Origin of the sequence: Micromonospora sp. NPDC048935, assembly GCF_043197875.1 — a bacterium.
Lineage (GTDB): Bacteria > Actinomycetota > Actinomycetes > Mycobacteriales > Micromonosporaceae > Micromonospora.
This window is the reverse complement of record NZ_JBICTZ010000002.1, coordinates 485,811-542,227: the sequence shown is the minus strand read 5'-3', so window position 1 is coordinate 542,227 and position 56,417 is coordinate 485,811. Positions and strand designations below refer to the sequence as shown.

The window sequence follows — 56,417 nt, the reverse complement described above, 5'->3', positions numbered from 1 at the left end:
AGGTGCTGACGAAGGGATGTACACAGCGCCAGGGGCACTGTCCACAGGGTTATCCACAGGTGGGCTGATGCTGTTGACGGCGCGAGCTGAGCGGAAAACCATGGACTGGTGGCTGCCGACAAGGGTGCGATCGACGTGGGGGCGATCATGCGGGATCTTCGTCGACGTGCCGACTTGAGCCAGCGCGAGTTGGCCGAGCAGTCCGGGGTCCCGAAGAGCACGTTGGCGCGCATCGAGGCGGGGCAGGGTGCCGGGCCGGCATTCCGCACGGTGGAGCGGCTGGTCCGCGCGGCCGGCGGTGAGCTCGTGCTCAAACTCCCCGACGCCTCCGCGGCGGTTGACGAGTCACCGCAGGTGCCCGACCACGACCTGCGGGACGAGTTGCGGGACGAGGCCGGTCGCCGCTACCCAGCGCACCTCGACGTCCGTCGAGTCCTGACCTTGAAGGACTGGCCCGGTGCCTGGTGGGTGCACTCCTACACGCTTCCGCAGCGGTTGTGGCCGGTACGCGTTCCGGAGTTGACGTACGACCTCGATCGGGCGAGACGTGACCAGCGGCGGTTGCGGGCCCAGGCGCGGACCCAGGTGCGGTTTCGGCGCGCGTTCGAAGGGCTGCCCACCACGTCGTGGCACCTTCTCGCCGAGCTGCCCGGGGCCGGGCCGGTCGGTGAGCTGAGGGCCCATGAGCGAAGCCTGGATCTCCTCCTCGGTGAGGATTGGGGCGACCGACGTGAGCTGGTGTTGGAGGGCGTTGTCGTTGCGCCTGGCCTGCGGACCCTAGGCATCGCGCGTCAGCTGATCGAGCTGCTGGCCAGCGAGATGGCAGTCGCTGACATCCGTACCGTCCACGCGATGGCCGACGGCGGCAACGTCCTCTTTCTGGTCGCCTGCGGGTTCGAGGTACAGGCGAGTCGGCCGTCGGCGCTCACGCTCGAAGTCCGTCCCCCTCGGTAGCAGTCAGCGCGAACGCCGGGGCCGCCGCGGTCAGGGCGGTGAGGGCCTCGCGCAGGCGCCAGGCGTCACGATCGCGGGGGCCGATCGGGTTGGAGATGGTACGTAGCTCGGCGAAGGGCACCCCGGCCTGCGCCGCGGCGACCGCCACGCCGTACCCCTCCATGGCCTCGGCGACCGCCTCCGGATGCCTGCCGCGTAGCTCTTCGGTGCTGGCGGTGGTGCCGGTGACCGTGCTGACCGTGAGCACCGGGCCGATCGTGGCCGCCGGGAGGGCGGCCCGCAGCGCCGCCAGCAGGACCGGGTCGGCCCGCACCACACCGCCGACGCCGAGCAGCGCGAGTGGCATGCCCAGCTCGTCGACGGGGATGAAACCCTCAGGTGACTCGGCACCCAGGTCGGCGGCGATGCTGGCGGTGCCGAGCACCGTGTCACCGACCTCGGCTCGGCCGGTGAAGCCGCCGGCCACGCCGGCGCTGACCACCGCGCGGTACGGGCGTCCCGCGGCCTCGGCCAGCGCCAGCAGGCGTGCGGTGGCGGCACCGGCGACGGCCGGGCCCACGCCGATCGGGGCGACGGTCACGGTCGGGTCGGTCAGCCCGGCGCGGACCGCGTCCGCCTCGGCCGGCACCGCCGTCACCACCAGCAGACCGGTCACGAGAGCGATCCGGGGGACTCCCGGCGGGTCTCCTCGTCGGCACCGCCGCCCGGGCCACCGACGGAGGAGGACGGTCGGTAGATGTGGTAGCCCGGCGGGGCCAGGCCCGGATCCTCGTACGGCGGGGAGCTGCTCTGCGCCGGTGCCGGCGAGGTGGGGGTGGAATCCCCGGGCTCGTCCGCCGACTCGTCCTCGGTCAGCTCGTCGTCGCCGAGCGGGCGGCCGGCCAACTTCTCGCCACGCAGCCGGGCGGCGACCAGCACACCCCGGATCGCGGCCAGGACACCGACCCCGGCGGCGACCGCGATGCCCATCCGGCCGTCGAACGGGACCAGGCCCAGCCCTCCACCGGCGACGAAGGCGAGCATCAGCACCGTCTCGGAGTGGGCGAAGGAACTGGCCCGCAGCCGCTCCGGGATGCGTTCCTGGATGGAGGCGTCCACGGCCAGCTTCGAGATCCCGCTGACCAACGCCGCGACCAGGCAGAGCAGAGCGACCATCACCAGTGAGAACTGGATGACGGTGAGCACCGCCACCCCCGCCACGATGATCATGCTGCTGGACTGGATGGCGGCCGGTCGGTGGATGCGTAGTCGGGTGCCGATGGCGGTGGCCAGGAAGGTGCCGACCGCGAGCGCCCCGCCGACCACCCCCAACGCCCACTCGGCCCCCAGGTCCCGGCCGAACGCCACAGTGGTCAGGTCGCCCTTCTTGATCGCGAAGGCGAGGAAGAGCAGCAGGAAGCCGTACACCGCGCGTAGCGTCGCGGCACCGATCAGGGTGGCGATCACCACTCGACCGGCGGGACGACCCCGACCCAGGGGCCGGTCGCCACCGCGGCGGCGCAGGGCGCGCAGCGGCCGGGGCACCCGCTCCGGTGGCTCCGAGTCGGCCTTCGGCGGCAACCGCAGGGAGATCACCATGCCGATCAGGAAGATCACCGAGGCGACGCGCAGCGGCCACTGGGGGCCGAACCAGAACGCGGCCAACCCGATCGGCGCCACCAACGCGCCCGCGACCGTGCCGTAGACGCTGGCCCGGGCACCCACCTGGGAAAGGCCGAGCCCTTCCGGCAACAACCGGGGCACCGCCGCGGACCGGGCCACGCCATACGCCCGGGACAGGGCGAGCACCCCGAACGCGGCCGGATAGAGCCCGAAACCGTGGATGTAGTCGGAGATCAACCAGGCCAGGAACGCGCGGCCGAGCATCGTGGCGGCCAGAGCGTACCGCCGGCCGTGCCGGAAGTGGTCCAGCAGCGGGCCCACCACGGGGGCGAGCATGGCGAACGGCACCATGGTCACCAGCAGGTAGAGCGCGACCTTGCTGCGGGCCTCGCCGAGCGGGACGTTGAAGAAGATCGTCCCGGCCAGGCCGATGGCGATGAGCGTGTCACCGGCACAGGAGACCGCGTGCAGGTCGAACAGGCGAACCATGCCGACCTCGCCGCCGGCACCCCGGGCCCGGGCCCGGCCGGCGCGCCGGGTCACCCAACGGCCGCTGCCCACCGAACCACGCAGCAGCAGACGAACGGCACGGATGCCGGTGCCGACGGTCCGGCCGAGGACGGATCGCCCGGAGCGGGAGTACGACGGCATGTGCACCATCCTCGCCCATCCGATCCGGGTACGCCGCGCCACCACGGGGAAAGGTTCCCCGGGAGTCACTGTCACCCCTGCGGGGCGCATGGGGAACAATGGTGAGGTGACCAGGCCCGCCTCCACCCGCGCCGCCCGTCTCGACCAGGTCTGCGCCGCCGCCGTCGAGGTGGCCCGCGCCGGCATCACCGAGGTGGAGGCCGACGACGTCGGCGACCACCTGCAGGTCGTGGCCGAGGGTGAACGGCTGGTGACCCACTACTTCGAGTGTCGCCTCGCCGGCTATCGCGGCTGGCGGTGGGCGGTCACCGTCACCCGCGTGTCGCGCAGCAAGACGGTGACCATCTGCGAGACGGTGTTGCTGCCCGGCCCGGACGCGCTGCTCGCGCCCGGCTGGCTGCCCTGGCAGGAGCGGCTCAAGCCGGGCGATCTGGGCCCGGGCGACCTGCTGCCGACCTCGCCGGACGACGACCGGCTGGTCCCCGGCTACGTGCTCTCCGACGACCCGGCGGTCGAGGAGACGGCGTGGGAGTTGGGCCTCGGGCGGGCGCGCGTGCTCTCCCGCGAGGGTCGCATCGAGGCGGCACAGCGCTGGTATGACGGCGACCACGGCCCCGCCGCGCCCATCTCCACGGCAGCGCCGGCCGCCGCCCGCTGCGGCACCTGCGGTTTCTACCTGCCGCTGGCCGGTGCGATGCGGCAGGCGTTCGGGGCGTGTGGCAACTTCTACGCCCCCGACGACGGCCGGGTGGTGAGCGCCGACCACGGTTGCGGCGCCCACTCCGAGACGCTGATCGAGGCGGCCGAGACCGCTGTCGAAGAACTACCGACGGTGTACGACGACAGCGCGGTGGAGGCCATGTCGGTCAGTCGCGCCCCGGGCTCGGTGGAGACGACCGAGCCGGCGGAGCCGTACGGGCACTCCTGACCGTTCGCGCCGGGGGCGACCGGGTGCGGTGGTGGGGTCAGCTCGCGCGTCGCCGGCGACGGTTGGCGTCGTGGCGCATCATCACGGCGAGCCCCGGGAAGCCCCACAGGAAACCGGCGAGGCAGGTCCAGAGCCAGTTCTGGTGACCGTGGTCGGTCAGCCAGCCCCGAAAGAAGATCAGCAGGACCAGGCCGACCACCGCCCACGCGACCAACCCGGCGAGAGCGAACGGCACCATCGGCGGGTCCAGTGGTGCGGGCCGCGGTGGCTGCTCGTTCGGCATTCGGCAAGCGTACGCGATCTACTTCCCCTGCCCGCTCGTGATCTGGGACGATGCGCGCGACAACCGGAAGATCACCTGCGAGGACCCGATGGCCGTAGCGCCGCCCGAGAACGGCACACCTCCCACTCCCGCTCATCCCCGTAACGGTTTCGACAGGTTCTTCGAGATCTCCGCCCGTGGCTCGACGGTGAGCCGTGAGGTACGCGGTGGCCTGGCGACCTTCTTCACGATGGCGTACATCGTGGTGCTCAACCCGCTGATCCTGGGTGGTGCCGTCGACGGTGACGGCAAGACCCTCCCGATTCCCGCGCTGGCTGCCGGGACCGCGTTGGTCGCCGGCCTGATGACCATCCTGATGGGTGTGGTCGGCCGGTTCCCGCTGGCGCTCGCCGCCGGTCTGGGTGTCAACGCGCTCATCGCGTACGAGATCGCTCCCGAGATGACCTGGGCCGACGCGATGGGCCTGGTGGTGATCGAGGGTGTGATCATCGCGGTGTTGGTGCTGACCGGTCTGCGGACCGCGGTGTTCCGCTCGGTGCCGACGCAGATGAAGACCGCGATCGGGGTGGGCATCGGTCTGTTCCTGACCATCATCGGTCTGGTGGACGCCGGCTTCGTCCGGCGGCTCCCGGATGCCGCGAACACCACGGTCCCGGTCGGCCTGGGCATCGGCGGCAAGCTGGTGAGCTGGCCGCTGCTGGTCTTCGTGGTGGGTCTGTTGATCACGCTGGTGCTCGTGGTGCGCCGGGTGAAGGGCGCGATCCTGATCGGCATCCTCGCCTCCACCGTGCTGGCGGTGATCGTGGAGGCGGTCGGCAACATCGGCCCGTCGTTCGTGGACGGGAAGCCCAACCCGAAGGGCTGGGCGCTGAACGTGCCGGAGCTGCCGAAGACGGTGGTGGACCTGCCGGACCTGTCGCTGCTCGGCAAGTTCAACGTGCTGGACTCGTGGGGGCGCGCCGGCTGGGTGGTCGTGCTGATGTTCGTCTTCACGCTGCTGATCACGGACTTCTTCGACACCATGGGCACGATGGTGGCGGTGGGCCAGGAGGGCGGCCTGCTCGACGAGCAGGGCACTCCGCCGCGGGCCAAGGAGATCCTGCTCGTCGACTCGATCGCCGCGGCGGCCGGCGGTGCGGCAAGCACCTCCAGCAACACGTCGTACATCGAGAGTGCCGCAGGTGTCGCGGAGGGTGCGCGGACCGGTGTGGCCAGCCTGGTCACCGGCGTGCTCTTCCTGCTGGCGATGTTCCTCGCGCCGCTGGTGGTGGTCGTGCCGTTCGAGGCGGCCTCGACGGCGCTGGTGGTGGTCGGTTTCCTGATGATGACCGCGGTCCGGACGATCGACTGGTCCGACTACGAGATCGCCATCCCGGCGTTCCTCACGATCGTGCTGATGCCGTTCACGTACTCCATCTCCAACGGGATCGGTGCCGGCCTGATCACCTTCGTGGTGCTCAAGCTGGCCCGGGGTAAGGCCCGGGAGGTGCACCCGCTGCTGTACGGGGTGGCCGTGCTGTTCGTGCTGTACTTCCTGCGTGGGCCGATCGAATCGCTGGTGTTCTGACGCTCGTCCGGGCGGGGAACCGAACAGGATTCCCCGCCCGGAGCAGCACTAACGTCCTCGTGAGCCTGGTCATAACCGATGTCGTTAGCCATGCTCATTAGTTAAGCTAACTACTGTGACGGAGCGGACGGTGACGGCGAAACGCGTGCCACCGGCGCAACTGGCCCCTCAGTTGCGTGATGCGATCACCCGACTCAACCGGCGGGTCCGCCAGGCCCGACCGGTCGGCGACCTCACGGTCACCCAGGTCTCCGCGCTCACCAGCCTGCGGCTGGCGGGTGCGATGACCCCCCGGGAACTGGCCGACGTCGAGCGGGTGCAACCACCGACGATGACCAAGATCGTCGGGAAGTTGGAGGACCGCGGCCTCGTGCGGCGGACACCCCATCCGACCGACGGTCGGCAGGTCATCCTCGCGGCGACCGAGGGAGGGCACGCCGTGCTCGACCAGTTCGAGCGGGCCCGCGACGAGTGGCTGGCCCACCGGCTGGCCGCGCTCGACGAGGACGAACGGGAGACCCTGCACAGGGCCGCCGAGATTCTCCAGCAGCTCGCTCGCGCCTGAGCCCGCGCCCAGCCCCACCGGGCCGTGCCGTCACCTGTCGATGACGCGTACGTCCGAGGAGGCGCACCAAGAGTGCAGGCCAAGCTGAGCACGATGTTCCAGTCCCTACAGGTTCGCAACTACCGCCTCTTCGCATCCGGGCAGCTGATCAAGCTGATCGGCGTCTGGATGATGTTCATCGCCCAGGACTGGCTCGTCCTCGACCTCTCCAACAATTCGGCCACCGCGCTGGGCGTGGTCACCGCCTGCCAGTTCACCCCGGTGCTGCTGCTCACCCTGCTCTCCGGCCGGCTGGCCGACCGGTACGACAAGCGGGTGCTGCTCTTCGCCGCCAACGCCTTCTGGAGCCTGCTGGCGCTCGGCATGTCCCTGCTGGTCCTCACCGACCTGGTGCAGCTCTGGCACGTGTTCGCCTTCGCCGCGCTGCTCGGCACGGCCAACGCCGTGGAGACCCCGGTCCGGCAGGCATTCGTCTCCGAACTCGTCGGCACGCCCCTGCTGCCCAACGCGCTGTCGCTGAACGCCGCCGTGTTCAACTCGGCCCGGATCGTCGGCCCGGCCGTCGCCGGCCTGGCCATCGCCGCGTTCGACGTCGGCCCGGTCTTCCTCTTCACCGCCGTCAGCTCCATCGCGCCCCTGGTCAACGTCGTCCGGATGCGTACCGCCGAGTTGCAGCGCGACGCCCTGCTGCCGCGCGACGAGCGGGCGTCCGCGAAGGTCATCGACGGGCTGCGGTACGTGTGGCGTCGGCCCGACCTGCTGCTGCCGATGGCGGTCATGTCGGTGATCGGCATGTCGCTCTTCAACTTCCAGCTCACCCTGGCCGCGCTGGCGAAGACGGTCTTCAACACCGGTGCCGCCTCCTTCGGCCTGTTCAGCACGGCGCTTGCCGTCGGCGCGCTCGGCGGAGCACTCAGCGGCACCGGCCGGCGCAGCCGCCCGTCGGTCTGGCTGGTGCTCGGTGCGGCGATCGCCTGCGCCAGCTTCGGCACCCTGGTCGGCCTCGCGTCGGCGTACTGGTTGGTCGTGGTGCTGCTGGTGCCGACCGGCTTCTTCATGGTCTTCTTCGCCCAGGCCGCCAACCAGCGGGTGCAGTTGGGCGTGGACGCCGCCTTCCGGGGTCGGGTGATGTCCCTGTGGGTGCTCGTCTTCCTGGGCACCAACCCGGTCGGCGCGCCGCTGATCGGCTGGGTCGCGGAGCACTTCGGTGCCGGGGCCAGCATCTGGATGGGTGCGTTGATCTCGCTGGCCGCCGCGTTGATCGCTCTCACCTGGCAGTTGCGCCGCTCCGGTGCCCGGCTGCGTTTCCGGGTGCTCCCGATGCCCCGCTTCTACGTGACCTCCACCGACTGCTGAGGTTTGGCGCAACCGCGGCGGTCTCCTTGCCCGGACTGTGCGGATGCGGCCAAATCGCTGGCGGGGCGGCACGACGGGGCTTAGCGTCGATACGTGGGAGTCGGACGCGCGCTGATGCTGGCCCTGGCGTTCCTTGCCGTCGCCAGTCTGCCGGCGGCGTTCGCCCTGCTCTTCTGCTATGACGAGATCCTCGACCGGGTCGTCTGCGGCTGGTCCGAGTGGCGTGAGCGCAGACGGGAGAAGCGCACCATCGCCCGTCTCGACCGAGCCGTCGAGGCCGACGCGCTGACCCGGGACATCGACCTCAGCGGTTTCGACAGTGTCGACCGCCGGCCCCTGGAGCAGCTCGCCGCCGACCTGCGCCGCCTCGGTGGTCAACGACTCGGTGGCACCGGCCGGTCGATGGTCTGGCACGGCGCGCTCCTGCAGGCGTACGACGATCGGCTCCGGTTGGCCTGCCGCGCCCTCGGCATCACCGAACACCTCGCCGAGCTGGAGGGCGTCGACCAGGAGATCGAGCGGGTCCGGGTGGAGGGTGTGCTGCACGCGGCCGGCCTGACCCTGCCCGCGGCCCGGGCCGGGCACTGGCAACGGCACCGCTGAGCGTCGGTTGCGGCTCTTCGTCGCGGTCTACCCGCCCGCCGACTCGGTCGACCACCTCGGCGCGCAGGTCGCACGGCTACGGGTTGGCGCGGTGTCCGCCGCCGGCATCGACGTCCGGCTCGCCGATCCGGCCCATCTGCACGTCACAGTGGGTTTCCTCGGCGACGTCGAGGCGGCCCGGCTGGTCGAGGTGCGGAGTGCGCTCGGGCTGGCCGCCGAGGGGTTCCGTGCCGGCCGGCACGCCCTGGCCCGGCTCAGCCTCAGCGGCGGTGGCCGGTTTGGTCAGGGCCGGTCGACGGTGCTCTGGGTGGGCCTGCGCGGCGAGGTCGAGGCGCTGCACGTGCTGGCCGGGCTGGTCCGGTCCCGGTTGCGGCAGGCTCGGCTGCCGTACGACGTCAGGCCGTTTCGCCCACACCTGACCGTGGCCCGGCCCGGCGATCGGATGGAGCCGGCCGACGTCGAGGCCGACCAGGCCGCACTGGACGACTACCAGGGCCCGGAGTGGCCGGCGACCGAGCTGCTGCTGATGCGCAGCCAGCTCGACTCCCGAGGCCCGCGCTACGACCGGCTCGCCGCCTGGCCGCTCTGATTCGGTGCCGTCGGCGGGACCACCCGCACGGGGGCCTGCCCCGGGGCCGTGATCGGTGGGGCAGCGGCAGTCTCGGGCCCGCTGCGGAGGACTTCGCGGGCCTGTTCGGCGGCGCGGACGATGCTCTCGCTCATGAAGTCGAGGAAACGGGCGATGTTCTCCAGGCGGGCGGCGGCCGGGGTGTGCGCACCGAGGAGGGCGACGCCCTGCCGCGCGGTGGCGACGAGCTGGTCGTTGGCTCGGGCGCTGGCGATCGTCGCCTGGTAGAAGAGCTCGTTGTCGACGACGTAGCGGTCGCGGCGGCGTTCGTCGCGTTCCCGGCGGACCAGGCTCTGGCCCTCCAGGAAGGTGATCGCCTTGGAGATGGACGCCGGGCTGACCTGAAGGCGCTGGGCCAGCTCGGACGCGGTGAGGGCGCCCGCGTCGGTGGTGAACAGGCAGGTCAACACGCGGGCCCCCATCTTGTTCAGACCCGACGCCATGAGGACGGTGGTGAAGGCCTCCTCATAGTCGGCGACGGCCTCGGCGTCGCGCCCGTGCTGCGGGAGGACCGCTGCCGTCGGGCGGGCGGCGGCTGGTCTGCGCCGGTGGGCGCGGCGTTCGGTGGCGCGGTGCGCCAGGTCGGCGCGGTAGCCCAGGGGGCCGCCGTTGCGCATCACCTCGCGGGTGATCGTCGAGGTGGGTCGGTCGAGACGTCTGGCGATCTCCGCGTAGGGGAGGCTGTCGGCCAGCCCCAGCGCGATCTGCTGGCGCTCCTGCTGGGTGAGTCGGCCTCCCGGCATTGGATCTCCCTGGTGGTCCTTCGGGGCGGTCTCGTGGCCCCTTCACCATAGCGTTAACTTCTGGCCCATTGCAACAGGCGTGGCAGCCGTCGTTGCATTGCTCGACATCCTCGTTGCAATGATTAGCCCATGCTGAGCTGGGAAAACGGCTTGCATTTGCAACGACGTGATTGCCTGATTCTGGAAAGCAACGTAGCGTTTCCGATATCAGAAACCACGCACGAGCGCCGGAGAGCATGATGAAGACGTTCGCCACCCCCGCCCCGATCTCCGCCATCCTGACCATCCCCGCCGGGCGCATCCAGATCATCGCCGCGGACCGCATCGACACCACGGTCGAGATCCTGCCCACCGACCCGACCAGGAGCCGCGACACCAGGGCCGCCGAACAGGCCACCGTCACGTACGCCGACGGCGTCCTGCGGATCACTGCCGCAACCCCCGGCAGCCCGCTCGTCGGTGCCTCCGGATCCCTGCAGGTGACCGTCCGACTGCCGGCCGACTCCCGCATCGACGCCAAGGCCGCCAGCGCCGAACTGCGGGGTGTCGGGCGCCTCGGCGACGTGACCTTCGACGGCGCGTACCGCCAGATCAAGATCGACGAGGCGGCGAGCGTCCGCCTCACCGCGATCGACGGCGACGTCGAGATCGGTCGGCTCGCCGGTCCCGCGGAGATCAGCACCGCCAGGGGCGACATCCGGATCGCCCAAGCCGGACAGGGCACCGTCGTGCTGACGACTCAGTCCGGCGACATCTCGGTCGCCGCCGCCGCCGGCGTCTCGGCCGCGCTGGACGCCGGCACCGGCCACGGCCGGGTCAACAACGCCCTCCGCAACGACGGCACCGTCGCACTCGACATCCGCGCCACCACCTCCCACGGCGACATCACCGCCCGCAGCCTCTGAACAGGACGGAACACGATGACGAACAACAGCATGTCCTCGACCAGCTCGACGTGGACCGGCCTGGTGTCGGTCGACGACACGGCCCTGGCCGTCACCGACACCGGCGGTCCCGGTGTCCCCGTGCTCTACCTCAACGGCCAGTTCGCCACCCAGGGGTACTGGCGTCGGGTCATCGCCGAACTGGGCACCGGTTGGCGGCACATCACCTACGACGAGCGTGCTCGCGGCAGAAAGTCGAAGCGCTCGACGGACTACTCCTTCGAGGCCGCCGTCCGCGACGTCGACGCCGTCCTCGCGGCCCGGCGGGTGGACCGCGCGCTGCTTGTCGGCTGGTCCTACGGAGCGGTCGTCGGGGCGCACTGGGCCAACCGGAACTCGGAACGCGCTCTCGGTGCGGTCCTGGTCGACGGCGCGTTCCCGCACGACTGGCTCGACGAGGCCATGGAGCAGCGGATCCGGAAGATGTTCCGACGGATGAACGTGTTCATGCCGCTGCTGCGCCCCACCGGTCTGACCCCGCGAATGAATGCCACCCAGATGGCGGACAGCAACATCGAGCTGGGCAGACTTTCCCGGGAGCGCGAGTTGGGCCCCGTGCTCGACGGCATCACCGTCCCGGTGCGGTACGTCGTCGCGTCCGGCACGTCCCTCGGCAGCCGCGGTGACGAGCAGGAGAAGATCCGTGCCAGCCTCGACGCGGTGACCGCCCGCAACCCGCACATCCAGATCGCCGCGAAGGTCGCCAGCAACCACGGTGCGATCCTCAAGAAGGACTTTCCGGCCGTCGCCCAGGCCGTACGCGAGGTCGCCGCGCTCGACCGGGCGGCGGGGACTTCGCGAGATGGGCTGCTGTAGAGAGCAGGGCCAGCACTTTCTGGGTACGCCCAGTCCGTGTCGCCGCCGACGGGCGGGACTCGGACTGGGCGTCCGTCCTGCGACCGGTCCCGCTGGCCCGCCTCGATGCCGGCGGCCCGCAGTGCGGGCACAGCCCGTTCGAGATCCACCTGGCCATCGTCGCGGGAACCCCTGTAGGCCACATCAGTAGGGGCAAGCGGCTAGGCCAACGTGCCTCTGTCGCTGCGGGTGGCCGTTCACCACCCGTCGACGCGCAGCGTCAGGAAGACTCGCGCGCGGCCGGCCCGCTGCCGAAGAGCACGTCGTCCCAGCTCGGCAGGCGCTTGCGGGGCTTGCCGTTGGCATCTGTGGACTCACCACCACCGGCAGCCGCCGCCGCGCCCGTGCGGCGGGGCCGCAGCACCGCCAGCGACGGCACGGCTGGCACCTCCTTGGGCGCGTCCGAGTCGTCGTCGAAGGCCGACCCCTGGCCCCCGCCGAGCAGCGCGGCGGCACCCCCGCCGACCGGTCGCTGCCGAGGCGCGTCCGAACCGGCAAGAGCAGCAGGGGTACGCGGCTCAAGGCCACGACCCGACGAGGCGCCCAGCGGGCGGTCCAGTGAGGCGAGCAGCGCGTCCCGACCGGCCCGGATCGGATCCCGGCCCGGACGCGGATGCTCGGACGCCGCCGGCAACCCGTGCCCACCACGGCTCGGCTCGCCGCGCGAGGGACCGGGCAGGCCGTGCCCGCTGCGCTCCGGCGCCGGCTCCTGGCCGAGGATCGGCGTGGGCCGCTCGGCGCACAGGTATTGCGCCATGTCGTCGTGCGGGGCGACCGACTGCCGGGTCTTGTCGAGATCCCAGATGGCCTGCGCGGTGGCCTTGCCGGACGGCCAGGTGGCGATGATCCGCCAGGTGCCGTCGTCCCGCCGGTACGCGTCCCAGGAGATCTTCTCGGTGTCGATGCCGTGCTGGCTCAACCGACCGTTGACCACCTCGGCGAGCGGGGTGGGCTTCTCCGCGCCCTTGAGCCGGGTGCGGCGGGCGTGCTGGGCGAGCATCGCCCGCTCCTGGAGGACCGGGCCGGCATAGCGCAGCACCCGGTCGACCGGCACCCCGGCGATCCGGGCGACGTCCTCGGCGGACTCACCAGAGCGGATGCGGGCCTGGATGTCCCGAGGGGACAGCGAGGGAGTCGGGTCGACGGTGGTCGGTGCCGCCGGCAGCGGCGGCGCGCCGGGCTCGGCGTGCAGCGCCCCCGAGATCCGGTCGTCGATCGGCAGGGCGAGCAACCGCCCGACCTCGTCGGCGAGAACCAGGGCATGGCCGTCCTCGGAGAGGGCGACGAAGCGTACTGGGCGCATAGCGTTGCCTCCGTCCCGCTTCGCTGGCCGCACGCCACGAGTCGGCCACCCAGGCGTCTCGGACCACCGTACGCGCATCTGTCTCGGGGTGGGGGAAGCGACACCCGGCATGTCGTGACTGAGCTGCAACGATGATCACGGTCGGTGTCCGTGGAGGCCCCCACGAACACCGACCGTGACGAACGTCAGAGTCGTTCGATGACGTAGTCGATGGACGCGGTAAGCGCCTCGACATCCGCCGGCTCGACGGCCGGGAACAGCGCCACCCGCAACTGGTTGCGCCCGAGCTTGCGGTACGGCTCGGTGTCGACGATGCCGTTGGCGCGCAGCGCCTTCGCGATTGCGGTGGCGTCCACACCGTCGGCGAAGTCGATCGTGGCGACCACGTTGGAACGCAGGGCCGGGTCGGTGACGAACGGGGTGGCCACGCTGGACCGCTCCGCCCAGCCGTACACCGCGGCGGCGCTCTCGGCGGTGCGCTTGGCCGCCCAGGACAGGCCGCCCTGCGCGTTCATCCAGTCGGTCTGCTCGGCGGCCAGGAAGATCGTGGCCAGCGCCGGGGTGTTGTAGGTCTGCTCCAGCCGCGAGTTGTCGATCGCGGTGACCAGGTCGAGGAAGGCGGGGATGTAGCGCCCGGACGCCTTGATCTCGGCGGCGCGTTCCAGCGCGGCCGGTGACATCAGGGCCAGCCACAGGCCGCCGTCGGAGCCGAAGCACTTCTGCGGAGCGAAGTAGTAGACGTCGGTCTCGCCGACGTTGACGTCCAGGCCGCCCGCGGCGGAGGTCGCGTCGACAAGCAGCAACGCGCCCTCGTCCGCCCCGGCCACCCGGCCGATCGGCACAGCCACGCCGGTGGAGGTCTCGTTCTGCGGGGTCGCGTACGCGTCCACACCGGACTCGGCGACAAGGGTCGGCGCGCTGCCCGCGTCGGCCTTGCGCACGGTCGGGTCACCGAGGAACGGCGCGTCCTTGACCGACTTGGCGAACTTGGCGCCGAACTCGCCGAAGCTGGCGAACTGGGCCCGGTCGCGGATCAGGCCGAAGGTGGCGACCTCCCAGAACGCGGTGGTGCCGCCGTTGCCGATCACGACCTCGTAACCCTCGGGCAGCGCGAAGAACTCGGCGATGCCGGAGCGCAGCCGGGCCACCTGGTCGCGGACCGTCTTCTGCCGGTGCGAGGTGCCCAGGTAGCTGGTGGCGACCTCGGCGAGTGCGGACACCGCCGCTGGGCGGACCTTGGACGGGCCGCAACCGAAACGGCCGTCGGCGGGCTTGAGGTCATCGGGAATCCGGATGGTCGGTGCGTCAGCCACGGTCTTGAAGATCCTTCCGCAAGGGCGAGGGCGGGCCCGGCGACACTGCCGGCCCTCATCCTCGCACCCGGACCCATCGGTGGAAGCCGGGCCCCCGAGGACTGGGCTGAGTCCTTCGCCACACCTCGGCGGCGACCGCCCGGCTGACGTGCGGAAGGGCCCCTCCACCACGACAGACGTGGCGGAAGGGCCCTTCGCGACAGCTCAGACGCCGTGCGGGATGGCGGCCCAGCCCTCGACGTCGGACGGCTTGCGGGTCTCCGGGCCGACGTAGCGGGCGGACGGGCGCACCAGCCGCTGTAGGCGCTTCTGCTCCAGGATGTGCGCGCTCCAGCCGCCCATCCGCGCGCAGGTGAACATCGAGGTGAACATGTGCGCCGGCACCTCGGCGAAGTCCAGCACGACGGCCGACCAGAACTCGACGTTGGTGGCCAGCACCCGGTCCGGGCGGCGGGCCTGCAACTCGGCGAGCGCGGCCTTCTCCAGCGCTTCGGCGATCTCGAAGCGCGGTGCGCTCAACTCCTTGGCCGTGCGCCGGAGCACCCGGGCCCGCGGGTCCTCGGCCCGGTAGACGCGGTGGCCGAAGCCCATCAGCCGCTCGCCGCGGTCGAGCACGCCCTTGACGTAGCCCTCCGCGTCGCCGCTGCGCTCCACCGCCTCCAACATGCTGAGCACCCGGGAGGGCGCGCCACCGTGCAGCGGGCCGGAGAGGGCGCCGATGCCCGACGAGATGCAGGCCGCCGCGTCTGCTCCGGTGGAGGCGACGATGCGAGCGGTGAAGGTGGAGGCGTTCAGGCCGTGCTCGGCGGCCGAGATGAAGTACGCGTCGACGGCCTTGACGTGCCGCGGGTCGGGCTCGCCGCGCCACCGCTTCATGAACCGCTCGACGATCGTCTGCGCCTTGTCGATCTCCTTCTGCGGCACCGCCGGCAGGCCGAGACCCCGAGCGGACTGGGCGACGAAGGAGAGCGCGGTCACCGAGACCCGGGCGAGGTCCTCGCGAGCCTGCTCGTCGGAGATGTCCAGCAGTTGGCTGAGCCCCCAGTACGGGGCGAGCATGGCGACCGCCGACTGCACGTCGACGCGGATGTCACCGGAGTGCACAGGCACCGGGAACGGCTCCGCCGGAGGCAGGCCCGGCCCGAACCGACCGTCGACAAGCAGCGCCCACACGTTGCCGAACGACACCTGACCGATCAGATCCTCGATGTCGACCCCGCGGTAGCGCAGCGCGCCACCCTCGCGGTCGGGTTCGGCGATCTCGGTCTCGAAGGCGACGACGCCCTCCAGCCCGGGTTTGAAATCGGCCATGTCGCTCTCCTGGATCTGGTCGGTGCGCCCGGTCGGCTCATCCGGCCCGGTCGGCCGAGCGCCCTCTAGGCGACCATCAGGGATGTGTTCGCAACATCTTGCCTGCTGAGTAACCGGATACGCGACCCAGGGCGACTGTGCTGCACGCGACATCCCCGGGCGCGCATTCTCCGCCGGACTCGGTGAGACTGGGCAGTGCGGGCTGGCCAGCGCGGGAGGGCGCCGGCGGACCTGCCGAGAAGGAGTGGCGACGTGACGGGCGACACACCCGCCCCGGCCGCGATGCGTAACGAGTACGCCGCGGACCTGGGCCTGACCGAGGCTGACCTGGCCGCCGACTGGCACAGCCAGTTCGACAGGTGGTTCGCCGACGCGGTGGCCTTCGGGCTACCCGAACCGAACGCCATGGTGGTGGGCACCGCCGACTCGGCCGGCCGGCCGAGCGGCCGGACGGTGCTGCTCAAGGGGTACGACCCGGAGGGCTTCGTCTTCTTCACCAACCACCTGTCGCGCAAGGGCGTCGAGGTGTCCGCCAATCCGTACGCCAGCCTGGTCTTCCCGTGGTTTCCCATGCAGCGGCAGGTGGTGGTCGCCGGACCTGTCACACCTGTGGACCGCGCCACGAGTACGGCCTACTTCGCCAGCCGGCCGCGCGGCTCCCAACTGGGTGCCTGGGCCAGCCCACAGTCACAGGTGGTGTCCGGCCGGGCGGCGTTGGAGGAGCGGTACCAGGAGGCGGCCGAGCGGTTCGCCGACCAGGCCGAGATACCGACCCCGCCGCACTGGGGCGGGTTGCGGGTGCGACCCGAGTCGGTGGAGTTCTGGCAGGGCCGGGCCGGCCGGCTGCACGACCGGCTCCGCTTCCGCCGCCTCGACGAGGGTGGCTGGACCGTCGAGCGGTTGGCGCCGTGACGGGTGTGCGGGAGGCCCGGTCGCGCGGAGCGCGCCGCTGGGCGATCGACGTCCGTCCGCTGCGGGTGCCCGCGTACCGGCGGCTCTGGCTCGGCAACACCGTGGCGATGTTCGGTTTCCAGTTCACCGCCGTCGCGGTGCCGGTGGAGATGTACGCCCTGACCCGGGACTCGTTCTGGGTGGGTCTGCTGGGTGTGGCTGCCTTCGTACCGTTGCTGGTCTTCGGGCTCTGGGGCGGCGCGGTCGCCGACGCCCGCGACCGCCGTGCGGTGCTGCTCGGCGGCTCATTGTTGCTCTGGGCATCCACCCTCGGTCTGCTGGTCCAGGCGTTGCTGAACGTGGGCAGCCCGGTGCTGCTGCTGGCGTTGATGGCGGTGCAGTCGGTGGCGTTCGCGATCAGCTCGCCGGCCCGCAGCGCCATGCTGCCCCGGCTGGTGCCCGACGACCTGGTGGCCTCCGCCACCACCCTGAACTACACGACCTTCACCGCCGCGTCGGTGGCCGGCCCACTCGCCGCCGGCCTGATCCTCGCCGCGTCGCCGGACACCACGGTGGTCCTGCCGATCGCGTACGGGTTGGACGCGGTGTTGTTCACCGCGATGCTCTGGGCGGCGCTGCGCCTGCCCGCGCTGCCGCCCGAGCCGACCGCCGACGGTGAGCCCCGCCGCGCCGGCCTGGCCAGTGTGGTCGACGGTTTCCGCTACCTGGCCACCACGCCGGTGCTGCTGCTCTCCTTCGGGGTGGACCTGATCGCGATGATCCTGGCGATGCCACGGGCGCTCTTCCCGGAGATCGCCCACGAGCGCTTCGGTGGCGGCGGAGCGGTCGGCGTGCTCTACAGCGCCATCGCGATCGGCTCGATGATCGGTGGGCTGACCTCCGGCTGGATCGGCCGACTCCGCCGGCAGGGCGTCGGCCTGGTGGTCGCGGTGGTCGCCTGGGGCCTCGCGATCGCCGCGGCCGGGCTGGCCCACCACCTCTGGCTGATGGTCCTGCTGCTCGCCGTGGCCGGTGCCGCCGACCTGGTCAGCGCGGTGCTGCGCCAGTCGATGCTGCTGGTCTACGCACCGGACCGGATGCGCGGCCGGCTCCAGGGCGTCAACACGGTGGTGGTGGCCGGTGGCCCGCGGCTGGGCGACCTGCGGGCCGGCACCATGGCCGCCGGGTTCGGTGGCGGGGTGGCCTGGGTGGCCGGCGGGCTCGCCTCGGCGGTGCTCGTCGTGGTGCTCGCTGTCGCGTTCCCGGCACTGCTGCGCTACCGGGCGGCGGCGTCGAGCGGGGACCGGACCTGACCGGTTAGGGTCGCCGACATGGAAAGCCCCGAGCAGCGCGCGTTCTCCGGCGCCCAGTGGACCATCTCCGCCGCCGGCCACGAGGCCGTCATCGTGGAGGTGGGTGGTGGGCTCCGGACGTACCGGCACGACGGTGTCGACCTGGTCGACGGGTACCAGACCGACGAGGTCTGCCCCGGCTGCGCCGGGCAGGTGCTGGCACCCTGGCCGAACCGGATCCGCGACGGCCGCTACTCGTTCGGCGAGCGGACGCACCAGCTCCCGCTGACCGAGCCGGAGCGGCACGTGGCCATCCACGGGCTTGTCAACTGGGTGCCGTGGCAGTTGCTGGAGCAGTCGGCGGACGCGGTGACCCTGGGCTACGACCTGCCGCCGCAGCCCGGCTACCCGTGGCCGTTGCGGCTGCTCAGCCGCTGGAGCGTCGGCGCGGACGGTCTGCGTGCCGAGCACGAGGTGACGAACATCGGTGGCGAGTCGGCGCCGTTCGGGTTCTCCGTGCACCCGTACCTGCAACTGCCCGGCGTCGCGGTCGACGACCTGGTCCTGCGGCTGCCCACCCGGGGCCGGGTGCTCGTCGACGGTCGGCTGCTGCCGGTCGGTGTGACCCCGGTGGCCGGCACCGAGTACGACTGGACCAGCCCCCGTCGGATCGGCGCGGCCGTGCTGGACTCCTGCTTCGGTGAGGTGATCCGCGACGCGGATGGCGGCTCGTCGGTGAGCCTGGCCGCGCCGGGCTCCTCGACCGGGGTGAGCATCTGGGCCGATGCCGAGTTCGGCTGGTGGCAGGTGTTCACCGGGGACGCGCTCACCGGGGAGCGGCACCGCCGTTCGGTGGCGATCGAGCCGATGACCTGCCCGCCGGACGCGTTCCGGTCGGGTAAGGACCTGCTCACGATCAAGCCCGGTACGACCTGGCGGGGTGCCTGGGGCATCCGGCCCGGGGCCTGATGGAGTTCGCCGAGGTCGTCCGACGTCGGCGGATGGTGCGCAACTACGACCCGGACCGTCCGGTCCCGCCCGACGTGGTGGATCGGTTGCTCGACCACGCGATCCGCGCACCGTCGGCCGGGTTCGCCCAGGGCTGGGGCTTCCTGGTGCTGGAGGAGCCGGCCGACCGGGAACGGTTCTGGGCGGCCACCACCCCGCAGGGCGGTGGACGCGAGCGCTGGCTGGCAGGGATGCGTCGGGCGCCGCTCATCGTGGTGCCGCACGCCAACGAGTCGGCCTACCTCCAGCGGTACGCCGAGCCGGACAAGGGCTGGACGGACCGGTCCACCGATCGGTGGCCGGTGCCGTACTGGCACGTGGACACCGGCTTCGCGGCGTTGCTGATGTTGCTCACCGCCGTGGACGAGGGGTTGGGGGCGTGTTTCTTCGGCATCGCCCCGCAGCGGCTGGCCAGTTACCGGGACGCGTTCGGGGTGCCGGCGGAGTACCAGCCCATCGGTGCCGTCACAATCGGTTACCGGGCACCCGACCATCGGTCACCGTCGCTGCGCCGTGGACGTCGTGGAGTGGACGAGGTTGTCCGGCGCGGGCGGTGGAGCTGAGCGCGACGTCCCGTTCGTCCGGATGCGGATCGGACGACCGGTAGCGAAACTGACATCAGGGAGCAGAACGCAGCGCGCGCTGGGCGGCTAGGCTGGCACGGTCATCGGTGCCGCGCCGCGCGGTGCCCGCCGCGGCCCGGCTCGGCGCTGTCGGTCGGCCCGGCCACGGGGAGGGGAGCGTGCCGTCGTGATCTTCAGAGCGGTCCGGGACGGGCGTCCCTACCCGGAGCACAACCTGACCCTGAAGCAGTGGGCGGAGATCCCGCCCCGTCCGCTGCGCCTCGATCAGATGATCACCACCAAGCGCGAGTTGGCGCTCGACAAGCTCCTCGCCGAGGATTCCACCTTCTACGGTGACCTCTTCCCGCACGTCGTGCAGTGGAACGGCGGGCTCTACCTGGAGGACGGGCTGCATCGCGCACTCCGCGCCGCCCTGCAACAGCGCAACCAGATCCACGCGCGGGTGCTGGTGCTCTCCGGGTCGATCGAGTGAGCGGCGTCGGCTGAGGTTTCGTTAGGGTGGCGGCATGGCTGCCCTCGACCTGCTCGACCTGGACTCGTCGCTCGGCGAGGAGGAGCGGCAGATCCGCGACGTCGTCCGCCAACTCGTCGACGACCGGGTGCGACCGCACGTCGCCGACTGGTACGAGGACGGCCGGGTGCCGGCCCGGGAGTTGGCCCTCGAGTTCGGCAAGCTCGGCCTGCTCGGCATGCACCTGACCGGCTACGGCTGTGCGGGCGCCTCCGCCGTCGCGTACGGGCTGGCCTGCCAGGAACTGGAAGCCGGGGACTCCGGCCTCCGTTCCCTGGTCTCGGTGCAGGGCTCGCTCGCCATGTACGCCATCTGGCGCTACGGCAGCGAGGAGCAGAAGCAACGCTGGCTGCCGTCGATGGCCACCGGCGCGGCGATCGGCTGCTTCGGCCTGACCGAACCGGACCACGGCTCCGACCCCGCCTCGATGACCACCCGGGCCCGCCGCGACGGCGACGACTGGCTGCTCACCGGCGGAAAGATGTGGATCACCAACGCGCCGATCGCCGACGTCGCGGTGATCTGGGCGCGCACCGACGAGGGCGTGCGTGGTTTCGCCGTACCCATGGACACGCCAGGTGTCACGGCCCGGGAGATCCGCCGCAAGATGTCGCTGCGCGCGTCGGTGACCGGTGAGATCGTGCTCGACGACGTCCGGCTTCCGGCGGACGCCCAACTGCCCGAGGCGGTCGGGCTCAAGGCGCCGCTGAGCTGCCTCACCGAAGCCCGGTACGGCATCGTCTGGGGCGCGGTCGGCGCCGCCCGGGACTGTCTGGAAACCACCCTGGCGTACGCCACCACCCGCACCCAGTTCGGTCGCCCGCTCGCCGGCTTCCAGCTCACCCAGGCGAAGCTCGCCGACATGGCCGTCGAGCTGGTGAAGGCGCAACTGCTCGCGCTGCACCTGGGTCGGCTCGCCGACGCCCACCGGCTGCGGCCCGAGCAGGTCAGCGTGGGCAAGCTGAACAACGTCCGGGAGGCCCTGGCCATCGCCCGGCAGTGCCGCACCATCCTCGGCGCCAACGGCGTCTCCGGCGAGTACCCGGTGATGCGGCACGCCAACAACCTGGAGAGCGTGCTGACGTACGAGGGCACCTCCGAGATCCACCAACTCGTCGTCGGGCAACGGCTCACCGGGCTTTCCGCGTTCGCCTGACCTGCCCGTTTGTGCTGTCCTGGCGCTCGACGCGCGACTGTCGTAGTGGGGCCGTACCGTCATTGACAGACGACGTGTCTGACGAGGACGGTGAGCGTGATGGCCCGCGACGCTGGCAGCAACGAGCCCACGAGGGAGTTTCCCGGTTACCCGACCGGCGACGACCTCCGGGAGCGGTCGACCGCTACACCCGAGCCGACCACGGATACGCCGGGCGGCGGCTCCGGTGGCCCCGGTGACCCTCCGGCCGGTCCCCCCGGCGGCCCGACCGCAGGTGGCTTCGGCGGTGGTGGCGGGGCGGCCCGTGGCCTGCTCCTGCTGCTCGGCGCTGCCGCGCTGGCGGTGGTGGCGCTGCTCGGCATCCAGGCGACCGGCCTCCTGCCGGATTTCCGCAACCCGTTCGCCAAGGAGCAGACCGACCGCAGCCAACCGCCGCTGCTGAAGTCGATCCAGGACCTCAGCCGCTACGTGGCCGCGGAGGGCAACTTCCAGGTTGTGGTCGACACCCAGAACGACAGGCGTAACGTTCCGGACTTCCTGCTCAACGAGCGCACCCTGTTCGTCGGGGCCGGCAGCGTCGAGGCGTACGTCGACTTCACCAAGATCGGTGAGGGTGCCGTCGTCCAGTCCGCCGACGGCAAGTCCGTCGGGATCAAGCTGCCCGCACCGCAGCTCGGCGAGACCAACCTCGACATGGAGAAGAGCTACGTCTTCGCGGAGCAGCGCGGTCTGCTCAACCGACTCGGCGACCTGGTCGGCAACGACCCCAACCGGCAGCAGCAGGTCTACCAGCTCGCCGAGGACCGGATCACCGCCGCCGCCCGGGACAGCGGGCTCTCCGCCCGCGCCGAGGAGAACACCCGCAAGATGCTGGAAGGGTTGCTGCGCTCCCTCGGCTACCAGCAGATCACCGTCACCTACACCGCCCCCTGACCCGTCAGGCCGGTCACGACCGCAGCGCCGCAGCGCCCGCCCCGACGTCCGTCGGAGCGGGCGCTGCCCTTCTCGCGGCTATGTACTTCCCGCCGCCCGTCCGCTGAGTCCCATCATGATCCACTCGGCTTCCTTGAAGTCGGGCTATCGCGACCCCCCGGACACCCCGGTTTCAGCAAACCCGAGTGGATCTAGAGGAACATGCCGCGCCGCGCTCGGGCCCCGCGTCGGCCGGTGCTCACTGGGCAAGATCTGCGCAACTTCGAGGATGGTGCTGCCTCTGACGCTGGTGAGGCAGCAACTTCAGTGAAGTTGCTGCCTCACGGTCAGGGGTTCTGGCCTCGACGGGGGCGCCGGTGGGGCGCGGGTCAGTGCTGGGTGGAAGCCAGGTAGCGGTCCTCGTTCGGCATGAGAACCCACAGGATCAGGTAGACGATCACCTGGGTGCCGGGCAGCAGCAGGGACAGCAGGAACAGCAGCCGGACCATCCCGGCGGACATGCCGAACCGCCGACCGAGGCCGGCGCAGACACCGGCGAGCATGCGCCCCTCGCGGGGCCGGACCAGTTTGCGACTCATCGTCGTACTCCCACTCTGCGGCGGTGCGCCGCGTCTGCAATCCACGGTAGAAGGGGGTGGCCACCTCGCCCTCGGTCCTGAGGATGAGTGGCAACCCGTGGACCCGTAGGTGCTTTACCCGGGCAGTCCCTCGCTGACGCCTCCCCGAGCAACCCGAGGAAGCCAGGCGAAGATCGCACTCGATCCTGGTTGTAGTGGCATCGAGGACGGGGGAGGCCACTACAACCACGATCGAGCACGATCTTGCGGCACGGCACGGCACGGCCGGCCGGCCGACACGGCGAGGTACGGCACGGCACGGGCGGGGGACCGGGGGGACGGGGTGGCGGCTCTGCGGGTTCGTGGGTGCGGGCGGTGGGCGCGCGAGCTGGGCTGGTGGCGGGGAGATGGCGGGCAGGTGCACACTTCCGGTGGCCGGGTGGGCGTTGAGCTGGGCGGGTAGGCTGGCAGATCGGCCACCCACACCCCGGGCGGCCGGACCCCTACCCTGGTCGATCACGATCAGGGCCGTCAGCTCGGCGGTCCTGACCCGGCCGGGTCCCGTACGCCGGGACGACGGCGAGGAAGCGCAGCCATGATCAGTGTTTTCGACCTCTTCAGCGTCGGTATCGGGCCGTCCAGCTCGCACACGGTGGGGCCGATGCGGGCGGCGCGGACGTTCGTCGCCGGGCTCAAGGCCGACGCGCTGCTCACCGACGTCGCGCGGGTGCAGGCCGAGCTGTTCGGGTCGCTGGGGGCCACCGGGCACGGCCACGGCAGCGGTCCGGCGGTGCTGCTCGGGTTGGCGGGCGAGTCGCCGGAGACTGTCGACACGGACACCGTCGGTCCTCGCGTGGAGCGGATCCGGGCCGAGCGGCGGATCAGCATCCTGGCCGCGCACGAGATCGACTTCGATCCGGATCGGGACCTGACGTTGCACCGCCGCCGGTCGCTGCCGTACCACCCGAACGGGATGACCTTCGCGGCGTACGACGACAGTGGCGCCGAGCTGCGCCGCCGTACCTACTACTCCGTCGGTGGCGGGTTCGTGGTGGACGAGGCGGCTGCCGGGGCGGACCGGATCAAGCCGGACAGCACCCAGGTGCGGTACCCCTTCCTGACCGGGGCGCAGTTGCTGGAGGTGACCAACCGCACCGGCCTGTCGATCAGCGAGGTGATGCTGGCCAACGAGCGCTCCTGGCGCAGCGAGGCGGACATCCGGGCCGGCCTGTTGGAGATCTGGCGGGTGATGCGGGAGTGCGTGCAGCGCGGCTGCGAGCGCGACGGCGTACTCCCTGGGGGGTTGAAGGTTCGGCGGCGGGCGGCGGAGCTGCGGCGCGGCCTGGAGGCGGACGCCGGGACGCCCGACCCGCTGCACGCGATGGACTGGGTGACGCTGTTCGCGCTCGCGGTCAACGAGGAGAACGCGGCCGGCGGTCGGGTGGTCACCGCGCCGACGAACGGTGCGGCCGGGATCATCCCGGCGGTGCTGCACTACTACAGCCGCTTCGTGCCGGACGCCGACGACGACGGTGTGGTGCGGTTCCTGCTGGCGGCCGGCGCGATCGGTGTGCTGTTCAAGGAGAACGCGTCGATCTCCGGCGCGGAGGTCGGCTGCCAGGGTGAGGTGGGTTCGGCGTGCTCGATGGCGGCGGCGGGCCTGGCCGAGGTGCTCGGTGGCACCCCGGAGCAGGTGGAGAACGCGGCCGAGATCGGGATGGAGCACAACCTCGGGTTGACCTGTGACCCGGTGGGTGGCCTGGTGCAGATCCCCTGCATCGAGCGCAACGCGGTGGCTAGCATCAAGGCGATCACGGCCGCCCGGCTGGCGCTGCGCGGCGACGGCGTGCACAAGGTGTCGCTGGACAAGGTCATCAAGACCATGCGGGAGACGGGCGCCGACATGAAGGTCAAATACAAGGAGACGGCGCGTGGCGGTCTGGCCGTCAACGTGATCGAGTGCTGAGTCCGGCCGATTCGGGGCATTCGTTCACCGACTGCTAACCTGTCGTCCGTTTCAGGAGGCGGGAGGCTCGCGGTGACCTCTGGCGTCGCGGCGTTGTGGTCGCACCGCAACTCGCTGCGCATCCTGGTCCGGCGGGATCTGGCGGTCAAGTACCAGCAGTCGGTCCTGGGCTACTTCTGGTCGTTGATCGAGCCGCTCGGCATGGGCGCCATCTACTGGTTCGTCTTCGGGGTGCTCTACTCCCGCGACACCGGTCGGCATCTGGGTGAGGCGGCCGGGTCGTACCCGCTGTTCCTGATCACCGGGATCTTCGCCTGGATGTGGACCAGTTCGGCGTTGAGCGAGGCGACGAACGCGCTGACCGGCCAGTCCCGGTTGATCACCACGATGAACGTGCCGCGTCAGGTCTTCCCGATCGGCCGGGTCACCGGCCGGTTCGCCGAGTACGCTGCCGGCCTGCCGATCCTGGTCGCCATCGCGGTGATCTACGCGGTACACGGTCGGATCCACCCCGGTTGGTCGCTGCTCGCCCTGCCGCTCGCGGTGACCGTGCAGGCCGTCCTGTTGACCGGGCTGGCCCTGTTGCTGTCCGCGTGGAACGTGCTGATGCGCGACGTGGAGCGGTTCCTCCGGCTGATCATCCGGGTGCTCTTCTACGCCACGCCGATCATCTACCCGCTCAGCCTGGTCCGGGAGTCCGACCTGCCCGGGTGGCTGAAGGTGGCGTACGAGCTGAACCCGCTTGTCGGGATCTTCCAACTGCACCACGCGATCTGGTACCCGGACGAGTTCCCGGACGCCCGGCTGCTGGCCACCACCGTCGTCGGCAGCGTGCTGGTGCTGGCCGCCGGCTGGTGGTCGTTTCGCCGGTTGGAACCCGCAGTGCTCAAGGAACTCTGACGTGGCCGCGCCGATCATCGAGGCCGACGGTCTGGGCATCCGGTTCGTCCGAAACCGGCGTCGGCAGTTGCGGCTGCGTGAGCTGTTCATCCACCGGGGCGGGCGCGGTGCCCTGCCCGGACAGTTCTGGCCACTGCGGGACGTGTCGTTCACCGTCGAGCCGGGCGAGACCGTCGGGGTGATCGGCCGCAACGGCACCGGCAAGAGCACCCTGCTGCGGCTGATCGCCGGGGTGCTCATCCCGGACGAGGGCAGCATCCGGGTGCACGGCGCGGTGGCACCGCTGCTGGAGCTGTCGGCCGGGTTCTCCAACGACCTGACCGGGCGGGAGAACCTGCACCTGGTCGGTGGGCTGCACGGGTTGTCGGCGGGCTATCTGAAGCGGCACTTCGACGAGATCGTCGAGTTCGCCGGCGAGCAGGTGGAGCGGGCCATCGACACGTCGGTGCGGCACTACTCGTCGGGGATGAAGGTGCGGCTCGGCTTCGCGATCATCTCGCACCTGCCGCACCCGATCCTGCTGATGGACGAGGTGACCGCGGTCGGCGACGCGGAGTTCCGCAAGAAGTGTTACGCGACGATTGATCGTCTGCTCGGGGAGGGGCGCACGCTGGTGCTGGTGTCACACAACGAAAAGGACCTGACCCGGTTCTGCCGTCGGGGGTTGTACCTCGACGCGGGCCGGTTGACGCTCGACGGCACCATCGCCGAGGCGCTCGACGCGTACCACGCCGCGGTCCCGCGGTGACGCTCGCGATCGTGCTCGCCGCCGGAACGTCCGCGGCGGGCCTGACCACGTCGACGGGCGAGCCGCTGGCCGAGCGTCTGGCCGCCCAGTTGCGCCGGGCCGGGGCCGCCGAGGTGCGCTTCGCCGGCGACCTCGACGAGGTGGCCGCGCTGGCCGACGCCGCCGACGGCCCGCTGCTGGTCACCGGCACCGACCTGGTCGCCCACACGGCGGTGCTGCGGCACCTGGCCACCAGCCCGGTCGGGCCGACTGTGGCGTTGGTGCTGACCGACCCGCCGGTGCCCGGTCAGACCGCCGTGCGCGAGGAACGCGGTCAGGTGGTCGACGCCGGCCCGCTGGACGCCCTGGACGGCGACGCCACGGGGGTGTTCGGTGGTGCGCTGCGGGTCGGCGTGGACGACCTGCCGACCCTCGCCGCCGCCGCGCGGGCCGCCGCCGTCGGCGCGCGGCCCGTCACGGCACCGCTCGGCCCGTCCGGCGACGTGTCGCCGCTGCCGGCCGCCGGGGGAGCCGGACCCGACGACCCCTCCTCCGCCGTGGACCGGCTCGTCGCGGGTCTCGCGGCACTCGGCACGCTGATCTTCGCCCAGCGGGTACGCCTGCTCGTCGCGCACCGGGTCGCGGACGCGCCCGGACTGGTGGCTGCCGAGACGGCGGTGACCGCCGTCGACGAGGACCGGGCCGAGCTGCGGCTGTCGGTCAAGGAGAAGGACGACTTCTTCTCCACCTACTTCGTCAGCACCTGGTCGCCGTACGTGGTCCGGCTGTCGGCCCGGCTCGGGCTCACCCCGACCGGGGTGACGGCGATCTCGGTGCTGTTCGCGCTGGCGGCGGCGGTGCTGTTCGGCGTCGGCGGGCGGCCGGCGCTTGTCGGCGGCGCGGTGCTGCTCTACCTCGGCTTCGTGCTGGACTGCGTGGACGGCCAGTTGGCCCGCTACACCCGGCACTTCAGCGCCTGGGGTGGCTGGCTGGACACGATGGCGGACCGGGCCAAGGAATACCTGGTCTACGCCGGCCTGGGCTTCGGGGTGAGCCACGCCGGGTTGGGCAACGGCTGGGCCCTCGCCATCGCCGCGATGACGTTGCAGACCGTCCGGCACATGACCGACACCTGGTACGGGGTGCTGCACGACGAGGCGGCCCGTCGACCGCGTACGGCGACGGGTGCCGGCGGCGGCATCGGTGACCGGCTCAACGCGGCGTCGACCCGGGTGCAGGCCGACACCGGCTCGGTGTCGTACTGGCTCAAGCGCACCGTGGTCTTCCCGATCGGTGAGCGCTGGGCGTTGATCGCGCTGACCGTCGCGCTGTTCAACCCGCTCGTCAGCCTGATCGCGGTCCTGGTCTGGGGGGTGCTGGCGTTCGCGTACACCGGGGCTCTGCGGACGCTGCGCGCCCGCTGGATGTGGGTGCCGGTACTGGACACCGTCGATGCCACACTGCACCGCGACGACGGGCCGTTGGCCCGCCGGCTGCCGGCCCTCCGCCCGATGGGGCCGCTCACCCTGGCGGTGATCGCCGCGCTCGGCCCGGCGGTGCTGCTGGTCGTGGCGCTGTTGGGTGACGCGCCGGACGGGCTGCGCTGGGCGGTGCCGGTGGCGCTGCTGGTGCTGCTGGTCGCCGGGCTGGGTGCCGGGGCCGCGCACAACGGCCCGCTGGACTGGCTGGTGCCGGCGGCGCTGCGGGCCGCCGAGTACCTGTTCGCGATAGCCGTCGGGGTGGTCGGCGACGTGCCGGGTTGGCTGATCTTCGGGTACGTCTTCGTGCTCACCGTGCACCACTACGACCTGACCGCCCGGCTGGAGAAGCGGCAGGCGGCGCCACCGCTGCACGCGGCCACGCTGGGCTGGGAGGGGCGCTCGGTGCTGCTGGCCCTCGCGGCGATTGCCGGCGTGGCGGGTATCGGGCTGGCTACACTCGGTGCGTACCTTCTCGTGCTTTTCGTGGTGAGCGTCGTCCTGGCCTGGTTTGTCCGACCGGCCCGTAGCGCGCGGGCGCATGTCGCGCCGGTGGGCGCCGGAGGTGCCGCGCCACGCTGACGGAGGGACGGCCGGATGACCCTGATCAGTTTCGTGGTGCCGGCCTTCCGGGTGCAGGGATACCTGCGCGAGTGCCTGGACTCGATCCTCGGCCAGCCGGAGACCGACATCGAGGTGATCGCCGTCGACGACTGCTCGCCCGATGCCAGCGGCGACATCATCGACGAGTACGCGGCCCGCGACCAGCGGGTCCGACCGGTCCGGTTGCCGCAGAACGTCGGCCTGGGTCCAGCCCGCAACATCGGGCTGGACCGGGCCGTCGGCGAGTACGTGTGGTTCCTCGACGGCGACGACTGGCTGACGCCGGAGTGCCTACCCGAGGTCGCCGAGCGGCTGCGGACGAACCGACCGGACGTGCTGCTCGTCGACCACGTCCGCACCCACTGGAACGACACCGCCACCCGCAGCGCGATGGCCGAGGTGTTTCCCGAGTCGCCCGGCACGGGCACCTTCCGGCTGCGGGACCGGCCGGAGGCGATGCGCCTGCTGCACACCGCGTGGAACCGGCTGGTCCGCCGGGAGTTCCTGGTCGACCTGGGGCTGCGCTTCGCACCCGGCTGGTACGAGGACGTCTCGTTCAGCTACCCGGTGCTGATGGCGGCGCAGCGGATCGGCGTACTGGACCGGGTCTGCGTCAACTACCGGCAACGCCGCGCCGGTGCGATCACCCGGACCCGGGGGGATCGGCACTTCGAGGTCTTTCCGCAGTGGCACCGGGTCTTCCACCTGATGGACGAGTGGGGGTCGGCGACGGAGGCCCTGCGGCCGGCGGTCTTCGAGCGGATGATCTGGCACTACCTGACCGTGCTCGGCAACGGCCAGCGGATCGCCCCGGAGCTGCGGCCGGCGTTCTTCGCGCAGATCACCGCCGACTACGAACGTTGGCTGCCACCCGGTGGCTACCCGGTGCCGGACGGCGTGGAGGGGATCAAGCACCGGCTCGTCGCTTCCGGCCGCTGGCACACCTTCAGCGCGTTGCGGGCCGCGAGTCGGGCGCGGGACGCCGCCCACCGAAAGGCTCGCACCGCCCGGCGGCGGGTCGGCCCGGTCGCTCGGCGTGGTGCCCGGCTGACCCGCGACGGGTTGCTGCGCGAGTACTACCGGGCGGAGCTGCGTCGGCCGATCGACTCGACGCTCGCCGTGTACGCCGCGTACTGGTACCGGGGTTACTCCTGCAACCCGGCGGCGATCTACGAGGTCGCCCGCCGGCTGGCACCGGGGGTGCGCGGGGTGTGGATCGTGCGCCGGGACCGGGTGGACGCCGTGCCGGCCGGGGTGGAGTACGTGGTCGCCGGCACCCCGGCGTACTACCGGGTCCTCGCCCGCGCCCGGTGGTTGGTCAACAACGTCAACTTCCCGGACTTCGTCCGCAAACGGCCGGAGCAGGTGCACCTCCAGACCCACCACGGCACCCCGGTCAAGGTGATGGGGCTCGACCAGCAGCGTTACCCGATCGGGGCGGGGCGGATGGACTTCGCCGGGCTGTTGCGCCGGGTGGACCGCTGGGACTACAGCGTCAGCGCGAACAGCTTCTCCACCCAGATGTGGGACCGGGCGTACCCGGCCGCGTACACGACCCTGGAGGTGGGCTACCCGCGCAACGACCGGCTGGTCACCGCGGGTCCGGACGAGGTCCGCCGACTCCGCGCCGAGTTCGGCCTCGGTCCGGACGAGCAGGTCGTGCTGTACGCCCCGACGCACCGCGAGCACCTGCCCGGCTACCGGCCGCCGTTCGACCCGGACCGGTTCGTCCAGGCGCTCGGCGACTCGGGCCGGCTGTTGATGCGCAGTCACTACTTCCACGATCGCGATCGGCGTCCGGGCCATCCGGCGGCCTGGGAACGGGTTCGGGACGTCAGTGGCCACCAGCGGGTGGAGGATCTCTATCTGGTGGCGGACGTGCTGGTCACCGACTACTCGTCGGCGATGTTCGACTACGCGGTTCTGGATCGACCGATCGTGCTCTACGCTCCCGACTGGGAGGCGTACCGGCTGGCCCGGGGTGTCTACTTCGACGTGACGGCCGAGCCGCCGGGTGCGGTTGCCAGCACCTTCGACGACCTGCTCGACCTGTTCCGTACCAACGCGGTGCGATCGGACGCCGCGACCAAGGCCCGCGAGCATTTCCGGGGCCGGTTCTGCACTCTGGACGACGGGCGCGCGGCGGAGCGGGTGGTGCGCCAGGTGTTCCTCGGTGAGCCGGGCGAGCCGGCGGCGGGCTGCTGATCGGACTTATGTCGCTTAATGGCAGCGTCACCGACCGAACATAAGACGTTTACCCGATGTCCTAAACTCATGATCCTGGTCACAGTCTTCTGGGGTTCGGCCGACGAGCTGGGGGGGAAGACGGTGAGCACCGTCACGCTCAAGGATGTGAGCAAGGTCTTCAGGGATGGCACGGTCGCCGTCGACAGCATCAACCTCGATGTGAACGACGGCGAGTTCATGGTGCTCCTCGGGCCGTCGGGCTGCGGCAAGTCCACAGTGCTGCGGATGATCGCCGGTTTGGAGGACCCGACCCACGGCGCCGTCCTGCTCGACGGAGAGTTGGCGAACGACCTGCCACCACGGGACCGCAAGATCGCCATGGTCTTCCAGGACTTCGCGCTCTACCCGCACATGACCGTCGGCGACAACATCGCCTTCCCGCTGCGGCTGGCCGGGGTGGAGCCCGAGCCGCGCGGCGAGCGGGTCGGTGACGTGGCCAGTGCGCTGGGCATCGGTGACGTGCTGGCCCGCAAGCCCGGTCAGCTCTCCGGTGGGCAGCGGCAGCGGGTGGCGATGGGGCGGGCGATCGTCCGCCGGCCCGGCCTGTTCCTCATGGACGAGCCGTTGTCCAATCTGGACAGCGGCCTGCGCGCGGAGCTGCGCGCGGAGATCTCGGGCCTGACCCGGGAGCTGGGCGTCACCACCGTCTACGTCACCCACGACCAGGCCGAGGCGCTCACCATGGCCGACCGGGTGGCCATCATGCGTAAGGGCGTGCTCCAGGACGTGGGCACACCCACCCAGGTGTACGGCCGGCCGGCCACGCTCTACGTGGCCGCGTTCCTGGGCAGCCCGCGGATGAACCTGCTGGAGGCGTCGGTCTACGTCCACCTCGACAGGTACGTCACGCTCAACCTCGGTGACCAGTCGCTCTACCTGCCCTGGAACGACATCCGCAGCCGGGCGGTCGCGCACTACCACGGTGAGCGGATCGTGGTCGGCATGCGGGCCGAGGCCCTCACCCCGGTCGCTCCGGACAGCCCGGGTGACGTGCTGCGCGGGCGGATCCGCTACCTGGAGCACCACGGGCACGAGTCGCTCGCGTTCCTCGACATCGGCGCCACCGCGATCATGGTCGACGAGATGGGTGCGCCGCTCGACCCGCCGCCGGTGGGCCAGCGTGGCCTGCGCCGGTTCGGTTCGGTGATGCAGCGACTCACCGGTAAGCCGGTGGAGCCGCAGGAGCCACCGAGCAGCGGCACCCAGACCAGCGTGCTTCCCGATCCGGGCCGGCACCACCGCCGCCCGGCGGAGCTGGCGGTGCGGCTGGCACCGTACCCGGCGGTCAGTGCCGGTCATCCGCTCGCCGTCTCGGTGCGGATGGACGCGCTGCACTTCTTCGACGAGCGGGGCGCCCGGATCGACGTGGGTTGGCGCTGACGGCGCACCGGAGCAGGGTGGCGGACCGGCTCCGCGATGTCCTACCGTCTGCCCACCCAGTCCACATGTGACCGATCACCGAAAGAGGTGCGCCCGTGTCGGGTGACCGTCCCAGCCCGCTCGTCATCGAGCGCATCCTGCGCGATCGCGAGGGCATCTGGCAGCAGATCGTGGCCGAGGATGACCTCAACAAGCTGACCGGGCGGATGCTGACCAGCTCCGCCATCGCGCTGGCCTGCTACGGGGCGGTGCTGGGCTTCTTCCACAGCCCGCTGATGGCGCTGACCTCGGCGCTGAAGCTGCCGCTGCTGTTCCTGGTCACCCTGGTCATCTGCCTGCCCACGCTCTACCTGTTCAACCTGGTCTTCGGTGCCCGGCTCTCGGTACGGCAGTCGCTGGCGCTGGTGATGGTGGCGATCACGGTCACCTCGATGCTCGCGGTGGCGTTCGCGCCGATCAGCCTCTTCTTCCTGATCACCGCGAACGACTACGGGTTCTTCAAGCTGCTCAACGTGGCGATCCTGGCCCTGTCGGCGCTTGTCGGGCTGCGCTTCCTGACCAGCGGCATGCAGGTGCTCAACTACCACGGCCTGCTCGCTGCGCCGGCCACCGCCGCCCCGGTCACCGCGCAGGCGAACGCCACCGCTCCGGCTGTGCCGGCCACCGCTCCGGCTGTGCCGGCCACCGCCCCGGCCGTGCCGGCCGCGGTGCCCGCCGGCTCGGCGGCGGCCGGTGCGAGTGCCGAGCCGGTGGCCGTACCGGCCGGGTCGGTGTCGAACGGCGCGGTCACCGCCGTGCCGGCGCACGTTCCGGCGCAGTGGAGCGGCCAGCCGGCCGGTGCGCCTCCGGTGGGCGCGGTGCCGGGCTATCCGCGCTCCTGGAACGAGCGTCCGGTCCGACAGGGCGAGCCGACGCAGCGGCCGGCCAGCATGACCCTGCTCTACATCTGGATCCTGCTCTTCGGTTTCGTCGGCACCCAACTGGCCTGGACGCTGCGCCCGTTCTTCGGCGACCCGGGTCAGGATTTCGCCTTCTTCCGCAGCATCGACGGCAACTTCTACGCGGAGATCCTGCGGACGATCGCCAATCTCTGAGCCCCGGCCGAACGTGAGAAACCGCTGGTTGCCGCCCTCGTTACCGGCTAGTAACGTCAGCTCATGACCATCGACTCCCGCCAGGTGGCGGCCGGCATGCTCGAAGCGGTGCCCTTCGCCCGTACGCTCGGCTTCGAATTCGTCGAGGTGGCGCCCGAGGCGGAGGGCGGGGTCCGGGCAGTCGTCCGGATGCCCGACTCGCCGGCCACCCACAACCACGTCGGCGGCCCGCACGCGGGCGCCATCTTCAGCCTCGGCGAGACGGCCTCCGGCGCGGTCGTGCTGGCGGCCTTCGGGCAGTTGCTCGACCGGGCCGTGCCGCTCGCCGTCCGGGCCGAGATCGCCTACCGCAAGCTCGCCATGGGCCCGGTGCTGGCCACCGCGCGACTCGGCCGGCCGGCCCTCGACGTGATCGAGGAGTTCGAGTCCGGCCGGCGGCCGGAATTCGGCGTCGAGGTGGAGATCGCCACCGACGACGGCACCCCGACCTCGGCGATGACGGTGATCTGGACGCTGCGACCGAACTGAACCGTGCCACGGAGGCCGAAACGGGTTTGCGGGCCCAGCGGGGTGGTTAGATTCGTACCGTGCTGGGCCTACCTGCTCACGTGACCGCCTGTCTCTTCGATCTGGACGGTGTGCTGACGCAGACCGCCCGTGTGCACAACGCCGCCTGGACGCAGACGTTCGACGAGTTCCTCCGGCAGCACGCCGCCGCTTCCGGCGAACCGTTCCAACCCTTCGATCCCGGCCCGGACTACAACCGCTACGTCGACGGCCGACCCCGTGCCGACGGCGTCCGGTCGTTCCTCGCCTCCCGCGGCATAGTGCTGCCCGAGGGCACCCCGGACGACCCACCGGACGCCGACACCGTCAACGGCGTGGGCAACCGCAAGAACGTTCTGCTGCTCCAGCGCCTGCGCGACTCCGGCGTCGAGGTCTACTCCGGTTCGGTGCGGTACCTGAAGGCCGCAGCCACCGCCGGGCTGCGCCGGGCGGTGGTGACCGCGAGCGCCAACGGCGGCGAGGTGGTCGCCGCGGCGGGGCTCGAACCACTCCTGGAGGCCCGGGTCGATGGGCTGGTCGCGCGAGCGCAGGGGCTACGCGGCAAGCCACAGCCGGACACGTTCCTCGCCGGTGCCCGGTTGCTCGGCGTGGACCCGACGCAGGCCGCCGTCTTCGAGGACGCCCTCTCCGGGGTGGCCGCCGGCCGTGCCGGTGGCTTCGGTTACGTGGTCGGCGTGGACCGGGTCGGGCAGGCTGACGAGTTGCTCGCGCACGGTGCCGACGTCGTGGTGCGGGACCTGGCCGACCTGCTCGACACCGCCGATCCGTCGGCACCGGCACGCAGCGCGGCCGCGCCGCACCCGGGCACCGAACGGGACCTCGCGTGATCCGGGAGCGGGCCTATCCGGTCGAGCCGTGGCACGTCCGCGAGACCCGGCTGGACATGGACGTGCTGGCCCAGTCGGAGTCGGTCTTCGCACTCTCCAACGGGCACGTCGGGCTGCGCGGCAACCTCGACGAGGGCGAGCCGCACGGCCTGCCCGGCACCTACCTCAACTCGTTCTACGAGTTGCGCCCACTGCCGTACGCGGAGGCCGGCTACGGCTTTCCCGAGTCCGGGCAGACGATCGTCAACGTCACCAACGGCAAGCTGATCCGCCTGCTCGTCGACGACGAACCGCTCGACGTGCGCTACGGGGAGTTGCTGGCCCACGAGCGGATCCTCGACATGCGAGCCGGCACCCTGCACCGGGAGCTGCACTGGCGCTCGCCCGCCGGCCGGGAGGTCAAGGTCCGCAGCACGCGCCTGGTCTCGTTCACCCAGCGGTCGGTCGCCGCCATCAGCTACGAGGTGGAGGCCGTCGACGGCCCGCTCCGGCTGATCGTGCAGTCCGAGCTGGTGGCCAACGAGTCGCTGCCGGCGCAGAGTAAGGACCCCCGGGTGGCGGCCGTGCTGGAGTCACCCCTACAGGCCGAGGAGGAGCTGACCACCCCGGACGGTGGGCAGCTCATCCACCGCACCAAGGTCTCCGGGCTGCGGGTCGCCGCCGCGATGGAGCACGAGGTGCACGGCCCGGACCACACCACCATCGAGTCCGAGGGCTACCAGGACTGGGTACGCACCACGATCGCCTGCGTGCTCAAGCCCGGCGAGAAGCTGCGGGTGATCAAGTATCTGACGTACAGCTGGTCGAGCCGGCGGTCCCTACCGGCGCTGCGCGACCAGGTCGGCGCGGCACTGGCCGGCGCCCGGCTGGACGGCTGGGACGGGCTGCACCGGGAGCAGCGCAACTACCTCGACGCGTTCTGGGACGCCTCCGACGTGCTTGTCGATGGTGACCCGGAGGTGCAGCAGGCGGTCCGGTTCGGTCTCTTCCACGTGCTCCAGGCCGGCGCGCGGGCCGAGCAGCGGCCGATCTCGGCGAAGGGGTTGACCGGTCCCGGCTACGACGGGCACGCGTTCTGGGACACCGAGATGTTCGTCCTGCCGGTGCTCACGTACACCCAGCCGAGCGCGGTGCGCAGCGCGTTGCAGTGGCGGCACAGCACCCTGGACTCGGCGAGGGAACGTGCCGAGACGCTCAACCTCCGGGGCGCCGCGTTCCCGTGGCGGACCATCGAGGGCCCGGAATCCTCCGGATACTGGCCGGCGGGCACGGCAGCCTTCCACATCGCCGCCGACATCGCCGACGCGATGCGCCGTTACGTCATGGTCACCGGAGACACCGACCTGGAGCGGGAGATCGGGCTGGAGCTGTTGGTGGAGACCGCCCGGCTGTGGCGCTCGATCGGCCACCACGACCGGCACGGCCAGTTCCACATCGACGGTGTCACCGGCCCGGACGAGTACACCGCCGTGAAGAACGACAACATCTACACCAACCTCATGGCACAACGGAACCTGCTCGCCGCCGCCGACGTGGTGATGCGCTACCAGGACGAGGCGTTCCACCTCGGGGTCACCGACGAGGAGGCGGCGAGCTGGCGGGATGCCGCCACCTCCATGCACGTCCCGTACGACGAGGAGCTCGACGTCCACCAGCAGGTCGAGGGCTTCACCCGCCTACAGGAGTGGGACTTCACGCACACCCCGGCGGAGAAGTACCCGCTGCTGCTGCACTACCCGTACTTCGAGTTGTACCGCAAGCAGGTGGTCAAGCAGGCCGACCTGGTCCTCGCCATGCACTGGCGCGGGGACGCGTTCACCCCCGAGCAGAAGGTCCGCAACTTCCTCTACTACGAGCGCCGGACCGTCCGCGACTCCTCGTTGTCGGCCTGCACCCAGGCGGTGCTCGCCGCCGAGGTGGGGCACCCCGAGCTGGCCCACACCTACCTGCGCGAGGCCGCGCTGATGGACCTGCACGACCTCAACGAGAACACCCGCGACGGCGTGCACATGGCGTCGCTGGCCGGCGCCTGGCTGGCCCTGGTCAGTGGGCTCGGCGGCCTCCGGGACCACGACGGCGAGCTGTCCTTCGCGCCCCGGCTGTCCAGCCGACTCAACCGCCTGGAGTTCTCCCTCCAGTGGCGCGGGCTGGCACTGCGGGTGGATGTCCGGCCGCACCAGACGACGTACTCACTGCGTCACGGCGGCCCGGACGACGTGGTGGAGCTGCGCCACCACGACCAGATGCTGCGGGTGACCTGCGACGAACCCGTCACGGTCCCGGTGCCGCCGGCCGAGCCGGCCGGCCCTCCACCCGAGCAGCCACCGGGCAGATCGCCGCTGCTGCGGTTGCCCGAGCGTGTGAACGCGCAGTGACGACGGTCGGGGCGGGAGTGCTCCCGCCCCGACCGCCACGACCAGTCACATCAGACCGGCTCGCCGGGCCCGGTGATCAGACCGGCTCGCCGGTCGACGGCCGTCCGATCGCGTCCCGGGGCGCCGCCGCCTTCGGATCGTCGGGCAGCCGCGCCGAGGCGGCCTGGTCCCCGAAATCCTGATCCCCGACGTCCTGGTCGCGCTCGGCGTCCTGTTCCCGCTGGGTCCGCTCGGTCAGCTGCTGCTGCCGGGAAATCTGCTGCTTGGCCATGGCGATCCTCGCGATCCGTCGGGGCGCGGTTGCGCCGACACGGTCTGCGGTCGCTCGTCGCGTACCCGACGCCCGGTCGGGCAAACGCGGCCCGGCCGCGTCTGCACGGCCCGGGGTGAGGCGGCCGACGGCGGGCGTGCCGCGCGGCGGGTGGGGTACCCGGACCATCGGCGAGCACTTCGGAGGTGGGCATGGACGAGCAACGCCGCACGGTGACCATCCCGGTCGGGGACGCCCGGCTCCCCGCCGACCTGATGCTGCCCGCTCAGCCGGCCGGTGTGGTGCTCTTCGCGCACGGCAGCGGCAGCTCCCGGCACAGCCCGCGCAACGTGGCGGTGGCCCGCACCCTGAACGGTCGCGGGCTCGCGACGGTGCTCGTGGACCTGCTCAGCCCGAGCGAGGACGAGGTGGACGCCCGCACCGCCGAGCTGCGGTTCGACATCGGGTTGCTGGCCAGCCGGTTGGCCGGGATCGTCGACTGGTTGGCGGGTGAGCGTCCCGCCGGTGCCGTTCCGATCGGCCTGTTCGGGGCCAGCACGGGAGCCGCCGCCGCCCTGGTCGCGTCGTCGTCCCACGCGGACCGGGTGGGTGCCGTGGTCAGTCGGGGCGGTCGGCCAGACCTGGCCGGTGTCGCGCTGGCCCAGGTGCGTACCCCGACGTTGCTGCTGGTGGGCGGCCTGGACGAGGAAGTGATCACGCTCAACGAGCGAGCGCTGGCGGAGTTGGGGGAGATCGGCGAACTGCGGGTGATCCCCGGAGCCACCCACCTCTTCGAGGAGCCCGGCACCCTGGAACAGGTCGCCGACCAGGCCGGCGACTGGTTTGCCACGCACCTCCGCTGAGGATCACCCCGGGGACGTGAGGGCCGAGGCCGAGCGATGCTGTTGGACGGTGTCGATGACGCGCCACAGGACCGCGGTGATCGGGACGCTGACGAATGCGCCGGCTATCCCCGCGATCAGCGTGCCGGCGGTGACCGCCACCAGGATCACCGCCGGGTGCAGGCGGACCTGCCGCTTCATGATCAGCGGCTCCAGCAGGTTGCCCTCGATCTGCTGCACGGCGATCACGGCGGCCAGGGTGAGCAGCGCGGTGGTGGGGCCCTTCGCGGCCAGTGCCACCAACACCGCGACCGCGCCGGCCACCGTCGCTCCGATGATCGGCACGAAACCGCCGAGGAAGGTGATCAGCGCCAGCGGCAGGGCCAGCGGCACGCGCAGCACCACCAGAGCCAACCCGATGCCCAACGCGTCGATGGCGGCGATGAACATGGTGCCCCGGCTGTACGCACCCAACGTCCGCCAACCGGCCCGGCCGGCCTCGGCCAGCACCGGTTGGGTCGTGCCGGACACCCGCGACAGCACCCAGTGCCACATCGACCGGCCGTCCTTGAGCAGGAAGAAGAGCAGCACCAGGGCGAGCAGCGCGGAGCCGAACACCTCGGTGGCCGTGCGGGCACCGGCGACCGGGTCCGGAGAGCTACCGCTGAGCCCCTGCCGGGCCTGGTCAACCAGCCGGTCCAGTTGTGCCTCGCTGACCGGCAGCGTGGACGTCACGAAGTCGCGGCTGCGCTCCACCCCCTGCGTCAGCTCCTGGCTGAGCTGGTCGAACTGGCTGGCCGTCAGGTTCCACACCAGGGCGCCGACTCCGACCAGGATGCCGAGCAGCAGAAGGACGGTGCACAGCGCGGCCAGCGCCGCCGGCAGGCGCAGCCGTCGCAGCAGGAGCAGTACCGGGTCGAGCAGCGCGGTGAGGAAGATGGTGGCGGCCAGCGCGATGGCCAGCGGCGCCAGCAGGACGGCGATCCGGCCCAGCAGGTAGAGCCCGGCGATGACCACCACCAGGCAGGCGCTCCACGACACCGCGGTCCGGACCAGCCAGGGCAGTGCCGCCCAGGTCTGGCGTGGCCCGGTGCCGCCGGTTGTCGCCTCGGGTGCCTCTGCCGCCATGTCGGTCCTCCTCGATCTCGGCGAGGTCGGTACCCAACCGGTGACGTGCTGACACCCGTATCGGTGTGCTGCCGCTGCCCGCGCGGATCCTACGCCGGCCGGCGACTCCCGGGCGGCCGTTCGCGGATGGCGCCGTGGATCAGCGCTGCTGCTTCTCGCGGAGCTCGTCCACCGAGCTGGGCCTGCCGCTCAACGCGTCGCGTATCCGGTCGACCAGACCGATGCCGGGGGCGAGCAGCCTGTTCGCCGGGGGATGGTCCGGGGTGCTCGGATGCGGCCTGGTGGGGCCGATCCGCTTGACCGCCAGCACCCGGTCGGCCGCGTCGATCAGCTCCTCCCGGGCCGTCGCGGCGCGCAGCCGGGGGAAGAGTTCGTTCTCCTCCTCCCGTACGTGCTGCCGGATGGTGTCGGCCAGGCGGGCGAGGAGTTCGTCGAAGCGGGGGTCGGACGGATCGACGGACTCCCACTCCTTCATGGTCCGCTCGGCGTCGGCATGCTCGGTGATCTCCCGGTCGGCGATCTCGTCACCGTCGGGCAGTGCTTTGCGCGCGACCGGATAGACGTACGCCTCCTCGGCCACCGTGTGGCGGACGAGTTCGGCGATCACCACGTCGGCGAGACGGCGGCGGTGCTCGGGGGTGCCCTGCCGGGTCTCCAACTCGACCAGGAGTGTCTCGACCGTGCGATGGTCGGCGATCAGGATGTCGACGACGTCGTGGTCGTCGGCGGTCTCTCGGTTACTCATCTGACGGCCCCTTACCGGTTGCGGATCGGTGGGAGGTGTGTGGCCCTGGTACCCCCAGGGGGCTGCACAAACCTACGGATGACGATGGGTTGCACGGTGCCGGTGGTGCCGGTGCTGCCCGATCGGAACGGTTGCGCTGCCGCCGTCGGGGTAACCGCCGCCATGGCCGACGACCGCCCACCCGCCGACCGCGAGCAGTCGCGGCTCGACGATGCCGCCGAGCGGAGCGGCCGGGCGGTCCGGCGGGCGCGGCACCGCGGCGGGCAGGCCGGCCGGATCCGGGCCCGGCAGTGGGAGGTCACCCTGGTGATCTCTCTCCAGGCCGGGTTGGCCGCGGCGATCGCCGCTCTGCTCGCCAAGAACCTGCTCGGCCCCGGCGCGCACGTCTTCGCTCCCGCCGCCGCCGTCGGAACGATCGCCACCGCCATCGGTCAGCGAGCCCGCCGGACCTTCGCGCTGCTGGCCGGAGTGGCGCTGGGCATCATCATCGGCGACACGCTGCGTTTCGTCCTCGGCTCCGGCCCGTGGCAGACCGGCGTGGTGGTCGCGCTGGCCATCGCCGCCGCGCTGCTGGTGGCCGGGAAGGGCGGTCCGCTTGTCGGTCAGGCCGGCGGTACGGCGGTGCTGATCGCCACGCTGGCCCCGATGGAGCGAGGCCTGGAGCTGCCCCGGATCTTCGACGCGTTGGTCGGCGGGGCGGTCGGCCTGGTGGTGGTCGCGCTGCTGTTGCCGATCAACCCGATGCGCGTGCTGGACCGGGCCGCGGAGCCGATCTACGCGACTCTCCGCGGGCATCTCGACGAGTTGGCCGAGGCGATGCGGGCGCGTGACGGCGCGCGGACGATGCGCGTCCTGGAGCGGCTGCGGGGCACCGACGACGACCTGAGTCGGCTGCACGACGCGCTCAGCGGCGCCGAGGAGGTGGTGACGATCGCGCCGGCCCGCTGGCACCGCCGCCAGCAGTACCACCGGTACGCCCGCAGCGCGGACCACCTGGAGCGGCTGCTGCTGGACAGCCGCGCGTTGGCCCGCTGGTCGACGACCGCGTTGCAGTACGACGAGCCGATCCCACCGGAGTTGCCAGACGCGATCAGCCGACTGGGTCAGGCGGTGGCAGCGATGCGGACGGAGTGCCGGGCCGGTGAGTACCCCCAGCACACCCGCCAGTTGGTCGAGCAGTGCGCGGAGCTAGCCGGGCGGGCCTCCGCGAGCGGGATCAAGTCGTTCGGCGAGGCACTCGTCACCGGCCTGCGTACCTCGGCCAGCGACCTGCTCCGGGCGGCCGGCTGCGAACCCGACGACGCCAATCGGATCGTGCGCCGGGCGGCCGGTGCCGGCGAGGCCGAGGTCCACCCACCGGTCCACCGACAACTGCGGCGAATCCGTCCGACGCGAGCCGCCCGGCTTCGTCGGCGTGCGCACCTGGCCGCCCGGATGCGCAACGAAGGCCGGGCCGGCCTCCCCGCGAGGGAGAGACCGGCCCGGTGAGCTGGCTGGGTCAGGAGGAGTAGCCGCGCTCTGCGATCCAGTTGGCGACCTTCGGCAGGCTCACCCAGTACTCGCCCAGCGCCGGGTCGGCCGGGTCGGCGACCCGGAGGGTGTCGCCACCGTCGCGGTAACCGACGAGGGTCAGGTAGTGGCCGCCCTCGTACGAGTGCGGGTTGCCGTCGGTGTCCACGGTGGTGCCCATGATGTTGGCCACCACCGGTCGACCGGCGTCCACCGCGGCCAACACGTCCCGGCGGAGCTGCTCGACCTGGTCCGGACGGGCCACCGCGTCACGAATCTCGGTGGTCCGGTACTTACCGCCGGTCAGGTCGTTCAGGACCCGCGTGGTGTCCAGGGCCGACGGCGTGCCCGCCTCGGTGGTGCCCAGCAGTTTGGCCACCGCGTCCTGGGAGAGCGACTTGCCCTGGGCGGACAACGCGATCCGTGTCGCGGCGGGGCCGCAGTAGAAGAAGTTCGGCTGGGCCTGGTAGTCGATGCTGAGGATCCGCTCGGTGGACCGGTCGGTCTGGCTCGACGACGTCGGTGCGGTTTGCGTGGGTGCGGCCTGCGCGGCTACCGCCGGGCCGAGGGCGCAACCGCCGGCGACAAGCATGCCGACAACGGACAAACCGCTCTTCTGGACGATCGGGTTCATGATCGAGTCTCCGTTCGGGGTTGGTGCGCTCCGAGTGGCGGAGGGCAGCAGCACCGGGAATGGCGCTCGGCTCAGCAGTGGGCCACGACCGGCGACCGGGTGTCGGCCGTGGGCGTACCGGAGGCGTAACGGGTCGGCGGCGGCTGGCATTCCGGCAGCCCGGGTGCCGCGATCAGGTGAAACGACCACCGGCAGCAACATCCCGACGTTGTCGGCTCCTCGGGCCGGAGTCAGAGGCTGCCGAGCAGCCCGGTGACGGTGATCTCGATGACGACCCGTTCCGGATTCGGGCGCGGGGTCCGATACCGCTCGGCGTAGCGGCGCTCCGCCTCCGCCACGGCGGCCCGATCCGACCGCAGCACCGCGCGGCCCTCGATGGTCAGCCAGCGGCGGCCATCCACGTGGCACACCGCGACCGCCGCGCCCGCCGCACCGGCGGCGGCCACCTGCCGGGCCTTGCGGGAGCCGCCGGAGGTGATGACCCGGGCCAGCCCGGCCGCAGGGTCGAGGGTCACCCCGACCGGTACGACGTGCGGGGTGCCGTCCGCACGGATCGTGGTCAGCGTGGCGAGGTGCCGTTCCGCACAGAAGGCGGCAACGCGCTCGTCGTGCACGTCCAACCGATGATCGCCCGCCATGCCCGTCCCCTGTTCACCGAAGCGACCCCGATCATGGCACGCGGCGGCGGACGCGATCGGGATCCGGTGGGGAATCCGGCTGGCCGGGCAGTTGGCGGCCGGCCGCCCGGCGCTGGTGCACCAGCCGGGTGAGGTAGATCAGCGCGGCCGCCAGGACGCCCATGTCATCCAGGTAGATCGGGTCCGGAAGCACGTCAACCGGGAAGATCGTGTAGATCAGCGCCCCGTAGAAGGCGACCTTGCCGCCCGCGCCGAGGCCGGTCAGCATCCGTCGCGTACGCACCACCCGCACCGCCAGCACCACGGCACCGACAAGTGTGGCGATGGCCAGGATGCCGGCGATCACCACGAGGACCCACGCCTGTCGGGACATGCCGTCACGCTAACCCACCCGCCGCCACGCGGCTCAGAACGCGGGGGCCGCCACGCGGCTCAGAACGCCGGCACCGCCGCACGGCCGCGAGCGGTCACCTTGTTTTCCCGAGTCTGCTCGACCGACGGCCTGGCGACCTCGCTGAGCGGCAGCACCGACGCCGACTCCACCACCCGTCGCCCGGTGGCGGCGTGGGCCTCCTCGCGCAGGCTGCGGGCCGCCGCGACGGCCAACTCCGCCGCCCGCCAGGCAACCTGCTCCTGCTCTCGGGCCGCAGTGTGCCGGGCCGCCAGATTGTCCCGGATCGCCCGCCGGAGCACCAGTTCCTGTGCGACCGGGTGCAGCCGCGGGTCCCAGCCGTCGCGGTGCGCGAAGACATCGCTGAGCTGCTCCACCGACAGCTCCCGCCGCCAGTACGCGTCCAGCGCGGCACGGTGCAGGTAGCGCTCGCGGTCGACGTACTCGGCGGGCGTGCGGGCGGTGTGCGGCAGTGGCATGGCGGCTGCCGCGCCGAGACGCCGGACCGCCGCCTCGGCCGCCTCGTACGCCTCCCAGGCCGTCTCGACCGCTTCCTGCGCGGCCACCCACTCGGTGCGACGCCGCTGGGCGGTGGTGGTCGCCCGCGCGGCGGCCACCGCGACCTCCTGCGCGTAGCGGCTCTGCTCCCGCTCCTCCTGCGCCTGCTCCAGTTGGCTCGGCATGGCCGCGCGGCGGATCCGGGCACCCGGGTCGAGGCGGAGCCGGCCGGGCCGTAGCAGCAGAGCGGAGACGGCGACGCCGACCACCCCGAGCAGGCTCAACCAGATGGCGGCAGCCCGGGAGAGGTCGGGTAGGGCGGCGGAAAGGATGGATTGCATGATCAGCACCTCGCGGTCGAAGGCGGGTATCGACGGGTGACAGAGGAGCCCGAGGAGCACCGGTCGGCCGGATGACGGGGTCGGACTCGTCGGGGGCGACTCAGCCGCCGCGACGGATTACCCGGGACCGGGCCCCGGAATGTGCCGGGCCAGGATCAGCGGGTGGGTGGGCCGCGTCGCGCGGGAGTGCCACGGCCGGGTTCGAGGGCCGGCGCATGACCCGGGCCCTGGACGACCGGCCCGGCCGGCGCGGCGATGTCGACCGGACCAGCCGGTCGGGCGGCAGCGGGCTGCGCCGCAGACCGCTCGCTGACCGGCGCGGCGTCGGGGCGGACACTTGCCACCCGGCTGCTCACGGCACTGGGCCGGAGCTGCGTCGAGGCGGGCGGTGGGGTCGCGGCGAGGGCGCCGCCCAGGCCGACCGCGAGCACCAGCGCGGTGATCGCCAGCCGGGTCAGCTCACGCAGTGACCGCAGCACGGCCCAGCGGGCCGGGCGGACAAACACTGCGGACGACACCCGACCAACCTATCGCCTGCCCCGACATGTCGCAGCACGGCGACGGCCCGGCCCGGCGTGACCGCCACCACCCCGCACACTGTGGACGACGACTACCGACACCCGGAAACGGCGGTGCCCCCGGCCGGATCGGGTCCGGTCGGGGGCACCGCGGGTCGTTCGGGTGGCGCCGCCGGTGGCGGATGGTCGCCCGCGGCGGTCGTGGTCAGCCGTTGGAGCCGAGCACCGGTGGCGCGGCGTTCGCGCCGTCGCCCCACACCATCTCGTCCTCGGTCAACCAGGTCAGCCGCTCATCGGAGTCGTCGTTTTCCGGTCGGCCCCGCCCGCCGAGCACCCCGGAGCCGTTGCGGCCGCCGCCACGCTGGCCGTCGATGCTGCGCCCGATGCCGTTGGCGGAGCGGGCCTCGGCCGGCGGCGCACCACCGGGCGGGCGAGCCGAGGTGGCGGGTGTGCTGCTCGAACCGGCGAGCGCGGCGGTGCGCAGGACACCGCCGGCCGGTGCCCCGCCAGTCGCGCCGTAGAGCAGCCCGGGGCCGACGCTCGCACTGGTCGCCGGCACCGTGGCCGACCCGGCCAGGCCGGCCAGCCCGGCGGCGGCGCCCCCGGTGAGCAGTGCGCCGCCGGCCAGCGGATCCGCACCGGCGAGGACGGTGCCGCGGGAGTCGTAGTCGCTGACAGCGCCGAGCGGGCCGGTGGCCACGGCGGGCCTGCCACCGGTGCCCGAGCCGTCACCGACGCCGGGTGGTGGGGCAGCGCGCTCAAGCTTCGAGATGGTCGCGTCGCCGGTGTGCGCGGTGACGTTGCTGCTGCCCGGCCCGGCGCTCGCCCCGGCGATGGCCGAAACGCTCTGCGGCGTCGTCGGCTCCGTGTTGATCCGGTTCGGGGTGTCCGGGTCGGGCAGCGGCGGGTCGACCACCCGGTCGTACGCGGAGATCTCGTAGCCGCTGGCCAACTCGGCCACCAGGTTGACCATCCGCTGGTGGGCCTTCTCCTGCTCCTGCTTGTCCTGCTGGTGACCAACGATGCCCATGACCATCGCACCGGGCAGACCGAAGGTGACGGCACCCTTGATCGTGCCGGAGATCGCCTTGTCGTTGTCGTCGGTCTCCTCGGGGCTCTCGGCCTGCTTGTGGGCGGTGCGCAGGTGCTCGGCCATCATCGTCAGCCCCTGCTTGATGCCCGCCATCCCCTCGCCCAACGCGTCGGAGTGGGCGACGATCAGACTGAGCCGCCGGTGGAACTCCCGACCTGCCGAGCCCGTCCAGGTGTTGGCCAGCTTCTCCAGGTCGCCGCTCAACTCCCGGCCGAGACCGTCGAGGACGCCCTTGAGCTCGGCCCACTGGGCGGCAACGCCCTCGATCTGCTCCGGCTTGCCGGCCATCACGCCGTCGTACAGCTGCTGGTGGCTGCTGCCCTGGTAGCGCTGGGTGTACTCAGACACGGCCGTTCTCCTTCGGCTGCAACGCCCGATCGACCCCGGACAGCGCGGCGGTCACGTCTGTGGCGTTGGCGGCGTTACGCGCCTCGGCGGTGCGGTAGTTGGTCAGGATCGTGCTCGTCGCCTGCTGCGCGGCCAGCACCGCCTGCCGGATCCGCTCGGCCTGGTCGACATAGGACTGGTGGACCTCGGTGTAGCGACGCGCCTGGTCGGTGGCGTCGAAGAAGGCACCCAGTGCCGGAGGGCGGCACTGCATCTCGGAGTTGAGCTTGCGCAGCACCGTCTCGACCTGACTCAACCGCGACGCGAGGTGCCGGTGAAAGTCCTCAAGGGACAGCAGATCGACTTGCGTACGCCCGGTCATGGCAACATCCCCGTCGTTCTGGTTGACAACCGTCAGCGACGTTCAGGTTAGTCCACCGCCGCGATTCGGTGCGACCCGTCGCGGCTGCTCAGCCGTCGGCCCCGGTCGATCCCACGGGCATCCCGCCGCCCGCCCCGCCGGCCGGTGGCGCAGCCGGCGGGGGCGCGGCTGCCGGCGGTTCGGCAGGTGCCGGCGCGTCGGGCGAGAAGACGGCCATCGCGTCCTCCTGGGTGAGGCTGGGCCCGGTCGGGATCAGCGCGAGCAGCGAGCCGGGCACCGCGAGCGGGGTGACCCCGCCGTAGCCGAGCACGGCCAGGGTCTCCGCCGAGCCGAGCGGGTACCGGATGCCCTGCGGGCTGATCAGGTAGATCGTCGACCCGGCGGCACCGGACCCGCTGGTCCCGGCACCGGGCGAGGCCTGCGCGATGACGCCCTTGCCACCGGGCAGCAGCACCGTCTCGGCCGTGCGTACGGCGTCCCGCCTGGTCTGGGGCACCGGCACCGGGCCCGGATCGCTCGCGGTCAGCTCGGCCGGCGCCCGGTCGAAGACTTCCAGGGTGGTGGTCGGCGGGCCGCCCGCGTTGCCCGCCCGGTACGTCGCGCAGAGCGCGGTCTGACCGGGCCTGGCCGGGTAGACGGCGGGCAACGTCGTCGGCAGCCCTTCCTCGTCCACCCGCTGCTCGACGTAGAGATCGCCGGCCTGGTCGGGGGTGATGTCGGTGATCTGGCCACCGCCCCGGACCATCAGCAGAGCGGTGATCTCACTGACCGGGGCGAGACCTTCCCGGGTCAGCACGTAGTGCTGCCCGGCGGCGCTGAACACCTGACCGATGACCGCCGGTCGGCCGGCCACCCTGCGTACGCTGCTCTCACCCTCGCCGGGCAGTGCCGGCTTGCGCAGCGGTGGCCCGGCCGGCACGGCGTTGAGCAGTTGCTGACCGACCCGCAGCGGAGTGGCGCGGGACATCTTCAGCGCCGTGATCGTCGGGTCCCCGTCGAGCACCTGGAGTCGGGTGTTGTTGGCGAGCAGGTACCGCTGCCCGTCCACCTCGACAAGCACCGAGCGGTCCCCCAGCGGCACGCCGCCGGGCAGCGCCCGGTCGATCACCACCGTGGTGCTGGAACGCGCGGGGTCGACCGGGTCGGGCACGTCGCAGACCGACCAGGGCAGACCGGTCAGCGACCTGCGGTCCGGCAGGGCGTCCGGTGCCCCGACGATGCCGAGGGTGAGCCCGCGCGGCCGGTCCCGCAGTGCGGCCTGGGACATCGTCCGCGCCGTCGCATCCGGCTTGTTCAGGACCAGACGGGCCGAGGTGTAGTTGAGCGTCGGGTGCAGTCGCCCGTTCAGGAACACGTACGTCGCGCCGGTCTCCCGTTCGATGACCAGGCTCTGGTCGTCCAGTGGTGCGGTGCCACCGGTGAACTGGCCGTAGGCGCCAACCCCACCCAGCACGACGGCCGCGGTGATGACACTGCCGAAGACGGCCATGCCGAGCCGTCGCATCGGCAGGTTGGTGGTCTCCGGGTCGCCCGACAGCAGCGCGGAGACGATCCGGCGGGTGACGAAGCGGTACGCCTGCACCTGATCGCGGCGGGTCCGCATGACTTACCTCCGGCGGGGTGGATCCGCGACGATCAGGTCGGGGTGCCGTCGCGGGCTTCCCTACGATAAGGGGCCGACGGAGGTTCGTCGGGACCACCGCTCGTGGCCGGCACCGGACCGACCCGGCGCCCAGCCGTACCGTGCAGGAGGGACAGTCAGCGATGACGCAGGTTCAGGCGCGACCCGCCCGAGCGGCCACGGCCCCGTCCGCCGGGGCGACGCGACCGACGCCGCCGATCGACCGACCCGGCCGTGGACGCGTCGGTCCGGTGTTCGTCGGGCAGCTCGTCGTACTGGAGCTGTGCGTGGTCGGCGTGTGGGCCGCGTCGGCCGGGCCGAGTTGGCTGCTCGGCGTGGCGACCGGTGTGGCGGTGCTGGTCATCGCCGCGACCTTCGCCCGCCGTGGGGGCCTCTGGTGGTTCGAGGACCTGCTGTTGCGCGGGCGGTTGCGGCGGCGCGGCGAACGCGCGTCGGCCGCGCTGGGTGGCGGCACGGCCGGCGACCCCCGACTGGCGGCTCTCGCCCCCGAGCTGAGTGTGATCGAGCTGACCGACCGCGGCACCCGGCTCGGCATCGGGCGCGACGACGAGGGCTGGTTCGCGGCTGTCGCGCTCCAGCCCGCCGGGGGTGCGGCCGCCGGTTCGGTCGGGGCGTCCACGGTGGACGACGTGTTGCGGGTCCTCACGGACTTCAGTGCCCCGGTCTCGCGTACCCAGGTGGTCGCACACACCCTTGTCTGGTACCCGGCGCCCGGTGCTCCGCCGGCGGCACACCGGACCGTGTGGGTGGCGTTGCGGCTGACCGTCGCCGACGCGCGGGCGGAGGCGGTGAGCCGGGGCGGAGGGCTCCCCGGCGTGCACCGGACGGTGGCCGCCGGGATCGGTCGGCTGGGTAAGGCGTTGACCTCGGCGGGCCTGGCCCATCGGCCGCTCACCCGCGACGAGCTGCGCGCGGCCATCGTCTCGGCCGCCGGGCTGGACCTGGGGCCGGAGGCGCCGGCGGAGACCTGGCAGGGGCTGCGCGGCGGCGGCTGGACCCACCGCTGTCTGGTGCTGCGTGGCCGAACGGAGGTGCCGCTCGGCCCGCTGGTGGACGCGGTCACCGCGACCTCGGCGCCGTCGCACACCGTGGCCACGACGGTGTCGGCGGACGGCCGGGTGGCGTCGCCGCTGCTGCGGGTCGCGGCGATGGACAACCACGTCGAGGCCCTGGTCAAGGTCGTCCGGGACATCGCGCAACGCACCGGCACGTCCACCCGGGCCATGGACGGGCAGCACGGGCCGGGCGTCTACGCCACCGCGCCCGTCGCGTCGGCGCTGGCCGCCACCACGCGTCCGCAACAGCTCTGACCGGGTGGTCAGGGCCGGAGGTTGACGATCCAGCCGTAGAGCCCGCAGACCCAGAAGGCGAGCGGGACCAGCGAGATGATCAGCATGATCTCGGCGATGTCGAGCAGCCGGCCCCAGACCGGCGAGATGCGCTTGCCGGCGACGGTCAGGCCGTAGATCAGGCTGACCACGGCGGCCAACACCAGCCCGCCGAGAATCAGGCCGAGCCGGACCGGCAGCGACCCGCCGGCGAAGGTGGCCGCGGCGGCCAGGCCCAGCCCCACGGTGCCGGCCAGCAGCACGGGGGTGCGCTGGGCGCGGCCCAGCAGCGGGCGGGACCGCAGCAGCGACAGCAGGGCCAGCACCAGACACAACAGCACCGCCGCCACCCGCCCGTCCAGGGCGAGCACGAACTGCGCGCCCAGCACCAGCACCGAGACGGTCCACAGCAGACCGGTCATGAACTGGTCGGCGCGTTCGCTGCGCTGGAGCACCTGCCGGCCGTCGACCGACTCGCTGTCGGTCTTCAGATCCTCCGGGCCCGTCGGGATCGAGGGCACCGGCAGTCGCGCCAACCGGTAGGCAGCCATCGGCAGTGCCGGCACCACGGCGAACGCCACCGCCGCCACCACCGCGGCGGAGGCCGGCGCGTCCAGGTCGAGGACCAGGCAGAGCAAGGCGCCCAACCCGGTCGCGGCCCCCACCCCGATCGCGGCGAAGAACAGCGGGTACCGGTCGCCGACCGCCAGCACGGCGACCGCACCGGCGACCACCGCCGCGGTCGCCGCGAGCAGGACGTGCGGGCTGGCCAACCCGGTGAGTGGCCGATCGCCGGCGAGCAGCAACAGGCCGCCGACGGCGGCATGCCCCAGCGCGACCATGGCCAGCACCGCACCGGTGCGGCTGTCCCCGGCGGCCCGGGACAGCACCGCCGCGCCGACCAGCAACGCCACCGCCACCAGCAGGGCGGCAAGCGCGCCGGGCAGGTGCGGCGGGCCGGCGAAGAGCGCGGCGAGCGCGCCGGCGCCGAGCGCCGACGCCGCGAACACCACCGCGAAGGACCGGGTCGCGCCGACCTGCCAGGCACCGGGGCGTTGGTTGGTCGCGGTGGCGACGGCATCCACCACGTCGTCGAAGACGATCTCCGGGGCGGCCGCGGACCGGGGGTTGAAGTAGAGCACCTCACCGTCGCGGACACTGAGCTGCGCGGCGGTACGACCACCGTCCAGCGGCGCACCGCCCAACCTGGACAGTGCCCAGCCGCCGTGTCGCGCCCCCTCGTCGGCCATGTCCTCGCCGGCGTAGAGCAGCAGGGTGGGGAGCAGGTCGGCCATCGGCACGTCCGACGGGAGGGCCAGGTCCATCCGGGTACGCGGAGCCACGATGGTGATCCGGCTCAGCCCACCGGTCGCCGTCTTCGTCGCCACAGTGGCCTCCAGGTGTGCGTCGGTGCTCGGCTGGTCGCGATGCCGCGCTCCGGGACCACCGCGCCCACGGCAGATTACCTACGATGGCGGGCACGTACGATGCCCACCCGCGGGCTCCGGCCCGCGGCGGCACGTCATCAGGCCGCTTCTGGGGGAGGAGACAGCCGTGAGCACGGTGGTGTTCCGCCGGCTCCCGCGTCAGCCGGGACCGGCTCTACCGCGCGGTGAGGTGCTGCTGGAGTCTCCTCCCGAGCTGCCCGAGCCGACGCCCCGCGGGATGGGGCAGCTGCTCATGATCCTGCCGATGTTCTGCGGGGTCGGCGCGATGGCGTTCCTCTACGCCGGCAAGGGCGGCGGCATGATGACGTACGTCGCCGGTGGCCTCTTCGGCGTCTCGATGCTCGGCATGGCGATCGGTTCGCTGGCCAACAACGGTGGCAAGGACAAGGCCGAGCTGAACGCCGACCGGCGCGACTACATGCGTTACCTGGCCCAGATGCGCAAGCGCACCCGGCGGGCCGCCGAGCAGCAGCGGGCGGCGATGACCTGGCGGCACCCGGAGCCCGACGCGCTCTGGTCGATCGCGGCGTCCCGACGGCTCTGGGAGCGGCGGACCACCGAGGACGACTTCGGCGAGACCCGGATCGCGCTCGGCCCGCAGCGGCTGGCGGTGGAGATCGTCCCACCGGAGACGAAGCCGGTGGAGGACCTGGAGCCGATGAGCGCCATCGCGCTGCGCCGGTTCGTCCGCGCCCACTCCACGGTTCCCGAGTTGCCGACCGCGTTGTCGGTGCGCGCGTTCAGCCGGGTGGTGCTGCGGGGCGACCGCGCGCCCGTGCTCGACCTGACCCGGGCGGCGCTCGGGCAGTTGGCGACCTTCCACGCCCCGGACGACCTGGTGATCGTGGTGGTCGCCGCGCCCGACCGGCAGCCCTCCTGGAACTGGGTGAAGTGGCTGCCACACGCGCACCACAGTGCCCGGACCGACGCCGCCGGCGCCCGCCGGCTGGTCTTCGCCAGTCTCGCCGAGGCCGAGGCGGCGCTGGCCGCCGAGTTGGCCGGACGGCCTCGGTTCGCGCCCGAGGCCAAGCCGTTGACCACCGCCCCGCACCTGGTCGTGGTGATCGACGGTGGCGAGGTCTCACCGACCTGTCAACTGGTGGGCCCGGGGCTGCTCGGCACCACGGTGATCGACCTCTCCGGGACGGTGCCCCGCGACGCCGGCCGCTGGCTGCTCTGCCTCGACGCGTCGGACGGCAGGTCGCTCGACCTGGTGCGCGGCAGCTCGTCGTCGCCACTGGGTCGCCCCGACCGGCTCAGCGCCGAGGCGGCCGAGGGGCTGGCCCGGCAGATCGCCCCGTACCGGCTCTCCCAACAGCAGGCCAGCAGCGACGAGCCGCTGGCCCGCAGCACGGAGCTGCCGGACCTGCTCGGCGTGGGTGACGCCGCGACGGTGGACGTGCAGCACACCTGGCGCCCGCGCGGTCACCGGGACCGGCTGCGTATCCCGCTCGGCGTCGGCCCGGACGGCAACGTGGTCGAGCTCGACTTCAAGGAGTCGGCGCACGAGGGCATGGGCCCGCACGGCCTGGTGATCGGTGCCACCGGCTCCGGCAAGAGCGAGCTGCTCCGGACGGTGGTGGCCGCCCTGGCGGTGACCCACTCGTCGGAGGAGCTCAACTTCGTCCTGGTGGACTTCAAGGGTGGCGCGACGTTCGCCTCGTTGGAGGCGCTGCCGCACACCAGCGCGGTGATCACCAACCTGGCCGACGAGCTGCCGCTTGTCGACCGCATGCGCGACGCGCTCGCCGGCGAGATGGTGCGCCGGCAGGAGCTGCTGCGGGCCGCGGGCAACTACGTCTCCCGCTTCGAGTACGAGAAGGCGCGGGCGGCCGGTGAACCGCTGGCCCCGATGCCCAGCCTGCTGATCATCTGTGACGAGTTCAGCGAGTTGCTCGCCGCCAAGCCCGACTTCATCGACCTGTTCGTGATGATCGGCCGGTTGGGCCGGTCGCTGGGCGTGCACCTGCTGCTGGCCAGCCAGCGACTCGAAGAGGGCAAGCTGCGTGGCCTGGACACCCACCTGTCGTACCGGATCGGTCTGCGGACCTTCTCGGCGGTGGAGAGCCGGATCGTGCTCGGCGTGCCGGACGCGTACGAGCTGCCGAACGCGCCGGGCCACGGTTACCTGAAGACGGACACCAGCACCATGCTGCGGTTCCGGGCCGCGTACGTCTCCGGGGCGTACCGGGCGCCGGGGCAGCAGGCCGCCGCGTCGCAGGCGCTCGTGCAGCGCAGGATCGTGCCGTACGGCCTGGACTTCGTCGCGGCACAGCTCCCGCAGATGCCGGTGGACACGGCGCCGGAGCCCGAGCAGCCGGCCGACGGCAAGGCCGTGGCGATGCTCGACGTGCTGATCGGCCAGCTCAAGGGCCAGGGTCGCCCGGCACACCAGGTGTGGCTCCCACCGCTGGCCGACCCGCCGGGCCTGGGTGAGCTGCTCGGCCCGCTGGCCGTCGACCCGACCTACGGGTTGTGCACCGCGTCCTGGCCGGGGCGCGGGCGGCTGACCGTGCCGGTCGGGGTGGTGGACCGCCCGTACGAGCAGCGCCGTGACCCGATGATGGTCGAGCTGGCCGGGGCCGGCGGCAACGTGGTCATCGTCGGCCGGTCGCTGAGTGGCAAGAGCACGATGCTGCGTACGCTGCTCGCCTCGCTGGCGCTCACCCACACACCCCGTGAGGTGCAGTTCTTCTGCCTGGACTTCGGCGGAGGCGCGCTGCGCAGTCTGGAGCGACTGCCGCACCTGGCCGGGGTCGCCGGTCGCCGGGACGTCGAGGCGGTCCGCCGGACGGTGGCCGAGGTGGTCGCCATCCTGGACGACCGGGAGACGCGCTTCGCCCAGCACGGCATCGACTCGGTGGCCAGCTACCGTCGTCGCCGGGCTGCCGGTGAGTTCGCCGACGACCCGTTCGGTGACGTGTTCCTGGTGGTGGATGGTTGGAACACGGTGCGCCAGGAGTACGAGGAGCTGGAGCAGACCATCACCACGCTGGCCAACCGGGGCCTCGGCTTCGGCGTGCACGTGGTGCTCACCGCGGTGCGGTGGGCGGAGATCCGGATCAACATGCGCGACCTGCTCGGCACCAAGCTGGAGTTGCGTCTCGGCGACGCGTCCGAGTCCGAGATCGACCGCCGCGCCGCGATGAACGTGCCGGAGAAGGCGCCCGGTCGCGGCCTGACCCGGGACAAGCTGCACTTCCTCACCGCCGTCTCGCGCCTCGATGGTCGTCGGGACATCGACGACCTGGGCGAGGCGTCGGTGGCTCTGGCCGGGCACGTGGCCGCCAACTGGCCGGGCCGTCCGGCGCCGAAGGTGCGGCTGCTGCCGCGCCGGCTGCCGGTGGCCGAGCTGGCCCGGATCATCGACCGGTCGGCGCCCGGTCTGCCGATCGGCGTCAACGAGTCGGCGCTCGCGCCGGTCTACCTGGATCTGGCCAACGAGCCGCACCTGACGGTCTTCGGCGACGCCGAGTGCGGCAAGACCAACCTGCTGCGGCTGATCGCCCGGGGCATCACCGAGCGGTACACGCCCGCCCAGGCGCGGCTGGTGATCGCCGACTACCGGCGTGGCCTGCTGGGCGCGGTGGAGGGCGATCACCTGCTCGACTACGCCCCGTCCAACCAGGCGTTCGCGCAGGGGCTCGCGTCGATCCGCAGCGCGCTGTCCAACCGGTTGCCCGGCCCGGACGTGACCACCGCCCAGCTGCGCGACCGTAGCTGGTGGAAGGGCCCGGACCTGTACATCCTGGTGGATGACTACGACCTGGTGGCCTCCGGCGGCAGCAATCCGCTCAGCGCCCTCCAGGAGTTGTTGCCGCAGGCGCGCGACATCGGCCTGCACCTGATCGTCACGCGTCGTGTCGGCGGCGTGTCCAGGGCGCTCTACGAGCCGGTGCTCCAGCGGCTGCGTGAGCTGGACTCACCGGGTCTGCTGATGTCCGGCAACCGGGAGGAGGGCGCCGTCTTCGGCACCCTGCGACCGAGCCCGCAACCGCCGGGCCGGGGCACCCTGGTCCGCCGACGCGACGGCCAACAGCTGATCCAGACCGCCTGGTCCGAACCGTCCTGAGGGGACGCACGGGGCCGGTCCGGTCCGGTAACGTGCGGTTCACCGCCACATCCGATGGGAGGCTGCTGTGGGCACATCGTGGACGCCGGGCGCCGGGTTCGGTGCTGGCCTCGACGGGCTGCTGCGCCAGGCGCAGGAGCAGCAGCGTCGGCTCGCCGAGTTGCAGCGCCAGCGCGCCGAGCTGAGCGTGCGTGGCGAGAGCCCCGACGGGCTGGTCCAGGTCACCGTGGATGGCGAGCAGAAGGTCACCGGTGTCGAGGTCAACGCGCGGGCGATGCGTCTGGACAGCTTCAGCCTGGCCGAGTCGGTGCAGGCCGCGATCGACGCGGCGTACGCCCTGCACGCGGAGCGGTCCCGGGAGCTGCTCGCCGACCTGCTCGGTGGGTCCGACCTGGTCCGGCGGGCCGAGGCGGGCACGCTCACCCCGCAGGAGTGGTTCACACAGTTCGGTGTGGACCTCGACGACCCGCTGCGCCGGCTGCGCGGCTGACGAGAGGCAGGGGCCGATGGCCAACAAGGTCGACGTCGACGCCATCCGCGGTGCCGCCAGGAAGCTGGAGGCGGCCGACGGCCCGATCCAGTACCTGCGCAACGCACAGCAGCTACTGGAGGGCGTCAAGCTTTCCGGCAGTGCGCTGACCCTGTTCGGTGGCGCCACCGTGGCGGCGCACAACGGCTCGGTGGACGGGCATCTGGCCAATCTCCGGTCCGGGATCGTCCACCTGCAGACGGCCGCGGCGAATCTGGAGCAGTCGGCGAAGAACTGGGAGAGGTCCGACCAGCCGTGGGTCGTCAAGTGAGACGGCCCGCCACGCACGGAGGGAGCCCGCAGTGTCGGAGATCCTGATCGCCAACTCCTCGGGTGCCGTGGTCGGCTCGCACAGCGTCGCGGCGGCCACCGCGCCGGTGCGGACCCTGGCCGGTGTGGCCCGGGGCAACTGGGCCTGGATCGCTTTCGCCGGCGTGCTGGTGGCCGCGGTCGCCTACCTGGAGTCGTTCGACAACGAAGAGGTCAACAGTTCCATCAAGGAGTGGGGCGACGCCGCGCGGCTGCTCGGTGGAGACCAGTTCGGCGCCGCACTGGACGAGGTGGTCCCCGGCAGTGACGAGTGGGACTTCGACGACCGCGACGCGTTCGAGGTGTTCCTGCGCAAGTTGAAGGCCGAGGTCAATTCGCTGGCCGAGGCGTTGAACGCCAACCGCGACACCCTGACCGCTGCCCGGGACGCCTTCAACGACGCCGTCGACGCGCTTGTCGACGCGCTGATCCCGATCCTGGTGGCGGTCATCGCCTCGATCGCGCTCCAGATGTTCCCGGCGACCGCGCCGATCGCGGAGGCGATCGGTGTTGCCGGCATGACCGTCGCCGCTGCCGTACTGGCGGTGGTCTTCGCCGACATCAGCGGGTTGTTCACCACCATTGCCGACGGTTTCCGGGGCAACGATCGGTTCGCCTTCGTGTCGGACTCACGGCCGGGATGGGCTGCCACCGGCACCGACCCCAATATCCGGGACATCGCCATCGATTGGGTCAAGGACGACTCGTTCTACCGCTGAGTGACGGGTCGAGAAGGAGCGGCGATGCCGCGGGCATTGTTCTACCTGTTCGTGTACTTCCTGTCGACCATCCCGGTCTTCCTCGGCCTGGCGCTGGTGGCCCAGGTCCGCGGGTCGGTGCGGGTGCGGCGAGCAGGCGAGTTGGTGCTGCTCACGGGCATCGCGGCGCTGGTCCCGGTGGTGCTGCACCGCGCGCTCGACGTGCCGGCGCTCTGGCTGGCCGTGGCACTGCTGGTGGCCATCCTCGTGATCGGCGCGGTGCGGCACGTCCGCTCGTATTCCCGGTCGGCCTGACCCGATTCACCGGCATCCATCGCAGGGCCCCGGCCAGGGCTGCGAGGGTCGGCCGCATTCCGCTACGGTCTTCACTGG

General features: G+C 71.9%; 54 protein-coding genes. 34 read left to right on the top strand and 20 right to left on the bottom strand.

Annotated elements, in window-relative coordinates; genetic code table 11:
* The first annotated feature begins 108 nt into the window (after positions 1-108).
* The gene (locus tag ACGFIW_RS08830) at positions 109-954 is read left to right on the top strand and encodes a helix-turn-helix domain-containing protein (RefSeq protein WP_393312140.1); all 846 of its coding nucleotides are present in this window, start codon (positions 109-111) and stop codon (positions 952-954) included.
* Here ACGFIW_RS08830 and ACGFIW_RS08825 read toward each other — a convergent pair.
* Together ACGFIW_RS08825 and ACGFIW_RS08820 are read right to left on the bottom strand one after the other, a co-directional pair.
* On the bottom strand, positions 926-1,609 hold the full coding sequence (locus tag ACGFIW_RS08825; RefSeq protein WP_393312138.1) for a futalosine hydrolase: 684 nt from the start codon (positions 1,607-1,609) through the stop codon (positions 926-928). The genes ACGFIW_RS08830 and ACGFIW_RS08825 overlap by 29 nt on opposite strands.
* Entirely contained in the window at positions 1,606-3,207 is a 1,602-nt protein-coding gene (locus ACGFIW_RS08820; protein ID WP_393312136.1) for an MFS transporter, read from the bottom strand. Before ACGFIW_RS08820 ends, ACGFIW_RS08825 begins: the two co-directional genes overlap by 4 nt.
* On the opposite strand from ACGFIW_RS08820, the gene ACGFIW_RS08815 reads away from it, so the two are divergent.
* Positions 3,206-4,135 carry a DUF3027 domain-containing protein gene (locus ACGFIW_RS08815; RefSeq protein ID WP_393312134.1) on the top strand — a complete coding sequence of 310 codons (930 nt, stop codon included), beginning with the start codon at positions 3,206-3,208 and terminating at the stop codon, positions 4,133-4,135. The genes ACGFIW_RS08820 and ACGFIW_RS08815 overlap by 2 nt on opposite strands.
* 37 nt (positions 4,136-4,172) lie before the next feature.
* Here the strand turns inward: ACGFIW_RS08815 and ACGFIW_RS08810 are convergent, their stop codons facing one another.
* The gene (locus tag ACGFIW_RS08810) at positions 4,173-4,418 is read right to left on the bottom strand and encodes a DUF2530 domain-containing protein (protein WP_393312132.1); all 246 of its coding nucleotides are present in this window, start codon (positions 4,416-4,418) and stop codon (positions 4,173-4,175) included.
* Positions 4,419-4,506: 88 nt separating this feature from the next.
* Between ACGFIW_RS08810 and ACGFIW_RS08805 the strand changes: the two genes are divergently transcribed.
* The 5 genes from ACGFIW_RS08805 (at position 4,507) to thpR (ending at position 9,098) form a co-directional block, all read left to right on the top strand.
* Positions 4,507-5,985 carry an NCS2 family permease gene (locus ACGFIW_RS08805; RefSeq protein WP_393312768.1) on the top strand — a complete coding sequence of 493 codons (1,479 nt, stop codon included), beginning with the start codon at positions 4,507-4,509 and terminating at the stop codon, positions 5,983-5,985.
* A gap of 115 nt (positions 5,986-6,100) precedes the next feature.
* Entirely contained in the window at positions 6,101-6,550 is a 450-nt protein-coding gene (locus ACGFIW_RS08800) for a MarR family winged helix-turn-helix transcriptional regulator (protein ID WP_393312130.1), read from the top strand.
* Positions 6,551-6,622: 72 nt separating this feature from the next.
* Positions 6,623-7,906, top strand: coding sequence for an MFS transporter (locus tag ACGFIW_RS08795; protein WP_393312128.1), 1,284 nt, complete (start codon positions 6,623-6,625; stop codon positions 7,904-7,906).
* Positions 7,907-7,999: 93 nt separating this feature from the next.
* Entirely contained in the window at positions 8,000-8,509 is a 510-nt protein-coding gene (locus ACGFIW_RS08790; RefSeq protein ID WP_393312126.1) for a hypothetical protein, read from the top strand.
* Between the two features lie 7 nt (positions 8,510-8,516).
* Positions 8,517-9,098 (top strand): RNA 2',3'-cyclic phosphodiesterase, encoded by a 582-nt coding sequence (gene thpR, locus ACGFIW_RS08785; RefSeq protein ID WP_393312124.1) that lies wholly within the window; start codon positions 8,517-8,519, stop codon positions 9,096-9,098.
* Here the strand turns inward: thpR and ACGFIW_RS08780 are convergent.
* Entirely contained in the window at positions 9,068-9,880 is an 813-nt protein-coding gene (locus ACGFIW_RS08780) for a helix-turn-helix domain-containing protein (RefSeq protein WP_393312122.1), read from the bottom strand. The genes thpR and ACGFIW_RS08780 overlap by 31 nt on opposite strands.
* Before the next feature lie 236 nt (positions 9,881-10,116).
* On the opposite strand from ACGFIW_RS08780, the gene ACGFIW_RS08775 reads away from it, so the two are divergent.
* Both ACGFIW_RS08775 and ACGFIW_RS08770 read left to right on the top strand, forming a co-directional pair.
* The gene (locus tag ACGFIW_RS08775; protein ID WP_393312120.1) at positions 10,117-10,785 is read left to right on the top strand and encodes a DUF4097 family beta strand repeat-containing protein; all 669 of its coding nucleotides are present in this window, start codon (positions 10,117-10,119) and stop codon (positions 10,783-10,785) included.
* A 15-nt stretch (positions 10,786-10,800) separates the two neighbouring features.
* The gene (locus tag ACGFIW_RS08770) at positions 10,801-11,640 is read left to right on the top strand and encodes an alpha/beta fold hydrolase (RefSeq protein ID WP_393312118.1); all 840 of its coding nucleotides are present in this window, start codon (positions 10,801-10,803) and stop codon (positions 11,638-11,640) included.
* 259 nt (positions 11,641-11,899) lie between these two features.
* On the opposite strand, the gene sepH is transcribed toward ACGFIW_RS08770, so the two are convergent.
* The 3 genes from sepH to ACGFIW_RS08755 form a co-directional block, all read right to left on the bottom strand.
* Positions 11,900-12,982: a septation protein SepH gene (gene sepH / locus ACGFIW_RS08765; protein ID WP_393312116.1), complete on the bottom strand. Its 1,083-nt coding sequence runs from the start codon at positions 12,980-12,982 to the stop codon at positions 11,900-11,902.
* Between the two features lie 185 nt (positions 12,983-13,167).
* Positions 13,168-14,295, bottom strand: coding sequence for a phosphoserine transaminase (serC, locus tag ACGFIW_RS08760; protein WP_393312114.1), 1,128 nt, complete (start codon positions 14,293-14,295; stop codon positions 13,168-13,170).
* Between the two features lie 204 nt (positions 14,296-14,499).
* Positions 14,500-15,606 carry a citrate synthase 2 gene (locus ACGFIW_RS08755; RefSeq protein ID WP_357554417.1) on the bottom strand — a complete coding sequence of 369 codons (1,107 nt, stop codon included), beginning with the start codon at positions 15,604-15,606 and terminating at the stop codon, positions 14,500-14,502.
* A 282-nt stretch (positions 15,607-15,888) separates the two neighbouring features.
* On the opposite strand from ACGFIW_RS08755, the gene pdxH reads away from it, so the two are divergent.
* From pdxH to ACGFIW_RS08720, 7 genes are all read left to right on the top strand, one after another.
* A complete protein-coding gene (pdxH, locus tag ACGFIW_RS08750; protein ID WP_393312766.1) occupies positions 15,889-16,518 on the top strand; it encodes a pyridoxamine 5'-phosphate oxidase in 630 nt (209 codons plus the stop codon).
* Positions 16,515-17,810: an MFS transporter gene (locus tag ACGFIW_RS08745; RefSeq protein WP_393312111.1), complete on the top strand. Its 1,296-nt coding sequence runs from the start codon at positions 16,515-16,517 to the stop codon at positions 17,808-17,810. The genes pdxH and ACGFIW_RS08745 overlap by 4 nt, the downstream gene beginning before the upstream one ends.
* A gap of 18 nt (positions 17,811-17,828) precedes the next feature.
* Positions 17,829-18,758 (top strand): aldose 1-epimerase family protein, encoded by a 930-nt coding sequence (locus ACGFIW_RS08740; RefSeq protein ID WP_393312109.1) that lies wholly within the window; start codon positions 17,829-17,831, stop codon positions 18,756-18,758.
* Positions 18,758-19,360 carry a nitroreductase family protein gene (locus ACGFIW_RS08735; RefSeq protein WP_393312107.1) on the top strand — a complete coding sequence of 201 codons (603 nt, stop codon included), beginning with the start codon at positions 18,758-18,760 and terminating at the stop codon, positions 19,358-19,360. The genes ACGFIW_RS08740 and ACGFIW_RS08735 overlap by 1 nt, the downstream gene beginning before the upstream one ends.
* Positions 19,361-19,547: 187 nt before the next feature.
* A complete protein-coding gene (locus ACGFIW_RS08730) occupies positions 19,548-19,853 on the top strand; it encodes a type II toxin-antitoxin system VapB family antitoxin (protein ID WP_393312105.1) in 306 nt (101 codons plus the stop codon).
* 34 nt (positions 19,854-19,887) lie between these two features.
* Entirely contained in the window at positions 19,888-21,048 is a 1,161-nt protein-coding gene (locus ACGFIW_RS08725; protein ID WP_393312103.1) for an acyl-CoA dehydrogenase family protein, read from the top strand.
* Positions 21,049-21,147: 99 nt separating this feature from the next.
* Positions 21,148-21,981, top strand: a complete 834-nt coding sequence (locus ACGFIW_RS08720; protein WP_393312101.1) for a DUF4230 domain-containing protein — start codon at positions 21,148-21,150, stop codon at positions 21,979-21,981.
* A 368-nt stretch (positions 21,982-22,349) separates the two neighbouring features.
* On the opposite strand, the gene ACGFIW_RS08715 is transcribed toward ACGFIW_RS08720, so the two are convergent.
* Positions 22,350-22,559, bottom strand: a complete 210-nt coding sequence (locus tag ACGFIW_RS08715; RefSeq protein ID WP_357072623.1) for a PspC domain-containing protein — start codon at positions 22,557-22,559, stop codon at positions 22,350-22,352.
* Between the two features lie 574 nt (positions 22,560-23,133).
* On the opposite strand from ACGFIW_RS08715, the gene ACGFIW_RS08710 reads away from it, so the two are divergent.
* The 10 genes from ACGFIW_RS08710 (at position 23,134) to ACGFIW_RS08665 (ending at position 36,702) form a co-directional block, all read left to right on the top strand.
* On the top strand, positions 23,134-24,504 hold the full coding sequence (locus tag ACGFIW_RS08710) for an L-serine ammonia-lyase (RefSeq protein ID WP_393312099.1): 1,371 nt from the start codon (positions 23,134-23,136) through the stop codon (positions 24,502-24,504).
* A gap of 72 nt (positions 24,505-24,576) precedes the next feature.
* Positions 24,577-25,404 (top strand): ABC transporter permease, encoded by an 828-nt coding sequence (locus tag ACGFIW_RS08705; protein WP_393312097.1) that lies wholly within the window; start codon positions 24,577-24,579, stop codon positions 25,402-25,404.
* Position 25,405: 1 nt separating this feature from the next.
* A complete protein-coding gene (locus ACGFIW_RS08700) occupies positions 25,406-26,152 on the top strand; it encodes an ABC transporter ATP-binding protein (RefSeq protein ID WP_364368884.1) in 747 nt (248 codons plus the stop codon).
* Complete coding sequence (locus ACGFIW_RS08695; RefSeq protein ID WP_393312095.1) at positions 26,149-28,191, top strand: DUF5941 domain-containing protein; 2,043 nt, start codon at positions 26,149-26,151, stop codon at positions 28,189-28,191. The genes ACGFIW_RS08700 and ACGFIW_RS08695 overlap by 4 nt, the downstream gene beginning before the upstream one ends.
* Before the next feature lie 15 nt (positions 28,192-28,206).
* Positions 28,207-30,417, top strand: coding sequence for a CDP-glycerol glycerophosphotransferase family protein (locus tag ACGFIW_RS08690; protein WP_393312093.1), 2,211 nt, complete (start codon positions 28,207-28,209; stop codon positions 30,415-30,417).
* Between the two features lie 69 nt (positions 30,418-30,486).
* Positions 30,487-31,839, top strand: coding sequence for an ABC transporter ATP-binding protein (locus tag ACGFIW_RS08685; protein WP_393312091.1), 1,353 nt, complete (start codon positions 30,487-30,489; stop codon positions 31,837-31,839).
* 95 nt (positions 31,840-31,934) lie between these two features.
* Complete coding sequence (locus tag ACGFIW_RS08680) at positions 31,935-32,933, top strand: hypothetical protein (protein WP_393312089.1); 999 nt, start codon at positions 31,935-31,937, stop codon at positions 32,931-32,933.
* 63 nt (positions 32,934-32,996) lie between these two features.
* The gene (locus ACGFIW_RS08675; protein ID WP_393312087.1) at positions 32,997-33,461 is read left to right on the top strand and encodes a DUF4442 domain-containing protein; all 465 of its coding nucleotides are present in this window, start codon (positions 32,997-32,999) and stop codon (positions 33,459-33,461) included.
* A gap of 59 nt (positions 33,462-33,520) precedes the next feature.
* The gene (locus ACGFIW_RS08670; RefSeq protein ID WP_393312085.1) at positions 33,521-34,327 is read left to right on the top strand and encodes an HAD family hydrolase; all 807 of its coding nucleotides are present in this window, start codon (positions 33,521-33,523) and stop codon (positions 34,325-34,327) included.
* Complete coding sequence (locus ACGFIW_RS08665; protein ID WP_393312083.1) at positions 34,324-36,702, top strand: glycoside hydrolase family 65 protein; 2,379 nt, start codon at positions 34,324-34,326, stop codon at positions 36,700-36,702. Before ACGFIW_RS08670 ends, ACGFIW_RS08665 begins: the two co-directional genes overlap by 4 nt.
* Before the next feature lie 76 nt (positions 36,703-36,778).
* On the opposite strand, the gene ACGFIW_RS08660 is transcribed toward ACGFIW_RS08665, so the two are convergent.
* Positions 36,779-36,973 carry a hypothetical protein gene (locus tag ACGFIW_RS08660; RefSeq protein ID WP_393312081.1) on the bottom strand — a complete coding sequence of 65 codons (195 nt, stop codon included), beginning with the start codon at positions 36,971-36,973 and terminating at the stop codon, positions 36,779-36,781.
* A 191-nt stretch (positions 36,974-37,164) separates the two neighbouring features.
* On the opposite strand from ACGFIW_RS08660, the gene ACGFIW_RS08655 reads away from it, so the two are divergent.
* Positions 37,165-37,815 (top strand): dienelactone hydrolase family protein, encoded by a 651-nt coding sequence (locus tag ACGFIW_RS08655; protein ID WP_393312079.1) that lies wholly within the window; start codon positions 37,165-37,167, stop codon positions 37,813-37,815.
* A 3-nt stretch (positions 37,816-37,818) separates the two neighbouring features.
* Here ACGFIW_RS08655 and ACGFIW_RS08650 read toward each other — a convergent pair whose 3' ends face one another.
* Together ACGFIW_RS08650 and ACGFIW_RS08645 are read right to left on the bottom strand one after the other, a co-directional pair.
* Positions 37,819-38,922 carry an AI-2E family transporter gene (locus ACGFIW_RS08650; protein ID WP_393312077.1) on the bottom strand — a complete coding sequence of 368 codons (1,104 nt, stop codon included), beginning with the start codon at positions 38,920-38,922 and terminating at the stop codon, positions 37,819-37,821.
* Positions 38,923-39,061: 139 nt separating this feature from the next.
* Positions 39,062-39,667 carry a hemerythrin domain-containing protein gene (locus tag ACGFIW_RS08645; RefSeq protein ID WP_393312075.1) on the bottom strand — a complete coding sequence of 202 codons (606 nt, stop codon included), beginning with the start codon at positions 39,665-39,667 and terminating at the stop codon, positions 39,062-39,064.
* A 78-nt stretch (positions 39,668-39,745) separates the two neighbouring features.
* Between ACGFIW_RS08645 and ACGFIW_RS08640 the strand changes: the two genes are divergently transcribed.
* Positions 39,746-41,155, top strand: a complete 1,410-nt coding sequence (locus ACGFIW_RS08640; RefSeq protein ID WP_393312073.1) for an FUSC family protein — start codon at positions 39,746-39,748, stop codon at positions 41,153-41,155.
* A gap of 10 nt (positions 41,156-41,165) precedes the next feature.
* On the opposite strand, the gene ACGFIW_RS08635 is transcribed toward ACGFIW_RS08640, so the two are convergent.
* The 8 genes from ACGFIW_RS08635 to eccB form a co-directional block, all read right to left on the bottom strand.
* Positions 41,166-41,810: a C39 family peptidase gene (locus ACGFIW_RS08635; RefSeq protein ID WP_393312071.1), complete on the bottom strand. Its 645-nt coding sequence runs from the start codon at positions 41,808-41,810 to the stop codon at positions 41,166-41,168.
* A gap of 230 nt (positions 41,811-42,040) precedes the next feature.
* Complete coding sequence (locus tag ACGFIW_RS08630) at positions 42,041-42,448, bottom strand: pyridoxamine 5'-phosphate oxidase family protein (RefSeq protein WP_393312069.1); 408 nt, start codon at positions 42,446-42,448, stop codon at positions 42,041-42,043.
* A 31-nt stretch (positions 42,449-42,479) separates the two neighbouring features.
* Positions 42,480-42,821: a YkvA family protein gene (locus ACGFIW_RS08625; RefSeq protein ID WP_357520945.1), complete on the bottom strand. Its 342-nt coding sequence runs from the start codon at positions 42,819-42,821 to the stop codon at positions 42,480-42,482.
* A 59-nt stretch (positions 42,822-42,880) separates the two neighbouring features.
* Entirely contained in the window at positions 42,881-43,678 is a 798-nt protein-coding gene (locus ACGFIW_RS08620) for a hypothetical protein (protein WP_393312067.1), read from the bottom strand.
* 155 nt (positions 43,679-43,833) lie between these two features.
* The gene (locus ACGFIW_RS08615) at positions 43,834-44,196 is read right to left on the bottom strand and encodes a hypothetical protein (RefSeq protein WP_393312065.1); all 363 of its coding nucleotides are present in this window, start codon (positions 44,194-44,196) and stop codon (positions 43,834-43,836) included.
* 205 nt (positions 44,197-44,401) lie between these two features.
* Positions 44,402-45,637 (bottom strand): WXG100 family type VII secretion target, encoded by a 1,236-nt coding sequence (locus ACGFIW_RS08610; RefSeq protein WP_393312063.1) that lies wholly within the window; start codon positions 45,635-45,637, stop codon positions 44,402-44,404.
* The gene (locus tag ACGFIW_RS08605; protein WP_393312061.1) at positions 45,630-45,998 is read right to left on the bottom strand and encodes a hypothetical protein; all 369 of its coding nucleotides are present in this window, start codon (positions 45,996-45,998) and stop codon (positions 45,630-45,632) included. The genes ACGFIW_RS08610 and ACGFIW_RS08605 overlap by 8 nt, the downstream gene beginning before the upstream one ends.
* Positions 45,999-46,086: 88 nt before the next feature.
* Entirely contained in the window at positions 46,087-47,601 is a 1,515-nt protein-coding gene (eccB, locus tag ACGFIW_RS08600) for a type VII secretion protein EccB (protein WP_393312059.1), read from the bottom strand.
* 161 nt (positions 47,602-47,762) lie between these two features.
* On the opposite strand from eccB, the gene ACGFIW_RS08595 reads away from it, so the two are divergent.
* Entirely contained in the window at positions 47,763-48,950 is a 1,188-nt protein-coding gene (locus ACGFIW_RS08595) for a type VII secretion protein EccE (protein WP_393312057.1), read from the top strand.
* Between the two features lie 8 nt (positions 48,951-48,958).
* On the opposite strand, the gene eccD is transcribed toward ACGFIW_RS08595, so the two are convergent.
* Entirely contained in the window at positions 48,959-50,356 is a 1,398-nt protein-coding gene (eccD, locus tag ACGFIW_RS08590) for a type VII secretion integral membrane protein EccD (RefSeq protein ID WP_393312055.1), read from the bottom strand.
* Between the two features lie 166 nt (positions 50,357-50,522).
* Here eccD and eccCa point away from each other — a divergent pair, with 166 nt between their 5' ends.
* The 5 genes from eccCa (at position 50,523) to ACGFIW_RS08565 (ending at position 56,339) form a co-directional block, all read left to right on the top strand.
* Positions 50,523-54,488: a type VII secretion protein EccCa gene (gene eccCa, locus ACGFIW_RS08585; protein ID WP_393312053.1), complete on the top strand. Its 3,966-nt coding sequence runs from the start codon at positions 50,523-50,525 to the stop codon at positions 54,486-54,488.
* A 67-nt stretch (positions 54,489-54,555) separates the two neighbouring features.
* Complete coding sequence (locus ACGFIW_RS08580) at positions 54,556-54,978, top strand: YbaB/EbfC family nucleoid-associated protein (RefSeq protein ID WP_393312051.1); 423 nt, start codon at positions 54,556-54,558, stop codon at positions 54,976-54,978.
* A 16-nt stretch (positions 54,979-54,994) separates the two neighbouring features.
* A complete protein-coding gene (locus tag ACGFIW_RS08575; RefSeq protein ID WP_393312049.1) occupies positions 54,995-55,288 on the top strand; it encodes a hypothetical protein in 294 nt (97 codons plus the stop codon).
* Positions 55,289-55,319: 31 nt separating this feature from the next.
* Positions 55,320-56,045: a hypothetical protein gene (locus ACGFIW_RS08570; RefSeq protein WP_393312047.1), complete on the top strand. Its 726-nt coding sequence runs from the start codon at positions 55,320-55,322 to the stop codon at positions 56,043-56,045.
* Positions 56,046-56,069: 24 nt separating this feature from the next.
* Positions 56,070-56,339, top strand: a complete 270-nt coding sequence (locus ACGFIW_RS08565) for a hypothetical protein (RefSeq protein WP_393312045.1) — start codon at positions 56,070-56,072, stop codon at positions 56,337-56,339.
* The last annotated feature ends 78 nt before the right edge of the window (positions 56,340-56,417 follow it).

Coding starts and splice junctions, on each gene's coding strand:
- ACGFIW_RS08630 (WP_393312069.1), bottom strand. CDS start 42,448: ATGGCGGGCGATCATCGGTTGGACGTGCACGACGAGCGCGTTGCCGCC.
- ACGFIW_RS08820 (WP_393312136.1), bottom strand. CDS start 3,207: ATGCCGTCGTACTCCCGCTCCGGGCGATCCGTCCTCGGCCGGACCGTC.
- ACGFIW_RS08780 (WP_393312122.1), bottom strand. CDS start 9,880: ATGCCGGGAGGCCGACTCACCCAGCAGGAGCGCCAGCAGATCGCGCTG.
- ACGFIW_RS08725 (WP_393312103.1), top strand. CDS start 19,888: ATGGCTGCCCTCGACCTGCTCGACCTGGACTCGTCGCTCGGCGAGGAG.
- ACGFIW_RS08645 (WP_393312075.1), bottom strand. CDS start 39,667: ATGAGTAACCGAGAGACCGCCGACGACCACGACGTCGTCGACATCCTG.
- ACGFIW_RS08675 (WP_393312087.1), top strand. CDS start 32,997: ATGACCATCGACTCCCGCCAGGTGGCGGCCGGCATGCTCGAAGCGGTG.
- ACGFIW_RS08635 (WP_393312071.1), bottom strand. CDS start 41,810: ATGAACCCGATCGTCCAGAAGAGCGGTTTGTCCGTTGTCGGCATGCTT.
- ACGFIW_RS08715 (WP_357072623.1), bottom strand. CDS start 22,559: ATGAGTCGCAAACTGGTCCGGCCCCGCGAGGGGCGCATGCTCGCCGGT.
- ACGFIW_RS08805 (WP_393312768.1), top strand. CDS start 4,507: ATGGCCGTAGCGCCGCCCGAGAACGGCACACCTCCCACTCCCGCTCAT.
- ACGFIW_RS08770 (WP_393312118.1), top strand. CDS start 10,801: ATGACGAACAACAGCATGTCCTCGACCAGCTCGACGTGGACCGGCCTG.
- ACGFIW_RS08640 (WP_393312073.1), top strand. CDS start 39,746: ATGACGATGGGTTGCACGGTGCCGGTGGTGCCGGTGCTGCCCGATCGG.
- ACGFIW_RS08575 (WP_393312049.1), top strand. CDS start 54,995: ATGGCCAACAAGGTCGACGTCGACGCCATCCGCGGTGCCGCCAGGAAG.
- ACGFIW_RS08815 (WP_393312134.1), top strand. CDS start 3,206: ATGTGCACCATCCTCGCCCATCCGATCCGGGTACGCCGCGCCACCACG.
- ACGFIW_RS08650 (WP_393312077.1), bottom strand. CDS start 38,922: ATGGCGGCAGAGGCACCCGAGGCGACAACCGGCGGCACCGGGCCACGC.
- ACGFIW_RS08685 (WP_393312091.1), top strand. CDS start 30,487: ATGATCCTGGTCACAGTCTTCTGGGGTTCGGCCGACGAGCTGGGGGGG.
- eccB (WP_393312059.1), bottom strand. CDS start 47,601: ATGCGGACCCGCCGCGATCAGGTGCAGGCGTACCGCTTCGTCACCCGC.
- ACGFIW_RS08625 (WP_357520945.1), bottom strand. CDS start 42,821: ATGTCCCGACAGGCGTGGGTCCTCGTGGTGATCGCCGGCATCCTGGCC.
- ACGFIW_RS08565 (WP_393312045.1), top strand. CDS start 56,070: ATGCCGCGGGCATTGTTCTACCTGTTCGTGTACTTCCTGTCGACCATC.
- ACGFIW_RS08710 (WP_393312099.1), top strand. CDS start 23,134: ATGATCAGTGTTTTCGACCTCTTCAGCGTCGGTATCGGGCCGTCCAGC.
- ACGFIW_RS08620 (WP_393312067.1), bottom strand. CDS start 43,678: ATGCAATCCATCCTTTCCGCCGCCCTACCCGACCTCTCCCGGGCTGCC.
- ACGFIW_RS08660 (WP_393312081.1), bottom strand. CDS start 36,973: ATGGCCAAGCAGCAGATTTCCCGGCAGCAGCAGCTGACCGAGCGGACC.
- ACGFIW_RS08735 (WP_393312107.1), top strand. CDS start 18,758: ATGGAGTTCGCCGAGGTCGTCCGACGTCGGCGGATGGTGCGCAACTAC.
- ACGFIW_RS08755 (WP_357554417.1), bottom strand. CDS start 15,606: ATGGCCGATTTCAAACCCGGGCTGGAGGGCGTCGTCGCCTTCGAGACC.
- ACGFIW_RS08775 (WP_393312120.1), top strand. CDS start 10,117: ATGATGAAGACGTTCGCCACCCCCGCCCCGATCTCCGCCATCCTGACC.
- ACGFIW_RS08655 (WP_393312079.1), top strand. CDS start 37,165: ATGGACGAGCAACGCCGCACGGTGACCATCCCGGTCGGGGACGCCCGG.
- ACGFIW_RS08810 (WP_393312132.1), bottom strand. CDS start 4,418: ATGCCGAACGAGCAGCCACCGCGGCCCGCACCACTGGACCCGCCGATG.
- pdxH (WP_393312766.1), top strand. CDS start 15,889: ATGCGTAACGAGTACGCCGCGGACCTGGGCCTGACCGAGGCTGACCTG.
- ACGFIW_RS08595 (WP_393312057.1), top strand. CDS start 47,763: ATGACGCAGGTTCAGGCGCGACCCGCCCGAGCGGCCACGGCCCCGTCC.
- ACGFIW_RS08740 (WP_393312109.1), top strand. CDS start 17,829: ATGGAAAGCCCCGAGCAGCGCGCGTTCTCCGGCGCCCAGTGGACCATC.
- ACGFIW_RS08605 (WP_393312061.1), bottom strand. CDS start 45,998: ATGACCGGGCGTACGCAAGTCGATCTGCTGTCCCTTGAGGACTTTCAC.
- sepH (WP_393312116.1), bottom strand. CDS start 12,982: ATGCGCCCAGTACGCTTCGTCGCCCTCTCCGAGGACGGCCATGCCCTG.
- ACGFIW_RS08690 (WP_393312093.1), top strand. CDS start 28,207: ATGACCCTGATCAGTTTCGTGGTGCCGGCCTTCCGGGTGCAGGGATAC.
- ACGFIW_RS08720 (WP_393312101.1), top strand. CDS start 21,148: ATGGCCCGCGACGCTGGCAGCAACGAGCCCACGAGGGAGTTTCCCGGT.